Origin of the sequence: Burkholderia sp. BCC1644 (assembly GCF_902833225.1) — a bacterium.
Classification (GTDB): Bacteria; Pseudomonadota; Gammaproteobacteria; order Burkholderiales; family Burkholderiaceae; genus Burkholderia.
The window spans coordinates 172,050-223,879 of sequence record NZ_CADFEI010000014.1; the positions used below are offsets into that span (position 1 = coordinate 172,050).

Consider the following 51,830-nt stretch of genomic DNA (forward strand, 5'->3'; position numbering starts at 1 on the left):
CCCAGTTCGCCGGCCCCTGCCTGCTTTACCGCACGATCCAGCCGTTGCTCCAGCGCATGAAGGCGCGCATTGTCCTTCTCGTCGTAATCGAAGTGAACCATCACGACCGGCCCCGGCGGCTTCGGCGGCACCTCGGCGGCAGCGTGGCCGGCGAGCAGCACCCAGCCGAGCAACGCGGCGAATCGGATTCTGTCGAGCATATCGATAAGGGAGGTAAAACGCCCGCTCACGTCGCCGCGCCGCCGCGCGCCACCTGCTGCCGGACCTGCGCCTGCGTGCCGAGCGCAGCCGCAATTGCATCGACCGCCTCGGCCGCGCGCGCCGCGCCGCACATGAACGCGTCGACGGCCGCGAAGCGATGCTCGGGCCACGTATGGATCGTGATGTGCGACTCGGCGAGCAGCACGACACCCGTCACGCCATGCTCGCCGCCGAAGTGATGGAAATGCGCGCCGATCACGCGCGCGCCAGCCTGTTGCGCGGCGTCGGTGAGGATCGTTTCGAGCCGCGCGGCGTCGCGCAGCAGCGCCGCCTCGATGCCGGCCAGGTCGGCGAGCACGTGCGAACCGAGCGTCGCGCGCGGCGGCGCGATCCCGTCGCGCGCGGTCATTTGTGCGACCCGTACGACGAGTAGCCGCTGCGGGCCGACGAGCTGCCCCATCCGCTACCGCCCGAACCGCTGCCGCCGATCGATGCGCAGCTGAACAGCGTGACGACGATCAGGCCGTAGATGCCGTAGAGGATGTACCGGATCACGACTGTCCCCCATCCGATGCAAAACCCTTCCACAGCCACTCGGGCAGCCACAGCACCAGCAGGCCGACCAGCACATAGACGGTACGGCCGCTGAACGAGAACAGCGAACCCATGTTGAAGATCACGAGCAACGCGCTGAACACCCACGGCAGCGGTGCAAAACTGTGGGGACTCTTCCCGCCGAACAGGCCCGTCGATGCGGCTGCGCCCGAAGCAGCCGCCGCGGCCGTCGCAAGCGCCGGCGTGCTGAAACGTTCGGCGAGCGCGCTGCCCGACAGCGGCCGTGCGCGCGACCAGACGATTTCCGCGTCGCTGCGCTCGCGCGTCAGCTTGTCCTTCTGCCAGCCATAGTCGATGATCGACGTGCGATCGCCCACCTGCACGCGCCAGTTGAACGCGCCGACCACGTAGACGACCTCCGAGTCATATTCTTCGCGCAACCGATAAGTCTTGCCGCCGTCGGTCACGTCGGACGCGCTGCCGATCGTCGGCCATTGGTCGAGCACCTGCACGCGTTCCCAACGCCCTTCGCTCTGCACGAGCCACAGGAAGCCGCGCTTCGGGTTCAGCAGCAGGTATTCGTCCCAGGTCTCGTCGTCGCCCGGCACGCGGCAACGCATCATGCCGATCACCGTGTACTTCACGCCGTCGAACGTGCCGATCGCGCCGAGTTCGAGCGCGCCCTTCACCGAGTCGAGCTTGCGCTGCGCCGCGAACACGGTCTGCTGCTCGGCCGTGCACTGCACGCCCGCGTGGCAGCTTCCGCATACGACGTAGTCGGCCACGTTCGGCAGGTACGACAGCGGCGCACCGCAGCTCGGACATGCGAACGGCACCATCTCCGCGCCACGCTTCTCGCGCGTGTCGTTTTCGGTATCGCGCAGCCCGGTGAACGCCAGCGCGTCGAACTCCAGCGCTTCACCCGTATAGACGGCCGGGCTGCCGCCGTTCGAATCGGCATCGGAATAGTCGTAGGTCGCGAATGCGTTGCCGGTCCGCAGATCGACGACACGCGCCTCCCAACCCGCATCGACGCGGAACGGCAATTCGCCGTCGCCGCCCGTGCAACGCGCGGTGCGCACATCCGACACGAGAAACGCGCGGCCGCCGTGGTCGATCCGCATGCCCGGCTCGAGCGTGCCGAACGCGGGCCATGCGCCGCCGGACGCGTCGTCGGGCTCGCGCACCGTGACCGCGTACTGGCCCGACGCATCCGACAGCCAGCCGAATGCGCCGTCGTCGAACACGACGTACCACTCGCTCCACGCGCCGGCGTCGTAGGTCATCTGGATGCGCCCGAGCACCGTGAAGGCGCGCTTGCCGTAGCGGCCGGCCGTACCGATCTGGATCGGCGACGCATCGTCGAGCACCGTGGCGAGTTCGCCGATCCGCTCGACATCGGCGCCGCGCTTGAGCAGCGTGCTGCGGCAGAACGCGCAGACGGCCATCACGGCCGCCGCCGAGCGAAACTCGACCGGCGCGCCGCACTGGGGGCACGAGGTACTGAACATGCGGGATGTTTACCGGGTGAGCTTCGCGAGGATCTCGGCCTTCGCGCGCGAATATTCGTCTTCGGTCACGAGGCCCTTGTCGAACAGCGCCTTCAGCTGTTCGAGCCGCTGCACGTAATCGGCGCCTTCCGCCGGTGCTGCGGCCACCGGCGCCGCAGCGGGTGCGGGCGGAGCGGACGGCGCCGGTTGCGCGGCACCCGCGATCTGGCCGGCCATCGCCTGCCCGATCGCCGCGCCGGCAGCAAGCCCCGCGCCGACCCCGGCGATGCCGCCCGGGTTCTGCGCGGCGAGCGGAATCGCCTGGGCGGTCTGGTATTGCGTGGCACGCGCGAGGTCGCCGGCCATCCCCGCGCCGATCCGCAGGTCAAGCGCCTTCTGCAGTTCCGCCGGCAGCGACACGCTTTCGACCGCGAACGCGTCGAGCGCGAGCCCGTAGCGCGTGAACACCGGCGCCAGCGCCTCGGCGACGCGCTGCGACAGCAGCGACTGGTTCGCGGCCATGTCGACGAACGGCACGTCGGCCGAGCCGAACGTCGTGCTCATCGCGGTCACCACCAGGTTGCGCAACTGCTGCTCGAGATCGTCGACCGTGTACTGCGCGCGCGTGCCGCTGACCTCGCGGTGGAACGCGCCTGCGTCGACGATCCGGTACGAGTAGATGCCGAACGCGCGCACCTGCACGAAGCCGAATTCGCGATCGCGGATCGTCACCGGCTGCGCGGTGCCCCAGCGCCGGCCGAGCTGCAACCGCGTGCTGAAGAAATAGACGTCGGACTTGAAAGGCGACTGAAAGAGTTTGTCCCAGTTCTTCAGGTACGTGAGCACCGGCAGCGTGTTCGTTTCCAGCGTGTACAGCCCCGGCTGGAATACGTCGGCGACCTTGCCTTCGTTGACGAAGATCGCGACCTGCGTTTCGCGCACGGTCAGCTTGCCGCCGTACTGGATCTCCTGGTCTTCCATCGGATAGCGCCAGGCCAGCACGCCGTCGGTGTCTTCCGTCCATTGCAGGACGTCGATGAACTGCTTGCGGATGAATGAACCCAGACTCATGTCGGTCTCCTCGAAACGCGTGGCGCGTCAGGTCAGGCAGGCGGCATTGATGATGCCGACGACGAGCGACGCGGTGCCCATCAGGCCGCCCATCGCGACGTTGCGATCCTCGATCGCATGATTCATGCCGGGCATCAGGCGTGTCAGCGCCGCATAGGTGATCAGTTGCACGATCATCGCGCCGACGGCCCAGATCACGACCTCGCCGAGCGTCGAGTTGTGCGCGATGCTGGACGCGAGCGTCAGGCAGAAACCGATCAGGGCACCGCCGAACGACAGCGTCGCAGCGGCGTTGCCGTCGCGGATCAGCGCCATTTCGTCGAACGGGGTGACCTTCAGGTACACTGCCGCGAACACAAGAAGCAGCACGAACGCCGACAATAAATGAACCGCATAGAGATAGGCACTATTCATTCTTTCCCTCGGATTTTGTGCTCGGTTCGCCGCCCCGTCGCCGGCCGGCCCGCGCAGGGCCAGCAGACGGATGGCCGCCCCACAAAAATCCGCGCCAGTATATCCACATTGCCGACACTCGCACAACGAACTCACCATGCTGCATAAGCGTGCGCTCGTCCTGTCGATCCTCGTGCTCGCGTCGTGCGGGCTCGGCTACGAACTGATCAGCAGCGCGCTGTCGAGCTACCTGCTCGGCGATTCGATCCTGCAATTCTCGTCGGTGATCGGCAGCTACCTGTTCGCGATGGGGATCGGCTCGTGGCTCGCGAAGTTCGTCGAGGACGACGACGTGCTCGACCGCTTCGTCGACATCGAGCTGCTCGTCGGCCTGCTCGGCGGCGTGTCGGCCGCGCTGCTGTTCGCGGTGTTCGCATGGCTCGCCGCGCCGTTCCGCGCGGCGCTCTATGCGCTCGTGCTCGCGCTCGGCCTGCTGATCGGGATGGAGATCCCGCTCGTGATGCGCGCGTTCCAGCAGCGGCGCCAGGCGTTCCGCCATACCGTCAGCGAGGTGCTGACCTTCGACTATCTCGGCTCGCTCGCGGTGTCGCTGATCTTCCCGCTCGTGCTCGCGCCGCGTCTCGGCCTGCTGCGCACGAGCTTCCTGTTCGGTCTCCTGAACGCCTTCGTCGCGCTGTGGACGACGCACCTGTTCCGCGACGAGATCCGCAACGTGCGCGGCAAGCTGATGCGCGCGGCGCTCGTGATCGGGCTGCTGGTCGCCGGGTTCGCGCTGTCGGACCGCATCACGCACTGGGCCGAGCACGGCGTATACGGCGACGAGACGATCTATTCGGAAACGACGCCCTACCAGCGCATCGTGCTCACGCAGTGGCACGACGACATGCGGCTGTACCTGAACGGCAACCTGCAATTCTCGTCGCGCGACGAGCACCGCTATCACGAGGCGCTGATCCACCCGACGATCGAAGCGCTGCCCTGGGCAAAGCACGTGCTCGTGCTCGGCGGCGGCGACGGGCTCGCCGTGCGCGAACTGCTCAAGCACCGCAATCTCGAACAGATCACGCTCGTCGATCTCGATCCCGCGATGACGAAGCTGTTCTCGACCTCTGCGCCGCTCGTCAAGCTGAACCAGGGCTCGCTGAAAGACCCGCGCGTACGCGTGATCAACGACGATGCGGTGCGCTGGCTCGAATCGAATGCCGACGTGTACGACGCGATCGTCGTCGACTTCCCCGATCCGACCAACTTCGGGCTCGGCCGGCTGTATTCGGTGCCGGTGTTCCGGCTGCTCGCGCGCCACCTGTCGGAGAACGGCTATGCGGTGATCCAGTCGACGTCGCCGTACTTCGCGCCGCACGCGTACTGGACCATCATCGCGACGCTGCACGAAGCCGGGCTCAACACGTGGCCGTACCACTGCTATGTGCCGTCGTTCGGCGACTGGGGGTTCGTGATCGCCGGCAAGCGCCGCGACTTCACCGTGCCGACGCACTACTCGGTGCCGACACGCTGGCTCGACGCGCAGACGGCCACCGAGATGTTCCACTTCCCGGCCGACATGCCGGCGCTGCCGATGTCGCCGAACGAACTCAACGACCAGCCGCTCGTACGCCGCTTCGACGACGACTGGAAGCACGTGCTGCGCTGATGGACCGCCGCACGTTCCTCGTCGCGTCGGCGGCCGCGTCGCTCGCCGCCTGCGGCCGCACCGGCTGGATCGAGACGACGCCGCGCGTCGGCTACCCCGGCATGCGCGAAGGCCATGCGCTGCGCGACCATGCCACGCTGCCGCCGCCGTCGGGCACGATCGAGACGGATGTCGCGATCCTCGGTGCCGGCGCGGCCGGACTGTCGTGCGCATGGCAGCTCGCGCGCGCGGGCCACCAGCGCTTCACGGTGCTCGCAGGCCCCGAATTCGGCGGCAATGCGGCCGGCGGAAGGTTCGGCGAACTCGGCTACCCGAAAGGCGCGCACTACCTGCCGCTGCCGTCGCTCGAATCCGCGCATCTGCGCGACATGCTCGCCGATCTCGGCGTGATCGAATCCGCGCCATTCTCCGCACGCCCCGTGTACGACGAACGCGCGCTCGTGCATGCACCCGACGAACGGCTCTTCATCGCCGGCCAGTGGCAGGACGGCATCGTGCCGACCGCCGGCCTCGGCGCCGACGAACTCGCGCAGCAGGCGAAGTTCTTCGCGTACACGGACGGGCTGCGCACCGCACGCGGCGCCGACGGCCGCAAGGTGTTCTGCATCCCGATCGCGGAATCGTCGCGCGACCCGCGCTGGCGCGCGCTCGACCGGCGCTCGTTCCGCCAGTGGCTGCTCGACGAGGGCTACACCGCGAAAGCGCTGCACTGGTACCTGAACTACTGCTGCCGCGACGACTATGGCGCCGGCTACGAGCACGTATCGGCCTGGGCCGGCCTGCACTACTTCTCGTCGCGCGGCGGCCATGCGGGCGATGCAAGCGACGGCGCGGTGCTGACCTGGCCCGACGGACTGCACACGATGGTGACCCGGCTGAGCGATTCGATCACCGCGCGCACCGGCTCGAACGCGTGGTCGCGGGACGGCTTCGCGGTGCGCGCGACCGAACGCACGGGCGGCGTCGACGTGCTGTGCGCGCGCATCGGCGACGACGGCACGCTGTCGACGTTCACGCTGAAGGCGCGGCGCGTCGTGAGCGCGATGCCGCTGTTCGTCGCCGCGCGCGTGTTTCCGCAGCTTGCCGCATCCGGCTTCGAGCCCGCGCGCGACCTGCCGCCGCGCGCGCCGTGGCTCGTGTCCAATTTCCTGCTCGACGGGATGCCTGACGAGGAAGCCGGCGTGCCGCTTGCGTGGGACAACGTCGTCTACGACGGTGAAGCGCTCGGTTATGTCGTGTCGACGCACCAGTTGATCCGGATGTCGCCGCCGACGCGCTCGGTGTTCTCCGCGTATCAGGCGTTGAGTACGCAAACGCCGGACGACACGCGCCGCTGGCTTGCCCAGGCAAAGCCCGACGCGTTGCGCGAACAGGCCGCGATCGACCTGCAGGCCGTCTATGGGCGCGCGCTGTGGAAACACGCAACGGCGCTCGAGATCACCGTGCGCGGCCACGCGATGGCGACGCCCGACGTCGGCTTCCTGAGCCGCCCGGGCCTGCTCGCGCTGCGCGATGCCGACGGCCCCGTCGTGTTCGCGCATGCCGACCTGTCCGGGCTGTCGCTGTTCGAGGAAGCGTCGTACTGGGGCATGCTCGCGGCCCGGCGCGTGCTCGCCTGAGCGCCTGCTTTTCCGTCACCGTGGCGACGCTGCCACCCGCTATAATCGCGCGACATTCCGACTGCATTGAGCAGGCCGACGGTGCCGCGCCGTTCGACGCGCCGCCAGCCCTCCTCGACACGACAATAATGACGAACCGAACCATCCGACGCCTTCGCCCGCTCGTGCGCGCCGCCGCGCGCGTGCTCGCCTGCGCCCCGCTGCTCGGCGCGCCGCTGGCGCTGCATGCGGCCGACACCGCAGGCACCACCGGCACCGAGCCCGCCTCCGCGCGCTACATCGTCGTCGACACCGGCCATACGCCCGCACATCCCGGCTCCACCGGCGCGAGCGGCCGCGTCGAATACCTGTACAACCTCGACCTGTCCGGCGCAGTCGCCGAGAAGCTCGCCGCGCACGGCGACCGCGTGCTGCGCACGTCGGCCGACGGCCGCGAGATCAAGCTCGATCAGCGTTCGACGCAGGCGCCCGACGCGAACCTGTTCGTGTCGATCCATCACGACTCGATGCAGCAGCAGTTCATCGACGCCGGCCGGCAGCGCGAATTCCGCGGCTTCTCGGTGTTCGTGTCGGAACGCAATCCGCACTATGCGGAAAGCCTGCGTTGCGCGAAGGCGATCGCCGAGCGGCTGGTCGCAGCCGGCGAACGGCCGTCGCTGTATCACGCGCAGCCGATCCGCGGCGAGAATCGCCCGCTGATCGACCCGCAGCTCGGCATCCACCGCTTCGACGATCTCGTCGTGCTGCGCACCGCGCCGACTCCGGCCGTGCTCGTCGAGGCGGGCGTGATCGTCAACCCGGACGAAGAGGCGCGCCTCGCGCGGCGCGAGACGATCCAGCGCCTGTCCACCGCGATCGCGGGCGGGGTCGACGCGTGCACGACGCCGCAATAAATGACGATATCGCCCGCCGGGCTCAACGGTTTCACCCAGTCAGGAGCATCACAATGAAAAAGAAGAATCTGTTCGCATCCTGCGCGCTGCTCGCGCTTGCCGTTCCGTTCGCCGCACACGCGGCCGGCTGTGCGAAGCCGCACAGCGCGTTCGACCAGGTGTACTGCAGCAGCACGCAGTTCTCGCAAACCGACCGTGACCTCAACGACGAGTACGGCCGCCTGCGCAAGCAACTGAGCAGCGATCAGCAGGCGACGCTGAAGGCCGGCCAGCTCGCGTGGTTGAAGCAACGCGATGCCCAGTGCAGCGAGACGCGCAACAACGGCTACCTGGTGGATCTCCAGTGCGCGACCGACATGACGCAGTCGCGCCTGTCGTTCCTGCGCGAGCGTGAACGCGAGTGCACGAGCACCGGTTGCGTGGCGTCGAAGCTCGGCGACTAAGGGCTTCACGCGTGCCGCGCCGCGGAGCGTTTCGCGACGCGGCGTTTCATGCGCTTGCAATCCCTGCGCCTCGGCACCGCGAAAGGAGCGGCGATGCGACATGAATTCTCTGAAGTCCTCAACGATCTCGTCGACTATTTTCTCGTCGGCGATCTCCTGCTGCTGAAGCGCTACCAGGAACGGCACGGGCTGCCGGACGACGTCGCGGCGGCGTTCACGACGAGCGACAGCGGCGACCGCGCCACGCTGGAAGGCGTCGTCATTCCGCTGGCCGGCATCGAGAACCATCCCTATACGGTCATCTTCACACTGGATGACGACACACCCGAGCTGCTGAAAACGGGCAGCCGCCTGCAGCATCGGCGCGGCGGGTACGTGCTGCGCGTCGAACATCGTTCGGTCATGCTCTATACGTGGCGGATTCTCGAACGCTTCAACGACGCATCGGTCAATGCGCTGCTCGCGCGTTACCGGGAACCGGGCCGGCCCGTGATTGATATCGACAACGGCTGGTATGACGTCGAGATCCTCGGTGGCGAACTGCCGCGCAACGGCTGGTTCGAGCCTGCGTTCGAATTCGTGCTGAGAAAAGCCGACGCACCGGGCGATGCATCGCAGGTCGATATCAACTATCGTTTTGCAATAGAAGGCAGTCCGGATCCGGCGAATTGAATCCCGCGCGTAACAACGCGGCACACGGCAACCGATCAGGCGGAGTACCCATGACACCGAACACGATGGACATCGATATCCGCCCTGCCACGCCAGCCGATGCCCCGGCCGTCGCCGCCATTCACGTCGCATCGTGGCAGGCCACCTACGCGGGCATCATGCCTGCCCCGTTCCTCGCCGGCCTGTCGGTCGAAAAACGCACCGCTTCGTGGCGCCATGCGCTCGACGCGGGACGGCCGCGTGTCGCGCTCGCGTTCGCCGAAAGCGGGCCGACCGGCTGGATCGCCTACGGTCCGACGCGCGACACCGACAAGGACCGCACCTGGGGCGAGATCGAAGCGATCTATCTGCAACCGGCGCATTGCGGGCAAGGCGTCGGCGCGGCGCTCGTCGACCATGCATGCCGTGCGCTGCATGACTCGGGCCACGAGTGGGTGTCGCTCTGGGTGCTGGTGAAAAACCACCGTGCGCGAGCGTTCTACGAACGCGAGGGTTTCGTCGCCGAAGACGACATCAAGACGTTCGAGATCGAAGGTACGCCGATCGACGAGGTGCGCTACTGGCGCGCCTTGCCGAAACAATTGTCATGACGGCATCGCCCCGCCTGCTGCCAGACGCGCCTGCATCAACTGCAGCAACTCGCGGATCTTCGCGTTGACCGAATTGCGGCTCGAATAGGCGGCCAGCAGTTCCAGCGGCGCCGGCGTCATCTCCAGCGGCACGCGCACGAGCCTCCCGGCGGCCAGCTCGGCCGCGCACCCGCGTTCGACGAGAATCGCGAAGCCGATCCCGCTCACTGCCGCCAGCCCCGCCATCTCGCCGCTATTGACGCGATACCGGCTCGCGACCGGAATCTTGTGAATCCGCCCGTCGTCGTCGGCGAACTGCCACGGCTGCCCCTTCAGCGTGCTCAACGTCGTGATGCACGGCAATTGCCCGAGCTGCTCCGTCCGAGCCGGCATGCCCGTGCGTTCGATCAGCGACGGCGCGGCCACGACGACGCTCGGCAAACTCACGAGCGGCCTGACGACGAACGCACTGTCATCCAGCTTGCCGCGATTGACGATGATCGACAGGTCGATATCGTCGCGCAGCGTCGAGACGCCTGCGAGGCTCGTATCGCAATCGATTTCGACACGCGGATGGCGGCTCGCGAATTCCGCGACGATCGGCCCGAGCATGCGCGGTCCGATTTCACCGGGCACGCAGAGCTTCAGCACACCACGCAGCTCCGTCTGCTGCGAGGTCAGTTCGAATTCGGCGAGCGTCAGCGCATCGAGCATCGGCTTCGCGCGCTCGTGCAGCAGACGCCCGGCCTCCGTCATGCGCAGGTGCCGCGTGCTGCGCTCGAGCAGGCGCACGCCGAGCCTCGACTCCAGTTGCGCCACATGGCGGCTCACGTTGGAACCCGGCATCGCGAGTACGCGCGCGGCGCCGGCAAAGCTGCCTTCGTCGACGACCGACACGAACACACGCACCGCATTCAGATCCAGCTTGCTCCGCATCATTCGCCCATTTCAGGTATCAAAGCGTGCCGATTTTCACGGCTTATCCCGCCCGAGACCATAATTTACGATGCTCATCCCGTCAATGCGACGCCGACGCGCGAACCCGCGCCCCGGCGAGCACGCACGACACAAGGAAGGAGCAAGATGGAAATCGCCATTCTGGGCGCCGGTGTGGCCGGCATGAGCACCGCACTCGCACTCGCCGGGCGCGGACACCGGATCAGCTTGTACGAACGCCGGCCATCGGAATCGACGATGGGCGCAGGCGTCGTGCTGTGGCCGAATGCCGGCTTCGTGCTCGCGCAACTCGGCCTGCTGCCGGACATCGTCGAGGTCGGCGGCCACCTGCATGCGATACGGCGCATCGACCGGCACGGCACCCCGCTCAAGGTCACCGATATCGGCGCACTCGACCGCCGCATGGGTTTCCCGACGTATTCGATCCTGCGGCGCGACCTGCAGGCAGTGCTGACACGGCACCTCGCCGCACGCGGCATCGACGTTCGCTTCGGCCACGGTGCGACGGCCATCGAAACCGGAATGGACGGCCGTGCCGTCGTTCGCTTCGACAACGGCGCGACGATCGCCCCCGATCTCGTGATCGGCGCGGACGGCCGCATGAACTCCGTCGCGCGACACTACGTGGTCGGCCACAACACGCCCGTCTACCAGGGATTCGTCAACTGGATCGGTATCGCGCAGCACGATGCGCCGCTGGTCGACGAGGTGTCGATATTCGACTACTGGGGCGTGCGCGAGCGTTTCGGCATCGTCGCGCTGGACCGGCGTCAGGTGTATTGGGCGGCGGCATGGCCCGAAACCGATCCGGGCGAGGCGACGGAACGCGATCCGGGCGCGATGCTGGAACGGCGCTTCGCGACGTGGCCGGCACCCGTCGCGGACGTGATCCGTGCGACACCGTCGGACACGATCACGAAGATCAGCGTGCACGATCTCGATCCGGTCGACGTGTGGCACCGCGGCAACGTGCTGCTGATCGGCGATGCTGCGCACGCACCGCTACCGACCTCCGGACAAGGCGCCTGCCAGGCGCTCGAGGACGCGTGGCATCTTGCCCGTTGCCTCGACGAGCACGGGGCAGGCAACGGCAGCGACCTCGATGCCGCGCTCGCATCCTTCACGATGCTGCGCCGCCCGAAAACCGCGGCGATCACCGAGCGTGCGCGCGATTTTGCCCACCTGCTGTTCGGTGAGAACGTGAACGAAAGCGCGCGACAACAGATCGACCCGGTCGCGGAAATCGAGGCCCTGACCAACGCGTGGGGCGCGCACCTGCCGATGGCGCAGGTGCGCGGACGATAGGACGCGCGAGCGTCAGCATCCGCTTACAGAAACCACCGATACTCCCGCGCGCCGATCTCGTTGCGAAAATCCAGCTCCTCCTGCCGCTTGTTCTCGCAATACACCATCACGAACTCGCTGCCGAGCCCGTCGCGCACGGCCGCATGATCCTGCATCTCGGCGACGGCCGACAGCATCTCCTTCGGAAAATCGATCCCGCTGCCGCGATCCTCGTTGAGCGGCGCGATCGGCTCGAGCTTCGCGTCGAGCCCGTGCTCCATCCCGGTGAGAATCGCCGCAAGCACGAGATACGGGTTCGCGTCCGCACTCGCGAGCCGGTGCTCGATCCGCAGGTTGCGCGCGTCCGACTCGGGAATCCGGATGCACGCGTCGCGATCCTCGAAGCCCCAGCTTGCGCGGCTCGCCGCATTCACCATCGATCCGTAACGCCGGAACGCATTGTGATTCGGCGCGAACACGGGCATGCAATGCGGCAGCAGTGCAAGGCATCCGGCCACCGCGTGCCGCAGCGGCCGCTGCCCGTCCGCCGCCAGCAGGTTGCGCCCGGCTTCGTCGTAGAGGCTCACGTGCACATGCATCCCGCTGCCCGGCGCATGCAGGTACGGCTTGCCCATGAAACTCGCACGATAGCCGTGCTGCAACGCGACGCCGCGCGTGCTGCGGCAGAACAGCGCCGACCAGTCGGCCGCGCGCAGCCCGTCGTCGCAATGGCCGAAGTTGATCTCGAACTGACCGGGCCCGAGCTCGGCCGTGATCACGGTCGCGTCGATCCCCTGCGCGCACGCGACGTCGACCATCTCGTGCAGCACGTCGGAGAAGCGCGACAGCCGCTCGATATGCATGTTCGGCTGATCGTCTCGATCGTCGGACAGGCGGTCGCGCGGATACTGCGGCATCCCTTCCGCGAGCTGCGCGGCGAACAGGTAGAACTCGAGCTCGAACGCGACGACCGGCCGGATGCCGCGCCGCGCGAGCCGCTTCAGCACGCGCGCGAGCACCTCGCGCGGCTCGAACTCGACCGGCGAATCGGTGCCGTCGGTCGTGATCAGCATCTGGCCGAGCGGCTGCTTCTCCCAGGTCACCGGCTTCAGCGTGCCGGGGATCAGCCGGCGCACGGCGTCCGGGTCGCCGTCGTTGAAGCAGTAGTCGCCGATCTTGTAGAGCCCGCCCTGCGTGCCGAGCAGGATGCAATTCTGCGGCAGCTTCAGCAGCGAGCCGGCCGCGACCTTTTCGAGCGCATCGATCGGGTAGCGCTTGCCGTAGAAGTGTCCGGGCAGGTCGAGGCAGATCAGGTCGACATAACGGATCTCGGGGTGCGCCTGCCGGAATGCGCGGACCTCATCGACCAGCGCGGGAACGACGTCAGCCATGTCTCATCCTTTCCATGTCTTGGTATGGCGGTGCCGCAATGCGGCGAACCGGATTCGTGCGGCACGCCTGACGACGCACACCGCATTTCACTCAGTACTGCAAACAGGCTGCGTGGCGCGCCGGCCTTCGGCACTGCGCGCCACGCCGACAACTCAGGTGAATACCCAGATCACGCGCGTCGGCGCGTCGGTCAGGTTGGCGTAACGGAAGCGCTTGTGCGCGGGAAGCTGGAATGCATCGTTCGGGCCGAGCGTGACGGGCGTGTCGTCGCCGTCGACCCAGATCGTCAGCTCTCCTTCGAGAACGAAGCCGCCCTGCTCGTCGCTGTCGTCGACCGGCCGCTCGCCGCTGCTCGCGCCCGGCGCGAGATGGCTCTCGAGAATCGAGAAGCGCGCACGCATGTTCGGCGACACGAGGATGTCGGTAATGCCGGCCGCGTAATACACGGTGCGCCGTTCGTCGGGCCGCGTGACCCACGGCACGCTGCGCGGCTTGCTCAGGCTGTAGAAATACGTGGTCGGCACGCCGAGCGCCTCGCCGATCGCGGTGAGATCCGCGACCGTCGGGCGCGACAGCCCGCGCTCGACTTGCGACAGAAAGCCGACCGAGCGGCCGATCCGTTCGGCAAGATCGTTGAGCGTGACCTTGCGATGCTTGCGCAGGTCGCGGATCAGGATCGCCAGACTTTCTATCTCTTCCTGTTCGTTCATGACGGGTTCCGGTGGGTCAGACGGTATCGCGCAAACGGTACCAGGCCTTGCCGATCGCTTCCAGCGGCGCGGCGAGCCGGTCGCCGCCCGGGAAACGCGGATTGCGGATGCGCTGGTACTGCGCGAGCAGGCGTTCGTCGCCGAGCACGGCGTCGGCCACCGCGCGCGCGCCGGCGAGCGTCGGCAGCACGCCGTGCCCCGAAAAGCCCTGCAGCCAGAAGCGCTGCCCGTGGCGGCCGATGTCCGGCGTGCGGCGCATGCTGATGTCGATGTGTCCGCCCCACGCGTAGTCGAGCGGCACGCCGGCCAGCTGCGGGAACACGCGCTCGAGATGCGGTCGCGTCGCCGCCGCGATATCGGTGGGAATGCCGCCGAGGTACGTACAGCCGCCGCCGAACAGCAGACGGTTGTCGGGGCTCAGGCGAAAGTAGTCGGGCACGAACTGGTTGTCGATCACGCAACTGTTCTGCGGCAGTAGCGCCCGCGCGACGTCGGGCGCAAGCGGCGCGGTCGCGACCTGGTACGTGCCGACCGGCAGCAGCCGGCGCGCGAGATCGCGATCGAGCCGGTCGACGTACGCGTTGCACGCCAGCACGAGCACGTCGGCACGCACTTCGCCGCGCGCCGTGCGCGCGACGTAGCCGCTGGCCGTCTCGCGGCAGTCGAGCACGCGGCTCTGTTCGAAGATGCGGCCGCCCGCGCGCTCGATCGTCTGCGCGAGGCCGAGCGCGAGCTTCAGCGGGTTCAGGTGGCCGGCCTCGGGATCGTGCAGTGCCGCGAGATAGCGCGTGCCGCCGATCCACTCGGGCATCTCGTCACGGCCGATCACGCGCAGCCGGTCGTAGCCCCAGCGCTCGGCCGCCTCGTCGCGCGCCTGCGCGAGCATCGCGACGCGGCGCGGCCGCACCGCGGCCCACAGGCTGCCCGGCCGGTAGTCGATGTCGAAACCGTGCCGCACCGGCAGTTCGCGCACTTCGGCCGCCGCCCAGCGCATGCTGTCCCACAGCAGGCGCGCGCCGTCGCGGCCAAGCGAATCCTCGAGCGGCTGCATGTCGCACGACCAGCCGAGCAGCGCCTGTCCGCCGTTGCGGCCCGACGCGGCCCATGCGACGCGGCTCGCTTCGAGCATGACCACGCGCTTGCCGGCGAGCGCAAGGCGCAACGCCGTATGCAGCCCGCTGAAGCCCGCGCCGACAACGAGCACGTCGGCGTCGATGCGTTCGTCCAGTTCCGGACGATGCGGGATCGGCGCCGGGTAGGTGCCGGCGTAGTAGCTTGCGACGTGACGGTCGGACTGCACGAACATGCGGACTCCCGTGAAATTTTCGCCATGAAATTTCATGAAAAATTAGCACGGCAATTTCACGCAGGCAAGCGTGTCAGAAATCCGGTCCGATGAACCGGCATGGCGCCCTGTTTCGGTGGTTTCGGCTCGCGGACGCGATGTCGGCCGCTATCCGAGCCAGGATCGATTGCGCCGGAGTCATCCGCATGAATGGCGGCCGTCCGTGCCGGAGATCGTTTGAGAAGCCGGGACGTGGGAAAGATGATCGGCCGATCCCGGTGTCGCGCGACGCCCTCGGTGGGCTCGAACGCAGGATCGGCGAAGGCAGGATCGGGCACGTCGATGCGGCGCACGTGCTCGTCCCGATCCGGGCCGCCACACTGGCGTATGCGGATTTCACACCGCGGATGCAACGGTGCCCGGCCGGCCGGCGCTCGCGGTGAAGCGGCGCATTCGACGCGGCTCGACGCCCCCTCGGGGATCGGGTGCTCGATGCGCGGCGCATCGGAGGCGGAACGACGGATCGACCGCCGGGCCGCCGCCATCGCCGCTCATACCCGGCTGGTTACCCGGCGCCATCGGCACGCACCGGGAAACCAACGCTCAGTCGTTGTGCTTGTTGCGCTTCTTCTTGTGCTTGTTGCCGTGGTAGTGGTCGTTGGAACGGGAGTTGTTGCGCGACACGTGGCCGCCCAGCGCCGCGCCCGCGCCGCCGCCCACGGCTGCGCCGACGAGGCCGCCGGCCGTACCGCCCATCGCATTGCCCGCTGCGGCGCCCGCGCCGCCGCCCAGTGCGCCGCCGACAACGGCACCCGTGCGCTCGTGCTTGTTCGACGTGACCGCACCGCCTGCGCCGCCACCTACCGCGCCGCCGATGACCGTGCCCGTGCTGCCGCCGATCGCATTGCCGACGCCGCGACCGCGACGCCGCCCAGCGCGCCGCCCAGTGCGTTGTTCGTGTCGCCCGCCACGGCAGGCAGCGACACCACTGCCGTCGCACCGGCCATCACTGCCATCACACCCAGTTTCTTCAGCATCTGTCTGCCCTTCTGATTTTCGAGATATCGACAGGGGAATTTAGCACCATTCCGTTAAGCCTATCGTAATGAAGCGTTAAATCAGGCGCTTTCCGGGGCGGCCGTCACGCGCACCGCTTCACCGTCGCGCCGGGCCGCTCTGGCGCCAAGGGTCGGCGAAGAACGCGATCCTGCATTACCATCGGGCGTCCACCGCGCCTGCCCGCATCCGGCAAGCGGGCCTGCCACCTCTCTCGTCGCGCACCGATGCTCGCTCTCGTCATCCTCGCCGGTCTCTGGGCCGGCCTGCAGAACACCCTCGCCGGCGGCGGCTCGTTCGTCACGCTGCCCGCGCTGATCGTGTCGGGCATGTCGCCGCTCGCGGCGAACATCACGTCGACGGTCGCGCTGTTTCCCGCGCAGGTCACGACCGGCTGGGCGAGCCGAAAAATGGTGCGCGGCGCGGGCAAGCTGTCGTTTCGCGCGCTGTTCGTCATCAGCGTGATCGGCGGTGCGCTCGGCGGGTTGCTGTTGCTGAAAACACCTTCGTCGATCTTCTCGCGCCTCGTGCCGTGGCTCGTGCTGTTCGCGACAATCGTGTTCGCATGGGGCAGTTTCTTCCGCAAGCAGCGCGAAGGCGCGGCGCACCTCGGCACCGTCCCCGCCGCGATCTCGCAGTTCATGATCGCGATCTACGGCGGCTACTTCGGCGGCGGGCTCGGCTTCCTGATGATGGCCGTGCTGACGATGGCCGGCCTGTCGCCGCGCAACGCGATGTCGACGAAAAACGCGCTCGCGGGCGTGATGAACGCATCGGCCGTCGTGCTGTTCCTGACGTCGCCGCACCTGCACTGGCGCTCGGCGCTTGCGCTCGGTGGCGGCGCGATCGTGGGCGGGCTGCTCGGCACGTGGGCGCTGCATCGCGTGAACGAACGCATCCTGCGGATCGGGATCGTCTGCATCGGCGTCGTGCTGACCATCGGGTTGTTCGTCAAGCCGATCTGACGCGGAAACGGCCGGCCCCGGCGCACCGGCAACCGCTCCGCGGCCATGGCGTCGCGAACATAGACGCGATATCCGATCCGTTATGAGGTCCGCCGCGCAAGGGCCGCCGCGGCCGCCTCGGCGATTCGCTCGATTGACGCTCGAAATATCGCTGCGTATACATCGGTGAACGATATCCCCACGGCAGCCGGCATGTCCCGATACGTCATCGACGCCCATCTTCTGAAGATTCTTCATACGCTCATCACCGAATCGAGCGTCTCGCGAACCGCTGTCCTGCTCGGGCAATCGCAACCGACCATCAGCGTCGCGTTGCGACGGCTGCGCGCGATCACCGGCGATCCGCTGCTGGTGCGCAGCGGCAGCCGGATGGTGCCGACCAGTCATGCGCTGACGCTCGTCGAGCCGCTCGACCAGGCGCTCGCCGGCATCGCGGCCGTGCTGAATCCCGCGAGCACGTTCGATCCCGCCACGACACGCCGCACGTTCCGCATCGGCTCACCCGACTATCTCGACGTGTTCTTCCTGCCCGCGATCGTCGATGCGTTCAAGCACGAGGCGCCCGGCGCGCGCATCGAGTTCCAGCACCTGATGACGGTGGACGGCGGATACGAACACGCGCTCGAAAGCGGCTCGCTCGACCTGGCGGTCGGCAACTGGAGCACGCCTCCGCAGCAACTGCATCTGCAGCCGCTGTGCCGCGACGATCTCGTGTGCGTGCTGCGGGACGATCACCCGATCGGGCACGGCCGGCTCACCGCAGACGTCTACCGCGAAGCCGACCATCTCGGCGTGACCACCCATCATGCGACCGGGCTCGGCACCATCGACCGCGAACTCGCGCGCGGCGGCCTGTCGAGAAACGTCACGACGACGATGCCCTATTTCGGCATGGCGCCCTATGTGCTGATGCGCTCGAACCTGCTGTTCACGACGACGCGCACGCTCGCGATGCACTTCTGCAGCCTGCTGCCGCTGCGCATCGAGCCGATTCCGTGCGCGCCGCAGGCGTTGATCTACTACCAGCTCTGGCACGACCGCTCGCATCGCAGCGCCGCCGCCGTCTGGTTGCGGCGCCTCGTGTCCGGCGTCGCGAAAAAGCTGGTGCCCGAAAGCGCAAGCCATCCGCGTTGAAAAACAAAAAAGCCGCGAGCAAACGCTCGCGGCAAAGAACGAACGGATCCGCGCAACAATGCGCGGGCCGCGTCCGCGACAGGGGTCGGTCAGCGAAGAGGCTGCCTGTCGAAGGCGCATCTGGAGAAGCGCCTTGTCAGGATCGGCGCGACGCGCGGGCTAATTCGCCGCGTCGTCGGCCATCGTCTTCAGCAGTGCGGCTTTTTCCGCCGTTGCCGCATCGAGCAGCGCGAAGCCCGTGAGACGTCCGGAATCGGGATCCGCGCAGAGCGCACGTGTCGCGTGCGGCACGTCGCCGATCCCGACCTCCGTGGTCCAGCGGCCGCCACCGTCCACCGCGACGACCACCGCAGGAATTGCCGGTGTCTTGACGACGATCGGCATCACCGGAAATGCCACGCGGGTCGGCGTGCCGTGCAGGCACCTCGCAAGCGCGCGGGCCGCGTGCATGATCGGCAGTACATAGGGCCGGACACGCCCGTCGATCGCCGCACAGTCGCCGAGCGCGTAAATGTCCGGTGCGCTGGTACGGCACCACGCGTCGGTCACGATCCCGTCCGCGACGTCGAGCCCCGCCTCCTGCGCCAGCGCGATTCTCGGCGCGAGTCCTATCGCCGATATCACGAGGTCGGCCTCGACGTGCCCGCCGTCCGAAAGCGCGAGCCGGTACCCGCGCGCCTGGCGGGCAATCGACTGCACGCCCGTGCCGAGCCGCAGGTGCACGCCCGCGTCGCGCAGCGCCTGTCCGAACACGCGCCCGGCCTCTGCCGGCAGCAGACGCGACAGCGGCGTGTCGGCGGGATCGATCACCGTGACCGTCAGCCCCGCCGCGATCAGGTCGTTCGCGAACTCGCAACCGATGAGCCCCGCGCCGAGCATCGCGACCGAGCGGCAGTCGCGCAGGCCGCCGTGAAAACGTGCGTAGTCGGCCAGGTCGTTGATCGACAGGACATCGGCCGCGCCATCGCCTTCGCAACGCACACGCCGCGCGTCCGCACCGGTCGCAAGAACGAGCGCGCGATAACGCTGCACGTCGCCATCGTCGAGCACGATCTCGTGCTTCGCCGAATCGATCCGCCGCACGGCGCAGTGCGTCCGGATGGTGGCGCGCAACTGGTCCGCCATCGTCCGCGCGTCGGACATCGCCAGTTGCCCGGGCGTCTTGCGCTGCGCGAGCGCGTTCGACAGCGCCGGCTTCGAATAGAAGCTGCCGTCGTCGCGGCTGATCATCACGAGCGGCGTGTCGACGTCGAGCTTGCGCCACTCGCGCGCCACCGTATAGCCGGCGAGGCCCGTGCCGACGATCACGACCGGCTCGCGCCCGTTCACCGAGGTTGCGTTTGCATTCATGCCGGCACCACCTGCATGTCGAAATCGTGCTTGCCGGTTGCGCAGTCGGGGCACATCCAGTCGTCCGGCACGTCTTCCCAGCGGGTGCCGGGCGCGATCCCGTGCTGCGGCAGGCCTTCGGCCTCGTCGTATCGAAACCCGCAGATCACGCATTCCCAGATCTTCATCGTCTCTCCCGTGCGCGGCTCAGCGCGCATAAGCCTGACCGAGCCCGAGTTCGCCGAGCGCGCGCCGATACGCGCCCGACGAACGATCGGCGAGGATCGGCGCTTCGTGCGCGCGATCGATCGGCAGATCTTCCGGGCACTGCTGCTCGACGATCTCGCGATCTTCCTCGAAGACCTGGCGATTGAATGCATAGACGTCATCGAGCGGCAGATCGTGATCGAAGTTGCGCGCGATCGGCACGAACAGGCGCGTGAGTCGCGCCGAAACGGGGCTGGCCGCGTTCAGGATCGCGAGCCGGCCGCCCTCCGGAAAATGCACGGTGAGGCGCGCGAAAAAGGGCACGTCGACCTCGAATACGCGCCGCCACAGAAAACCCTCGGGCGCGCGATGCTGCATCGACTTCGGAAAATTGCTGACCGTGCTGACGTATTCCGCATGCAGACCGTTGTCGCGCCGCTCCACCGAGTACTGCGGCACGACCGGATTGCGGCGGTCGGCGAAGCTCTCGTGATGAATCCACGCGAAGTGCGCGACGTCGATGAAGCCTTCGGTCTGCCGGCCGGCCGACGCGCGGATATCGATCGACGGCGGCAGGATCTGCTGGAAGCCTGCCGTGTCCCACGCGGGGAAATCCGGCAGCGGCAGTTCGCCGCCGCCCAGCGACACCCACACGAGCCCGTATGCCTGCTGCGCCGCATAGGTCGTCAGGCACAGGCGCTCCGGAATCGGGCCGTCGGGCTGCGACGGAATGCGCACGCATTGGCCGTCGGCCGCATATTCGAGGCCGTGATACGGGCACACGAGCCGGTCGTCGACCACCCAGCCGCGGCTCAGCGGCGCGCCGCGGTGCGGGCACACGTCGCGCGCGGCGACGATCGCGCCGCCGGAGCGAAACAGCACGACGCGCTCGTCGAGCAGCGTCACGGCGAGCGGACGGTCGGTCACGTCGCTCGCGAATGCGACCGGATGCCAGTAGCGGCTCAGGATTTCCCAATCGTGCACGTCGAACGTGCAATGGCGGGGTGGAACCGGCGCGCGTGACCGCGTCAGCGGCACGACATGGGTAGGCGTCATTCGTGTCTCCATGGAAGCGTTGTCGTCGACGCGGCCACCGTCGAACCTGCCGACGTCACCGCGTGGAAACAACGATATAGAGAGACCGCCGCCGCGCCCATCGCCGCGCGTCCATGTAGTTCATGTCGACGCGGGCATGGACGAACCGGCAATTGATGAGCAAACCGCAAGACGTCTTTCGCATATCTCGTTTGCCGCCGCGGCGGTGTCCGCCCACAATCGGGGGCTGCCATCGTCATCGCCCTCTCGCGGGCACCGACCGGCACACCGTGGCCGTCATTCCGATTCACCGCCGGCGGCCCGGCACATCGCGTCACACACGCTCCCCCGACATCGGCGCCCCCGCGGCGGCACACCGTTGCCGCCGCACCGCGCGATGCGTTCCAGGCCAACAATAACTAGAGGTAGGAGATGCAGGACAACTCTTTGAGGCAAAGCCTCAAGCAACGGCACATCACGATGATCGCGCTTGGCGGCGTGATCGGCGCGGGCCTGTTCGTCGGCTCCGGCGCCATCATCGCGACCGCCGGCCCCGCGGCCATCCTGTCGTACCTGATCGGCGGCGTGATCGTCACGCTGGTCATGTTCATGCTCGGCGAAATGGCGTCGCGCAATCCCGACAGCGGATCGTTCTCCACGTATGCGAGCAGCTATCTCGGCGAATGGGCCGGCTTCGCGGTCGGCTGGCTGTACTGGTTCAAGTCGATGATGACGATCACCGTCGAGGCGATCCTGCTCGGCGCGATCCTCCACGATTTCCTGCCGTGGCTGCCGATCTGGGGCGGCGCGCTGTTCATGCTCGTCACGCTGATCGCGAGCAACGCGTATTCGGTGCGCTCGTTCGGTGAAGCCGAATACTGGCTGTCGTTCGCGAAGGTCGCGACGATCATCGTGTTCATGGCGCTCGGCGCGTCGATCCTGCTCGGCTTCCAGCCGCGCATTCCCGCACCGGGAATCGTGAACCTGACGGATCACGGCGGCTTCATGCCGAACGGCATCTCGCCCGTGCTCGCCGGCGTGATGGTCGTGATCTTCTCGCTCGGCGGCAGCGAGATCGCGGCCGTGGCCGCGGGCGAATCGGAGAACCCGAGCAAGAACGTGATCCGCGCGATCAAGAGCGTGATCGTGCGCGTGATGGTGTTCTACGTCGGCTCGGTGTCGATCCTGATCCTGTGCATGCCGTGGACCGACAAGGCCAACCTGAAATCGCCGTACGTGTCGCTGTTCAGCATGGCCGGCTTCACGGGGGCGGCCGTTGCGATGAAGATCGTGCTGTTCGTGTCGTTCATGTCGGTGATGAACTCGTTCCTGTTCTCGAACTCGCGCATGCTGTTCTCGCTGAGCCAGCGCGGCCACGCACCGGCGATGTTCGGCCGCACCAACGCGAAAGGCGTGCCGATGAACGCGCTCGTGCTGTGCCTCGCGATCTGCGTGTCGATCCTCGGCGTGCACTTCGTGAGCGGCGGCGACCTGTTCCTGATGCTCGCGAAGAGCAGCGGCGCGTTCGTGATGATCGTGTGGATCTTCATCATCGCCGCGCACTTCGCGATGCGCCGGCAGATGAAGCACGAGCAACGCGACCCGGCGGCGTTCCGCGCGTGGTTCTATCCGGTGTCCAACTGGGTCGCGCTGCTGGCGCTCGTCGCCGTGCTCGGGTCGCAGGCGTTCAACCCGGATTCGCGCTTCCAGTTCTGGTTCACGGTGTCGACGGCGCTCGCGATCGTCGCGGCGTACTTCCTGCGGCGCAGGCAACCGTCGTTCGGGCAGGCGTCCGGCGCGAAGGTGCGCTGACCGGCGGCCGGCGGCCCGGCGTGCGCGTTCAGCCGAACGGTCGCACGCCGATCAGCGGGCCATGCAGGAACAGCGCGAACACGGCCCAGACGACGAGGCCGCCCAGCACGGCGGCGACGTCGCCCGACAGCCCGCCGGCCGGATAGCGGACACCGTCGCGGCGGTCGCGCGCACGCGACACGACGAAATCGACGATCGACCACACGAAGAACGCGCCGAACAGCACGACCGCATGCACGGTGCCGTTCACGAGCAGGTGCGCAACGGACCAGACCATCACGCCGGCCAGCATCGGGTGTCCGACGAGCGTCTTGATCCGGTTGCGCGGCACGTACGACGCGGCGATCAGCACGAACGCGACCGCGGTCAGCATGCCCGTCAGGTGGCGCACGCCGACCGGCGACACCCACAGCAGCGTCGCGCCCGCGCGTGCGATCCCGTACCCCCAGATGATCAGCACGAAGCCGACGATCGACGCGATCGAATAAGCGCCCTTCCAGCCCTTCTCGCCGATCCGCTCGATCGTCGCGGAGCGCCAGCCGTCGGCGACGATCCGGATCGAGTGCACACCGAGGAAGATCGCTAAACCGAGAATCAGGACGAGCATCGACTGTCTCCGTCTGGAATGATGAGTGGGGAAACGTCCCGTGCGGCGTACGATGCGCCGTTCACGGAGCCGGCGGCGAGGCCGGCGCGGGCCGCGCCGGGCACGGGCGCAACCCGCGCCGATCATAAACGCCAAGGCTGCCGTTGTGAAGCATGCAGGATGTGCGGTGCGTCAAGCCTGGCGCTTTCGCGCACCCGTCGCGCGGCAACGGGCACGCCTGAAAGAAAGGAAAGGGAACGTCGCGGGGCGATCGCCTCGCAAGACCGGCGCTATGCCGGTTTGCGCTTGGCCGGGGGTTTCGATGCCGGTTTCGATGCCGGTTTCGGCGTAGGTTTCGACGCCGCTACCGCGATCGCTTTCGGTTTCGGCGTAGGTTTCGTTGCCGCTACCGCTTTCGGCTTCGGCGCCGGTTTTGGTGCCGGTTTTGGCGCAAGCTTCGGCGTGGATTTCGCCGCCGCCCTGGATGCCGTCTTCGGCGCCGGCTTCACCGCACGCTTCGATGCGGATTTCGGCGCCGCCGTGGATCCCGTCGCCGACACCGGCTTAGGGACGGCCCTCGCCTTGCGCTTCGGCGGCCCCGCCAGCAGCGCCGCGCGATACGCGCCGCGGCACCAGTCGAACAGCGCGCCCGCATCCTCGAGCACGTCGGCCGGCGTTTCGTAGTAGCCCTCGAGCGCAACGGTACGCGTCGGCCTTGCGTACGAGAACGGCCCCATGCCCGCCGCGACGAACGCCGGGCGATTCACGTCGTCGACACGCAGGAACAGCGACCCGCGCGACATGAAGCCGAACATCACGCCATCGAGCCGCAGCGCCGCCCCGCTGAAGAACCGCGCGACCCCGACCACGCCGAGCGGAGCAAGCTGGTACGCGATCTCCTCGCCGTGCGCCTTCTCCGACTGCCAGCTCATGCGGAAGCCTCACAGCGCTGCGTCCATGCATCGAGTTCGGCTGCGTCGAAACCGACGGCCGTCGCACTCTCGCGAATCTGCCGCCACGTTGCGCGGTCGACCGGAATGCCGGTGGCCCCGCGTGCGGCGCGGCTGGCGTCCTCCGGCTCGCCGGGCACCTGTACCGGCGCATCGCCGGCCTGCGGCGACGCCTTGGCCCATGCGACGAACGCATCGGCTTCGCGCTCGGCGTCGGCCGCGTCGAACGCGTTCGGATCGATCAGCACCGACAGCATCCCGTTGACGATCGCACTGGTCTTCTGCAGCGTATCGCCGTACGTCGTATGCCCGCCGACCAGCGCGCCGCCGAAGATCTCGCACATCGCCGCGAGCGCATACCCCTTGTGCAGCCCGAACGGCAGCAGCGCGCCGAACGGTTGCTCGTGCATCACGGCCGGATCGTCGGTAGGCTGGCCGCGATGGTCGATCAGCGACCCGGCCGGCACGCGCTTGCCCTGGTTGTAGGCAACACGCGTCTTGCCGTACGCGATCGCGCTCGTCGCGAAGTCGAGCAGCAGCGGCGGCTTGCCCGCCCGCGGGTACGCGGCGCAGAACGGATTCGTGCCGAAGCGCGGATCGGTGCCGTGCAGCGGCGCGACCAGCAGGTCGCCCGGCACGTTGACGAAATGGAACGACACGAGCCCCGAGCGCGCACACTGCTCGGCCCAGTGCCCGATGCGGCCGAGGTGGTGGACGTCGCGCAGCCCGATCGCGCAGATCCCCATGCGCCGCGCGCGCTCGATCCCTTCGACCATCGCCTCGAACGCGATCACCTGGCCGAAACCGCGCCCGCCGTCGATCGTCAGCACCGCGCCGCCGTCGCGGACGATCGACGCGTGCCCGTTCAATTGCAATTGCCCTTCCCGCCACGACGCGACGTAGTTCGGGATCATCCCGATCCCGTGCGAATCGTGGCCCGCGAGATTCGCGCCGACCAGGTGATCGGCGACGAGCCGCGCCTCACGCTCGCTGCTGCCGGCCCGTTCCCAGAGCGCCGCGACAAAGGCATGCAGCGGTTCGGCGCGCATGCGCAGCGGTTCGGTATCGGGCGTCGGCAGTGCGGTCATCGGCAACACTCCATCAGGTCGGATCGGGTCGGGCAATCGGTACGTCAGGCGTAGCGACGATCAGCGCGCGGTCGCGATCACGTGGGCAACGGCCGCGGTCAGTTTCTTCGCGTACGGCACGTGCAGGAACTCGTTCGGGCCATGTGCGTTCGACTTCGGCCCGAGCACGCCGCACACCATGAACTGCGCGGACGGGAAGCCTTCCTGCAGCACGTTCATCAGCGGGATCGTGCCGCCGAGGCCCATGTATGCGCAGTCGGCGCCGAAGTGGCGGCGCGAGGCGGCATCGAGCGACGACGCGAGCCACGGTGCGAGATCCGGTGCGCTCCAGCCGGTCGCGGCGCCCGCGTCCGGCTTGAACGTGACCTTCGCGTTGTACGGCGGATCGAGTTCGAGCAGTTCTTTCAGTTGCTGCACGGCCTGCGCGGCGTCGACGAGCGGCGGCAGGCGCAGCGACAGCTTGAACGCGGTGCGCGGTCGCAGCACGTTGCCGGCATCGGCGAGTGCCGGCATGCCGGCCGCGCCCGTGACCGACAGCGACGGACGCCACGTCGAATTCAGCAGCGCCTCGCGCGGATCGGTCGTGGTCGGCAGCACGGGCTTGCCGTCCGCGCCGCACGCCCACGGCAGCCCCTTCCACACCATGTCGCCGAGAATCGCGGCGGCCGCCTCGGCTTCGCGCACGCGGCTCGACGGAATCTCGCAATGGAACACGCCCGGCAGCAAGTTACCGTTCTTCGCATCCTCGAGGCGTTCGAACAACTGGCGCATCACGCGGAAGCTCGACGGCGCGATGCCGCCGTAGACACCCGAGTGGATGCCTTCTTCCAGCACCTCGACCTGCAGGTCGCCGGACACGAGGCCGCGCAGCGACGTGGTGAGCCACATCTGGTCGTAGTTGCCGGCGCCCGAATCGAGACACACGACGAGCGACACCTGGCCGAGCCGGTCGCGCAATGCATCGACGTACGGCAGCAGGTCGTAGCTGCCCGACTCTTCGCAGGTCTCGATCAGGCCGACGCAGCGCGGCCGCTCGATGCCCTGCTCGTCGAGCGCGCCGAGCGCCGCGAGGCTCGCGTAGATCGCATAACCGTCGTCCGCGCCGCCGCGGCCGTACAGCTTGCCGTTCTCGAACTTCGGCGTCCACGGGCCGAGATCCGCGCGCCAGCCGTCGAATTCGGGTTGCTTGTCGAGGTGGCCGTACAGCAGGATCGTGTCGGTGCTGCCCGAGCGCGTGGCGGGCGTCTCGAAGAAGATCACCGGCGTGCGGCCCGGCAGGCGCACGATCTCGAGCTTCAGCCCCTTCACGGGCTGCCGTTCGGCCCACTGCGCGGCGTCGGTTACGACGCGCTCGAGATAGCCGCGCTTCTCCCAGTCGGGATCGAATGCGGGGCTCTTCGCGGGAATCGCGATGTAGTCGGTCAGGGCGTGGAGGATTTCATCGTTCCACTTGCGCTCGATGAAGGTAACGAGCTTGTCATGGTCGAGGACGGGGGTAGTGTCGACGGAAGTCATGGTGGGGGTGCCTGGATCGGGCTGACGAAAACCCAGATCATACGCCGATGCTCCCCCGCCGGCGCCCCCTCCCGGCCGTTCAGCCGACCTTCGGGAACGCGTCGCGCAGCCCTGCCGCGCAGGCCAGTGCATCGTCCCACAGGCGGCGCGTCAGCGCACCGGCATCCTCCTCGCGTGCGAGCGCGGCGGCCTCGCCCGACCATAGCAGCGAGAAATCGTCGCGGCCCTGCCGCTCGAACGCGCCGCGCAGCGGATCGACCGCGGCCGTCGCGAGCGGAAACGCAGGCGCGAGCGCGCTCATCGGCCCCTGCTCGCGCATGAAGCGCGTCAGCAGCCCGCGCGCGGGGCGGCCCGTGTACAGGTTGGTCATCCGCGTCCCGTCGTCGCGTGCGGCACGCACCGCCGCGCGATGCCGGGCCGAGCGACCGGCCTGCGGCGTCAGCAGGTAAGCGGTGCCGATCTGCACCGCGCGTGCGCCGAGCGCGAACGCCGCCGCGATGCCGCGCCCGTCGGCGATCGCACCGGCCGCGATCACCGGCGCGCGCACCGCGTCGACGATCTGCGGCAGCAACGCGAACAGGCCCGGTTGCGCATGGATGTCGTCGGTCAGGAACATCCCGCGATGGCCGCCGGCCTCCGCACCCTGCGCGACGATCGCGTCGACGCCGCGCGCATCGAGCCAGCGCGCTTCCTCGACGGTCGTCGCGGACGAAACAACCAGCGCGCCCGTGCATCGCACGCGCTCGAGCAACGTATCGTCCGGCAGCCCGAAATGAAAACTCACGACGGCCGGCCGCAGCTCCTCGACAACCGCGCACATCGCATCGTCGAACGGCGCGCGGCCGGGGCCGCCCTTCACGCCGGCCGGATCGAGCCCGGCTTCCGCGTAGTAGCCGGCGAGCGCCGCGCGCCAGCGCGCATCGACCTCGGCGTCGGGCGCGGGCGGCGCATGGCAGAAGAAGTTCACGTTGAACGGCGTGGGCGTGTGCGCGCGGATCGCCGCGATCTCGTCGCGCAACTGCTGCGGGCCGAGCGCCGCGCACGCGAGCGAACCGAGCCCGCCGGCTTCGCACACGGCGATCGCGAGCGGGCTCAGCGAGCCCACCATCGGGGCCTGGATCAGCGGCAAACGGGAAGGCAGTGTCGTCATCGGAATCCTGGTTCGGAATGCGTGGCCGTCGCCACGTTGGTCGTCCTTGTTCTTGTCGTCGTCGCGCACGCACCGCTCCGTCCGGCGCGCGCTAGCTTCCGCCGCGATCCATCCCGCGCCGGTACGCGGCCGGGCTGGTCGCCGCGATACGCCGGAAATGGCGGCGCAGCGATTCCTCCGAGCCGAACCCCGCGCGCGCCGCGACCTGCGCGAGCGACAACGCGGGCTGCGCCTCGAGCATGTCCTTCGCGACGTTCACGCGCTCGCGGATCAGCCACGTGAGCGGCGACATCCCCGTCGCATCCGCGAACTGACGCTGCAGCGTGCGCGTGCTCATCGCGGCCTGCGCGGCGAGCGACGCCAGCGTGTGCGGCTCGGCCGCATGGGCGCGCATCCAGTCGATCAGCTTCGCGAGCCGGTCGGTGCCGCCAGGCGCGACCGGGCGCGGCACGAACTGCGCCTGCCCGCCATCGCGGTGCGGCGGCAGCACGAGGCGCTGGGCGACACGGTTCGCGATCGCGCCGCCGTGATCGCGGCGCACCAGATGCAGCAGCATGTCGAGCCCCGCCGCCGACCCTGCCGACGTGACGATCTGCCCTTCGTCGACGTACAGCGCATCGGGATTCACACGCAGCGCCGGATAGCGCGCCTGCAGGCGTTCCGCATAACGCCAGTGGGTCGTCACCGTGAGCCCGTCGAGCACGCCGGCCGCCGCGAGCACGAACACGCCCGAACAGATCGAGCAGAGCCGCGCGCCGCGCCGATGCGCGGCCCGCAGCTTCTTCAGCAACGGCTCGGGCGGCAGCTCTTCGGGATCGCGCCAGCCGGGAATCACGATGGTGTCCGCGCGATCGAGCGTCGCGAGCCGGTACGGCGCGGCGACCGTGATACCGCCCGCCGCGCGCACGGGCCCCGGCTCGCTGGCGCATACCGCGAAGCGATACCAGTCGACGCCGAGTTCCGGGCGCTCGAGCGCGAACAGTTCGACCACGCAGCCGAATTCGAAGGTGCAGAGGCGATCGTAGGCGAGCGCGACGACGAGATGATTGTGCATGGCGCGATGTTACCGGAACTTGTCGATCGCGCCACTGCCGCAAAACAGGCCGAACCGCGATACTGCCCTTCATCCCGGCGCGTTCCGCGCCGCTTCGACCCGGAGAACCTGCCCATGTCCTGCGTCACCGACGTGCCCGCCGCCGACAGCCCCGCCGCCCTCGCGCATTTCGAGGCATCGCTGCGATTCGAGACCGATTGCTGGGACGTGCACGACGCGTTCGCGTCGGGCGCGCCCGACTTCGTGCTGCTCGACGTGCGCGGCCCCGACCAGTTCGCCGCCGGCCACGTGCCCGGCGCACGCAACCTGCCGCGCCGCAAGATCATCGAGAGCAAGCTCGCCGGCTATCCGGCCGCCACGCTGTTCGTCGTCTACTGCGCGGGCCCGCACTGCAACGGCGCCGCGCGCGCGGCGATCCAGCTGGCGCGCCTCGGCCGGCCGGTCAAGCTGATGATCGGCGGCGTGACGGGCTGGCGCGACGAAGGTTTCGCGTTGAGCAACGAAGCGCAGCCGATGGACGCCGAAGCCGGCTGATCGTCATTAAAAGCGCAACAATCAATTGCCGGCACACGAACGGAAAAAGCGCGACAATCAGCCCCATTGCAGTTCGGACGGAGCAGCACCATGCATGATGAAGTCCTGATTCAAGTGGCCGGTTCAGTCGCCGCGATCGCGATCTATTTTCTGCCGGCCGTCATTGCCGACCGGCGCGGCCGGCAAGACAAGCTGACGATCGCGATGTTCAACGCGCTGTTCGCGTGGACCGGCATCGGCTGGCTGATGACGCTCTACTGGGCGTGCCAGCCGAACCCGCGCACCGACGTCGCGCAGACGATCCTCGCGAAGCGCCGCGGCGTCAGCATGCGGACCTTCTCGACCGGCCTCGTCGAACGCGTGCAACGCCGCGTCGCCGCCCAGGAACAATGGGCCGAGAAGCAAGGCTGCCGTTAAGTCCCTTTTTCCCCTTCACCGTGCCGCGTCGAACTTCGGCATCCTGACGTTGGTCGACGCGCGGTAATCCCGGTTCAGTCCCTCGCGCGGCGGCCAGCCGCCCGCGCGCAAGCACGCCCCGAACGCCCCCGCCGTCACCGCCCGCGCGATCCGCTCGCCCGGGCAGCCGTGCGGCCCCGTGCCGAAACCGAAATTCGGCCCCGCTGCGCGGCCGGGCATCAGCCGGTGCGGCTCGCGATGCACGGCCGGGTCGCGGTTCGCGGCGGCGAGCACGACGAGGATCGCGTCGCCGGCGTCGACGGTCACGCCGTCGATCGTCGTGCGCGCCGCGACGAAGCGGCGCGTGTTCTGCACCGGTGAATCGAAGCGCCCGACTTCGGCGACGAATGCGTCGAGCGCGGTGTCGTCCGGCACGGCGTGTGCGGCTTGTGCGTCCCCGTCCCAGGCCACCAGCGCGTTGCCGAGCCACGCGGCCGTCGCTTCGCACGTCTGCGACAGCAACCCGACGAGATTCGCGACCAGCCCGCCGCTCGCCTGCCAGCCGGACTCGCGGGCCGCCTGCTGCACGGCGGCGACGAGCGTGCCGTCATGCGCATGCGTCTGCGCGACGCGCTCGGTCATCCGGTCGAGCAATTGCCGTGCGCCTTCGCTCGCGCGCGCCAGCGCCGCCGCATCCGACAACGGCGACAGCGCGGCGACGAAGTCGACGACCCGCGCCGCGATGTCGTCGAGCTGCGCTTCGTCGAAGCCGAGCAGATCGGCAACCGCGCAGACGGGCACGGTCATGCACCACGTATTCAGCGCGCCGGTATCGCCCGGCGCCGGCAACCGTCGCGCGGCAAGCTGCGCCGCGCGATCGCGCAGCGCATCCGTGTCGATCGGTGCGAACGCCGCGCGCAGCGCCTGCTTCGGCACGTCGTGCCGCAACGCACCGTCGTTCATGCGCACCAGCTCACCGAACAGCGCGCCGGCCGTCGTACCGCGCAACGCGGGCGGCACCGGTGTGTCGAGCGGGCGTACGCGGCAAGCGGGATGGCCGAGCACGGCCGTCACGACCGACGCGCGGCTCGCGACCCACAGGCCGAGCGTGGCGTCGAACGCGAGCGGCGGCCCGTCGACGAGCGTCGCATAGTAGGGATAGGGATCGCGGTGCGTCACCGCTGCAATGGGATCGGTCGGGTTCATGCGCTCAGTATCGATGCAGTGCGCCGCCGCATGTTTCGGGTTCACGTGAAATGTCGCGGTGCGAAGGCCGCGCGTCGCGACATCGCCACGACAGGCAACGGTCAGGCGGCCGACCGGTAGCGGTGCGACTGCATGCGCATCCGGACGCGCCCGGCCGAAATCGCGCGCGGCTCGGGCACCACCGTGTCGTGATGGAACATTTCCTGCCGGAATTCGCCGTTTTCGTCGAACCACTGGCAGATCAGCCAGTCGCCGTCGTCGAATACGACCGGCCCCGCATAGGTGACGGTCATGCGCGGCCCGCCCGTTTTCAGCGTCACGACATCGCCGACGCGAAACCCGACGCGCTGATTTTCTCGGATCGTCATCGCTCTCTCAGATTTTATATATTGATATTCCCGGCAGCCCGCCGACCGGTCATTTGAATGTGCCGCAGATTATCAATCAAAAAACCCGCCGGCAACTGCCACGCATGAAAATGCACTGCCCGGGAAAATGCAACGATACGCGCCACCGGTGCGCACGGCGTGCCGCCGATCGCCCGATCCGGCGCGGATTGCACGGCGGATCGGGTCAACCGGGGGAAATGCGGAGAATAGACGATGGTTTTCGCGCCGTCATCGACGGTTAATTCAGACGCGAAATAGGTTGATTATTGTCAATCGACGTTTCCACTAGAAACGATCCCATGTTTTATTGACGGTCATTCCCCGAACAAAACCGGCGAATTATCGGGTGACGCAAACCAGCGGTTGATGTCGCGCCCCGGTACGGCCGCCTGCGTGAACGTAAACGTGCCGTCGCGGACCATCTCGGTCGCGGCACGCAGGAACGCGCCGAGCGCGGCCCGCGCCAGCGCGCCGCCGACGCTGACGCGCTTCACGCCGAGCGCCGCCAGCTCGTCCAGGCTCAGCAGGCCGCCCTGCAGCCCCATCACGACGTTGACGGGCGCGCCGACCGCCCGCGTCACCGCCGCAATTTCGTCGGCATCGGTAATGCCCGGCGCGTACAGCACGTCGGCGCCCGCGTCGCGATAGGCGACGAGCCGTGCGATCGTGTCGTCGAGGTCGCGGCGGCCGTGCAGGTAGTTTTCGCAGCGCGCGGTCAGCGTGAACGGAAACGGCAGCGCACGCGCCGCGTCGACGGCCGCCGCGATGCGCTCGACCGACGCGTCGCGCGCGTAGATCGGCGCATCGGCGCGGCCCGTCGCGTCCTCGATCGAGCCGCCGACCGCCCCGGCCTCGGCCGCCAGCCGGATCGTTTCGGCCACCGTGCCGGGCGCGTCGCCGAAGCCGTTCTCGAGATCGGCGCTCACCGGCAGGCCGCCCGCTGCGACGAGATCGGCAATATGGTCGAGCATCGCGTCGCGGTCGATCGCGTTGTCGGGCTGCCCTTTCGAAAACGCGTAGCCGGCGCTCGTGGTGGCGAGCGCCTCGAAACCGGCCATCGCCAGCAGGCGCGCGGTGCCGGCGTCCCACGGGTTCGGGATGATGAACGCACCGGGGCGCGTGTGCAGCGATCGGAAAGCTTCGGCGTGGCGGGCCTGCAGGTCGGAACGGGTCATCGTGGACTCCCGGATGGTGATGACGGGTGAGCTTACGCCGGTCATGCGCGCGACGTTTCAGCATGGGCCGAAATGTCGCCGCGCGACCGGAAAAAGTCCGAAGCGCCGGATTCACGCCGCCGGCCGCCTTCGCTTACGGCGATGCAGGCGGCCCGCCGTCGATGCCGAGCAACACGTCGGTGACAGCCTCGGAGAACCGCATCGTGCGGCCGTCGATCAGCACGGCGGCCGGATGCGACGGATCGCGCACCGCCTGCGGCACGCCATGGGCGATCAGCACGCGCGCGCACGCTTCCCAGTCGGGACCGTCGACGCCCTCCGGCTCGTTGACGGACGCCCACGACAACGTGCCGAGCGCGTCGCTCCCGAATCCGTGCGGCTCGCGCCAGCTTGCGCCGTGCGCAAGCAGGAACGCCAGCAGGTCGGCATCGCCGCGGAACACCGCATGATTGAGCGCGCTCGCGTCCCAGTCGCCGCCACGCGCGGCAATCGGCCAGCCCAGCTCGACCATGACCTTCACCGCGTCGCGCGAACCCCACGCGGCGGCATCCGGCAGTTGCCGCAGCCGGTCCCCGGTCAGCGCGCCGGGCAGTTCGGGATGGCGCGCCTGGATACGCCGCGCATCGTCGCCGTCGGCACGCGCGCAGGCCGCCACGAACGCGTCGTCCGCGCCGAGCGCCTCTTCCGCGCCGGCGGCGCGCAACAGCGCCGCGACGTCGGTCAATCCGGCCTGCATGGCCAGCCGGTACGCGCCGACGCCCGCCGGCGTGCATGCACGGGGATCCGCGCCGGCCGCCAGCAGCGCGGCGACGTGGCGCGCCGGGCAACGCACGGCGATCGCGCGCAACAACGGCGCGCCCCACATCTTCGTCGGCCCTTCTCCGGCCGGCTCGTTCGGGTCGCCGCCATGCGCGAGCAGCAGTTCGAGCGCGGCGGCATCCGGCACGTCGAGCGCCCGCCGCAGTGCATTCGTCCCGTCCACCCGCGCGCCGTGCTCGAGCAGCAGACGCGTGCACGCCGGGTTTTCCACCGAGTGATACAGCGATTCGCCGTCGTTCGGGTCGGCGCCGGCTTCCAGCAGCATCGCCGTGAGCGCCGGATCGCGATTGACGCCCGCGGCGCCGTACAGCGCCGACAGCGGCCCCGACTCGTCGGGCTCGGCGAGCGACGCCGGCGGAAACCGGTTGCCGATCCGCTGGTTCGGATCCGCGCCGGCATCGAGCAGATGGCGTGCGCAGGCGCGCAGCCTGACGGCGAACCCGGGAATCTGCCCGAGCCGCGAATGCGTGACGGCGACCAGCGGCGGCAGCTTCAGCGCACCGCCGGCACGCGCGATCCAGCCGGGATCGGCGGCCAGTGCCGCCTTCACCGCGTCGAGATCGCCCGCCGCGCACGCGATGGCCGGATCGGCCGAAACGAGATCGGGATGGTCGAGCAACAATTGCGCGGCGACGCGCGGCCGCGCCGCGTCGAAGCCGCCGGTCACATCGCCGCCGTAGGCGAGGTCGAGCCAGCGCCGGATCAGCTGCGCCCTCGGTTGCCCGCCAAGCGCATGGGTTTCGACGAACGCACCGAGATCGGCCCATGATGCGAAGCCGTACTCGCGCGCAATGCAGGACTGCGCGTCGTGCAACCGGAGCCCGAGCGCGAGCGCTTCGTCGTGCGTGCGGTTCGCGGCGGCTGGGAGAAACCGGACAAAGCGCGCGACGGCATCGGCGTCACCCTGCCGGTACAGGCGCAACAATTCCTTGGCCTGCTTTTTCAGATGATCGGGATTGGCCTTGGGAGGCAGCTTTTTCATGCGAATCCTCGTGCAGTCATGGCCGAAGGTCCGCAATACCGCCAGCACAAAGGATGGGGAAGACTGGAGTTGATGCGACAGGTGGGTTCAACCCTTTCCGCGGACCCGGAAGCGACCTGCATCGCTGCCCGGTATCGTAGGCGACGGCAAGCGGCATCGTCAACCGTGCCGCCGGCGCCGCCACTCAGCCCGCGAGTTTCTTCGTCAGGAAAATACGCGTGTGCCCGACCGGATAGTCCGGCAGCTCGCCGAAGCGGACATAGCCGCGTTTCTCGTAGAACGGCCGCGCCTGGAAATCGAACGTGTCGAGCCACGCGCCGTGGCAGCCGCGCGCGACGGCCTCGGCCTCGGCGAGATCCATGATGCGCGTGCCGGCGCCCTGGCCGCGCGCGGCCTCGGGCACCACGAGCAGGTCGACGTGCAGCCAGCCGAACGCCGTGCCGCCCCACAGGCCGCCGACCACCACACCTGCGTCGTCGGTCACGACCACGGCCAGTGGCCGGAACTCGGCCGGGCCGGCCTGACTTTCGTTGAATCGAACGAGCGGCGCGACGATCTGCTTGCGTACGTCCGCGTCGCCCGCGTCGGTCACTGAGTAGGTGAACGTCATCGGTTGCGTCGGGTTGAATCGTGAACGGGAATGGGCCGCAGACGCACGCGCGGCGCGCGTCAAACGACGTAGGCGCCCTTCGCGTGCAGTTCCGCTTCGGTACGCTCGAGCGCCGCGATCGCATCGCTGCCTTCGAGCGCGAGCAACTGCGCGACCAGCGCCTCGGCCATCGCATGCGCGGCCACCAGCGACGGGAAGAACGACGGGCTGTCGTGCGTGAAGATCAGTTGCGCGTCCGCGTGCAGCGCGATCGGCGACACCGCGCTGTCGGTGATCGCGACGATCTTGCTGCCCTGCGCTTTCGCGGCCTGCGCGACGCGCGTCGCTTCCGCCGAGTACGGCGCGAAGCTGACGACCACGGTCACGCTCTGCTTCGCGATCGTGCGCAGCTCCATCTCGAGCGAACCGGCGACACCGTTGAGCAGCGACACGGTCGGGCGGAACAGCCGGTAGCCGTACACGAACCCGAACGCGACCGGATAGCACGAGCGGAACCCCGCCACGTGCACATGCGACGCCTTGCGGATCAGCCTGGCCGCGTCCGCGAGCGCGTGCTCGTTCTGCGCGGCGGTGGCCGACAGGTTGTGCTGCTGTGCGGCGAGCAGGTCATGCGCGAGCGACGCCTTCGCGTCGGGCCGCACGAGCGAGCGCGCGCGCTGCGTGAGCGGCTCGGGGCGCGTGCGCACGCGCGCGACGCACAGATCGCGCAACTCGTTCCAGCCGGGGAAACCGAATTGCTGTGCGAGCCGCACGAGCGACGCAGGCTGCACCTGCGCGCGTTGCGCGACCTTGCGCATCGACGACGTGGCGACTTCGTCGGGATGATCGAGCAGGAAGGCCGCGCCCGCCTGGAATTGCGGGCTCAGCTCGGAAAATTGCGCCCGGATCCGGGACGCGAGTTCGTCGAAATTGGCAGCCATCGTGATGGGAACGGGAACCGGTCGTTCATGGTATCACCGGCCCCGCGCGCACCGGTCAGCGCAGCACTTCGACGTGATCGGCGTCGACCTTCACCTTGCCCGACCACTTGCGCTCGAATTCGCCGGTCAGCTTTACCTCGTTCTTGTCGTTGACGGGCTGGCCGGCCGCCCACAGCTTGTCGTCGATCTCGACGCGGATCGTGCCGGTCGCGTCGGCGAACTCGTAGTCCTCGCCGCCGGCATGCTTGACGATGCGCCCCTGCAACTGCACATGCTGGTCGTCCTTGCCGTTCGCGAGCAGTTCCTTCACGGTCGTCGTGGTCAACGCGGACGGCCCCGTATATTCCGCATAAACGGCGGCAGGCAGCACGGCGAGCGCAACCGCCAGGATTCTCGTCAGGTGTTTCATGGTCTTGTTCCTCCGATTTTGGTCGTGTGCCGCGCCCCTCTTGAGCGCGACGGCCCGAGATTACGGAGCGTAAGATTAAGCAAACCTGAAGGTCGCCCCGAAGCGGCGCGCGACGGATCGAAACGGTGCGCCAACGCACCGGGGCACCGGCGTTTAAGCTCCCGCTAAGGCACGCGCGCTTATCATGAGAACCCCGGGCGTTGCTGCGCCCTGCTGAAGAGACATGAATCCATGCGCGTACTGCTCGTCGAGGACGATCCGCTGATCGGCAGCGGGCTCGAACAGGGCCTCAAACAGGAAGGCTTCGCGGTCGACTGGGTAAAGGACGGCGATGCCGCGTCGCTCGCGCTGCGCTCGACCGGCTACGGCCTGCTGCTGCTCGATCTCGGGCTGCCGAACCGCGACGGCCTGTCGGTGCTCGCGGCGCTGCGCCGCCGCGACGAAAACCTGCCCGCGATCATCATCACCGCGCGCGACGGCGTGCCCGACCGCATCGCAGGGCTCGACAGCGGCGCGGACGACTATCTCGTCAAGCCGTTCGAGCTCGACGAACTACTCGCCCGCATCCGCGCGGTCAACCGCCGCCACGCGGGCCGCGCGCAAACGACGCTCGCGATCGGCCCGCTGCGGCTCGACCCCGTCAAGCACCTCGTCTGGCTCGACGATGACGAAGTGCCGCTGTCGCCGAAGGAGTTCGTGCTGCTGCACGAGCTGATGCGCGAACCCGGCGCGGTGATTTCGCGCGAGCAGTTCGAGGAGCGGCTGTACAGCTGGGGCGAGGAAATCGAGAGCAACGCGGTGCAGGTACACATCCACAACCTGCGCAAGAAGCTCGGCCACGACATGATCCGCACGGTGCGCGGCGTCGGCTACCGGATCGGTGACGGCACATGACGCACCTGCAACGCGCGATCGCGCGCTGGCGCAACGCGTCGTTGCGGCGGCGCCTGCTGACGTGGCTGTTGCCGGCCGCGTGCGTGATCGGCCTGGTCGCGAGCGCCGGCACCTACTGGGGCGCGCTGCGCGAGCTCGACGACCTGCTCGACGACCAGATGCGCAGCATGTCGAAGCAAATCGTCGTCGGCCCGAACGGCGAGCTGTCGTTCAGCGACCATGCGAACGGCAAGCACGGCTTCGAGGCGAGCGACCCCGATGCGGTGCTGCTGCAGGTGTGGCGCAACGGCACGCTGATGTATTCGACCGACCGCGAATCGAAACTGCCGCCGCCCGAGCAGAAGGGCATCGCGAGCGTCGACGTCGGCGGCCAGCCGTGGCGCACCTATGTGACCGAACGCGGCGGCACGACGATCCGGCTCGCGCAGGCGCGACATGCGCGCTGGGAAGCGATCGCCGGCATCGCCGTGCACCTGCTCTGGCCGGTGTTCTCGATGCTGCCGCTGCTCGCAATCGGACTGTGGTTCGGCATCGGCGCGGGGCTGCGGCCGCTGCGCACGATCGCATCGGGCCTGAAACGCAGGAATGCGAACAACCTCGAACCGGTCGACGTCGCATCGATGCCGAACGAGGTCCGCCCGCTCGCGGAGGCGATCAACGACCTGCTCACGCGGCTCGACCGCTCGTTCACGCTGCAGCGGCACTTCATCGCCGATGCCGCGCACGAGTTGCGCACGCCGATCATGGGGCTGTCGATCCAGTCGCAGCTGCTGCGGCGCGCGGCGACCGCGGAGGAACGCGAACATATCCTCGCGCAAATCCATGCGGGCACGACACGCCTCGGCCATCTCGCCGAGCAGTTGCTGACGCTCGCGCGCCTCGAACCCGATGCGCAGGCGGCCGCATCGGCGTCGGCGCCCGTCGATCTCGCCGCGCTGTGCCGGTCGGTGGTGTCGGACCGCGCGCGCGTCGCCGACGCGCACCGGATCGATCTCGGCGCGATCGTCGCCGCGCCCGTGATGGCGGCAGGCAACGTCGACACGCTGCGCGTGCTGCTGAACAACCTCGTCGACAATGCGATCCGCTATGCGGGCAACGGCTCGCGTGTCGACGTGTCCGCGCGCATCGACGGCACGACGCCCGTGCTCGAAGTCGCCGACGACGGCCCCGGGATTCCGGAAGCCGAACGCACGGACGTGTGGGAACGCTTCTATCGCGGCGAAGGGGCGCAAGCCGTCACGTCGTCGGGCAGCGGGCTCGGGCTGTCGATCGTCAAGCGAATCGCCGAACAGCATCGCGCGACGGTTGCGCTCGGCACTACGCAAGGCGGACGCGGGCTGACCGTCACGGTGCGGTTTCCCGCACCGGCCTGATGCACGCGTGACCGTCGGCTTTTCCACAGATTATGTTGGCAAGCTTGTGGACAACCTTCCGTTAACAGCACCAAGCCGTTGATCGGAAAGGGTTTGTCGGGGCTGCGCGGCAAATGCGCCAGGCGGCCGCAAACCGGTGCGCGATGCACCGCGCCCGGTCAGCCACGCACCCCGTGCTACTCAATTGTCGTCAACGATCTGTTCGACCCGCAGGCCGGTCGAGGTTTCGAGAATGCTGGCGTGCTGCGTCACTCGGCAATACAGACGCCCTTTCGGGTAGTCGTCCGGCTTCGGGCGCGTGCGATCCTCGACGTGAACGACGACGGTCCCGTCGCCCGGAAAGGCACCGACATGTTCGCCCATGTAATAGAGCTGACCGTTCAACTGGTAATAGCCCTGCCCGAGGTACCAGAACGAGTCCTTGCCCGTTGCGATCGGCTTGTCGCGGAGATAGATCGCATCCCCCTTCCTGACGATCGGGAAGAACAGCAAACCGATTTGCGGCTCGATGATCGTGTAGTGATTGGCACGGATGTCGTCGATCACCTTGCCGCGGAGTTCGTCGCTCATGTGCTGGGCCTTGCCGAAATACGCGGTCCGATAGTCGGGCGGGATACACGCATGGGCGCTCGTGCCGCATACCGCCGCCAGCAACGGCACGGCGATCATCTTCCTGATCGTTCTCACTGATTTCTCTCCAGGTTCCTTGTTGTTGGCCGGCAATCCGTCGCAACCGATGCTTTCGGTGCCGGATCGCGCCCCAAGTGTACCGACCCATCATCGCGCGGTGACGTTCATCCGCCAACTTGACAACCAGTTGTCCATTACGTAAAGTAGTTGTCAATTCATGATGCGAGTGGAACATGACGAAATCCGCGAAGTTGACCGCCGTCGCGCTGTCCGTATTCCGGTTGAACGGGCTGCTGATCGAATGGGGCAACACCTTTTCCGGGCCACATGGCCTGACCAGTGCGCGCTGGCAGGTGCTGGGCGCGATCTCGATGGCGCCGGACGCGCCGAACATCCCGCAGATTGCCGATGCGATGGGCATCACGCGGCAGGCGGTGCTGAAACAGATCAACGTGCTGACCGAAGAAGGGCTGGTCCTGTCCTTGCCCAACCCGGCACACAAGCGCTCGCCCCTTTATGCGCTGACGCCGCGCGGCGAAGCGGCCTATCAGGCCGTGGTCGAGCAGTGGCAACAGCATGTCCGCGACATTGCCGGCGAATTCAGTTCGGCCGACCTCGATGCCGCCATTCGCGTTCTGTCGGCGATGTCCAGCGCACATGGCCAGGACGGCCACGCGTAACCCCCCGCCAGCCCGCTACCTCACCAGGAGTTCCCATGCCTCACTTCAAGCCGATGGATCCGGCCTTTCCGATCCAGCAACAAATTGCGATCGACGCGGAGCCGGTCGTTCTCGTCAACCTGTTCACGCTGGAACCTGCGGACGAAGCCGACTTTCTCGCCGTATGGAAGGACGACGCGGAATTCATGAAGCGGCAGCCGGGATTCATCTCGACCCAGCTTCATCGCGCGCTCGGCGACAGTCCGACTTACCTGAACTACGCGATCTGGGAATCGACCGAAACGTTTCGCGCGGCCTTCACGCATCCGGAATTCGTCGCCAAGCTGTCGGCCTATCCGTCGTCCGCGGTCGCCAGCCCGCACCTGTTCCAGAAAGTCGGCGTCGCCGGTATCTGCACCGCTTAAGTGCGCGTGCGAAACGTGGCAGCGCGTGGCATCCACCCGTGCCGCACCGACCCATCGCGAACGCGGACTTCTCCACAGAAAATGTTGGCAAGCTTGTGGATATCCTGCGCACCGCGTCGCTAAACCCTTGATCCGATGGACTTTGGCACGCGTGATGCAGACGAGGTCCGGGCAGTGGCCGCCGCGCATGTCGCTACGCCCCAGTTCGCATCACGACGCCACGGCGATGCACGCCGCGACCGCCCGATGCGTGCCGGCCGGCTGCCGCGCCACTTACCCACAGATTGTGTTGGCAAGCTTGTGGATATCCTGCGCAAGCATGCGCTAACCCGTTGATCGGCCTGCCATTCATGCGTGGTGCCACCGTTTCGGCAACGCGCGGCGCAAGCGGGTGCGGAAGCAGACGACCCGGCGCTACGACACCCTCTGCCCGCGCCTTGACGCCCCCGCACGTCACGCATCAAGATCATGCGAGCCGCACGCGGCCGCGCATCGTCGGCGTCGCGCGCCGGCCTGGCGGGCCGGCCGCTGCGCCGGCGCCGCACCACGACACATCACTCCGAGGAAGACCATGGAACACTTCACCGCGTGGCAGTTGCTCGTCTCGCTCGTGCTCGTCGCCATCGTCGTCTATCCGTACGTTCGCATCGTCCGGCGCACCGGGCATTCGGGCTGGTGGATCCTGACGATGTTCGTCCCGGTCCTGAACTTCATCATGCTGTGGGTGTTCGCGTTTGCGCGCTGGCCCACGGTCGACGATCGGCAGCGCTGAACATCGCGGCGACGGCCCGCGGGCTTGTCCACAGATTTTGTTGGCAAGCATGTGGATAGCCTGCGCATACCGCGACCAAGCGCTTGATCCGAAAGACTTTGTCCGCGCCGCTTCGAATGCGGCACGCGACCGGTCAATCGCCGCTTGCGTGCCCTCCCGTGGCGTGACGAGTCGCCCGCCGCGCCGGCCCGCCCGCTTGTCCACAGTTTTTGTTGGCAAGCATGTGGATAGCCTGCGCATACCGCAGCCAAGCGCTTGATCCGAAAGACTTTGTCCGCGCCGCTTCAAACGCGGCACGGCGGCTCGCGCCACGACGAACGCGGCAGCACGCAGGCTTGTCCACAATTTTTGTTGGCAAGCATGTGGATATCCTGAGCATGCGTGACCTAAGTCGTTGATCGCACAACGTTTGGTCATGCGGGTCACGACTGCGGCACGGCGTGCGGGCGGATCGCGCCGCGCACGCCGCACCGCCCGGCTCAGCCGAGCGCCTGCGCGACGATGCGGGCGACCGACGCGATCACATCGTCCTTCGCCCGCGCATCGGCTTGCGCCTGCGTGTAGTAGACGACCAGCACGATCGGTGCGCCCGACGCCGGCCAGATCACGCCGGCATCGTTCGTCGTCCCGTAGTCGCCGGTGCCCGTCTTGTCGCCCACCTGCCACCCGGCCGGCACGCCTGCGCGGATCCGCTTGTCGCCAACCTTGTTGCCGCGCAGCCAGGTAACGAGCTGCGCACGCTGCGCGGCCGGCAGCGCCTCGCCGAGCGTGAGCACGCGCATGCTCGCGGCCATCGCGGCAGGCGTCGTCGTGTCGCGCGGGTCGCCCGGTAGCGCGGTATTCAGTTCGGTCTCCCATCGATCGAGCCGGAACGTGTCGTCGCCGATCGAGCGCGCGAACGCGGTCACGGCGGACGGGCCGCCGATCAGCTTCATCAGCAGGTTCGCGGCCGAGTTGTCGCTGTACTGGATCGCGGCCTCGCACAGCGCGGCGACCGTCATGCCCGTGCCGACATGCTTCTCCGACACCGGCGAATAGTTGACGAGGTCGGCCTTCGTGTACGTCACGCGCTGTTGCAGCAAGCCCGGGCGATCGACGCTCTGCGCAAGCACCGCCGCGCTCAGCATCGCCTTGAACGTACTGCAGAACGGAAAGCGCTCGCCCGAGCGATGCTCGATGATCCGGCCGCTCGCGGTGTCGATCGCGCACACGCCGAGACGGCCGCCCGCGTCGCGCTCGATCTCGACAAACGTCGCCTCGGCGGCTGCGGCGGTAGCCGAGGCCACGGCTGCAGCCGCGTCCGCCGCTGCCGGACTGGCCGCGCCCGGTGCAGCAGCCTGCCGCGACGCGCACGCGGTGACGGTGAGAACGAGCGGCGCCGTCGCGGCGGCCAGCAACAGGGTTCGACGTTTCGATGAGTAGGTCATGTCGGTTGTCTCGTGGTGGAATGGAGGCGAATCGAGGTTGAAAACGGCCGGCCGCCGAGACAGCACTATCGAGACTTTACGGTTGCCTGACAAGCAACGATAATTGAGCGCTGACAAAAGAAATTCTTATGACCAAGCTCCGCCCTCATCTTCCGCTCAATGCGTTGCGCGCGTTCGAATCGTCGGCGCGCCACCTGAACTTCACACGCGCCGGCCTTGAGCTGAGCGTGACCCAGGCCGCGGTCAGCCAGCAGGTGCGCTCGCTCGAGGAGCGGCTCGGCTGTACGCTGTTTACACGGCTGCCGCGTGGCCTCGGGCTCACCGACGAGGGCCGTGCGCTGCTGCCCGTGCTGAGCGACGCGTTCAGCCGCATCGAGACGGTGCTCAAGCAGTTCGACGGCGGGCGCTTCCGCGAGGTGCTGACGCTCGGTGTCGTCGGCACCTTTGCCCTAGGCTGGCTAATGCCGCGGCTGAAGCAGTTCGGCGATACGCACCCGTTCGTCGAGCTGCGGCTGCGCACCAACAACAACGTCGTCGATCTCGCCGCCGAGGGTCTCGACTTCGCGATCCGCTTCGGCGAAGGCAACTGGCCGGCGACGCGCAACGAGCGCCTGCTCGACGCACCGCTCACCGCGCTGTGCGCGCCGGAAATCGCGCGGCGCCTCGCGCAGCCGGCCGATCTTGCGAACGAAACGCTGCTGCGCTCGTACCGCACCGACGAATGGCACGGCTGGTTCGACGCCGCGCAGCTCGAGCCGTGGGCAGTCAACGGGCCCGTGTTCGATTCGTCGCGGCTGATGGTCGAGGCCGCGATGCAGGGTGCGGGGGTCGCGCTCGCGCCGGCCTGCATGTTCGCGCGCGAATTGCAGCTCGGCCTGCTCGCGCGGCCGCTCGACATCGACGTGCGGGCAGGCGGTTACTGGCTCACGTCGCTGAAATCGAAACCGCTGACACCCGCGATGACGCTGTTTCGCGACTGGATCGTGGCCGAAGCGGCCGGCACGACGCCGGGCGCGTAACGCGGCGCGCTTGTCCACAGAAAGTGTTGGCAAGGATGTGGATATCCTGGGCACCCGGCACCTAAGCCCTTGATCGCGCACGAATTTACTTTCCGACACACACATCGGGCAGCCTTTGTGCACGGGCTTCGCACGCCTGTCGCATTCGGGCCCGATACTCAACCAATGCGACGCAATCGATTGCGAGTTGTCCACAGAATATGTTGGCAAGCCTGTGGATATCCATCAGAACCGGCGCGTAACATATTGATACACAAGGGGATTCAATATCCGGACCTTGACCGGTCAATGGTGTGGCACCGGAACGGCATTCGCACCGCACGCCGGACAACCTCCAGGCACGCGCCGCGCGCGTGATCGAGGGCCGGCCGGTTCCCCACAGATTGTGTTGGCAAGCTTGTGGATATCCTGCGCACCGGCCACCTAACTCATTGAGCACACGGGGTTTTGTGCTTCTTCTGCAGAATCGGGCAGCGCCGGCGCAGCCCGTGCGGCCGGCGCCGGCGCGAGCCGTGCCTCAATGGCGGTCGAGCCCGCCGCGCAGTTCGCTGGCCTTGTCGCGCAGCGCTTCGTAACCCGAGCGCGCATGCTCGGGCAGGTCGGGATCGCCGATCAGTGCGCCGAGCGTTTCGATCAGGCTGAACAAAATGCCCTTCGCCGCGCCGACCGCGATGCTCTGCGATTCGATCGACTTGTGCAGGTGGTCGACCGCCGCTTCCAGATTCTCGAGCTTGTGCTCGCCGTCGTCGGGCCGGTTGTCGGTCGTCATCGTCTACCTCCGCCATCGTTCAAGGGTCATGTCACGATTCTATGCCGCTGCGCGCGAACGTGGCGCGACATCGCGCAACGTTCGCGCAGCACGGCGCTACAGCACCGCGACCACCTTCACGCGGCCCGGCTGCTCCGCGGCCGCGACGACTTGGCCGTCGACCCGGCGGAACGTCAGCGACACGGTTTCGTCGCCGACGCTCAGTGCGTCGATCCGCAGCCAGTCGACGCCTTCCGGCAGCGCCGGGCGCTCGACGCGCACCTCGTGGCGCGACGCGTCGATGCTCACGCCGAGGCACGCCTGCAGCATCATGAACGGCGCACCGGCCGCCCACGCCTGCGGCAGGCAGGCCACCGGATACGCGGTCGGCGGTTCGCCGCGCCGGCGCGGGAACCCGCAGAACAGCTCCGGCAAGCGCATCTCGAAACTCACCGCCGCCTCGAACAGCGCGCGCAGCAGGTTGACCGCGGCCGTCTTGTCACCGTAGCGCGCGAGCCCGCGTGCAATGAGCGCATTGTCGTGCGGCCATACCGAGCCATTGTGATAGGCCATCGGGTTGAAGCGCGGCTGGCCGGCCGCGAGCGTGCGGATGCCCCACCCCGTCTGGAACAGCGCCGAGCCGAGCACGCCGGCCACCGCCGCGCCGCGCTCGGCGTCGGGCAGCCCGAACGCGAGCAGGTGCCCCGCGTTCGACGCGAACACGCGACACAAATCGCCATGACCGTCGAGCGCGATCCCGTAGAAATCGCCTTCCGGCATCCAGAACAGCGCGTCGACCTGTTCGCGCAACGTCTTCGCGCGCAGTGCGTAGCGCGTCGCATCGGCCGCGTGGCCGCGCCGGTGCGAGCACGCCGACATCGCATCGAGCGCCGCGCACGCATAGGCCTGTACTTCGACGAGCGCGATCGGCCCGTCGGGGAAACGACCGTCCGCATGGAACACCGAATCGTGGCTGTCCTTCCAGCCCTGGTTCGCGAGGCCGCGCTCCGACGTGCGCTGGTAATCGAGGAGTCCGTACGGATTGCGGTCGCACTTGTCGATCACCCATTGCGCGGCGCGTTCGAGCGCGGGCCACAACTCGTCGATCAACGCATCGTCACCGGTGCGTTCGACATAGGCGCCGGCCAGCACGATGAACAGCGGCGTCGTGTCGACACCGCCGTAGTACAGCGCGAACGGCACCTCGCCCGTCGCGGCCATCTCGCTGCGGCGGAACTCGTGCATGATCTTGCCGGGCTCCGCGTCGCGGAACGCGGACGTTTCGCGCGCCTGGTGCTCGGCAAGAAACCGCAGCACGCCGCGCGCGAGCGACGGCTGCAGCCACAGCATCTGCAGCGACGTGATCACCGCATCGCGGCCGAACGGCGTCGAGAACCACGGAATGCCCGCATATGGGTACGGTCCCGTATCGAGCTGCGTCGTGAGGAGCCCGAGATCCGCGAGCGAGCGGTCGAGCCACGCGTCGAACAGCGGATTGCCGGTGTTCACGCGCGCCATCGATTCGCGCCGCGCGCGCATCTCGCGATGCACGCCGACGAGCGCGGTGCGCAGCGCGACGCGGCCGCATCCGGGCCCTTCGACGCGCGCGGGGCCGAGCGTCGCATCGACGGTCAGGTAGATCGACACGCAGGCCTGCGCGGCGATCGTCAGCGTGTAGTCGGCGCGATCGACCGACAGCGCGTCGGGCGCCGGCGAGAAATGCACGGTCACGTTGCGCTCGACGCTGTCGAGGCCGTCGTAACGCAGCCGCACCGCGCCTGCATCGACGCGCGGCGCAACGACCGTGCCGCGCTTCGGGCGCTGCGTGCCGCGCACCTCGAACATGTCCTTGAAATCGGCCGCGAACGACAGCGACAGCGGCACCTCGGCTTCGCTCGCGCCGTAGTTCGTCAGCGTCAGCGCTTCGTAAAGCACGTCGCCCGCGAGCACGCGCATCCGCTCGATGTGGATCACGCCCTCGGGCGTCTCGTGGCCGCCGAGCGGCGGCAACGGGCGGTTGGTCAGGTGCGCGGTGAACGACGCGTTGTCGGCGCTCGTCGCGCCCGACAGCAGCGACGGCGCGCGGCCACCGAACGTCAGGCGCCATTTCGACAGCACGCGCATGTCGTCGACGAACAGGCCGTCGTCATGCCCGCCGATGTCGCCGAGCGCGTCGCTGACCACGAACGCGTCGCCGGATTTCAGTACGTACTGGTTGTTGCGCGCGAGGGCCTGCGGATCGGCTTCGGGCGCGATGAAGGCGGGGCCCGACGCGGCGGTCGGGGTAGCAGGCGCGACTTGCGGCGCCTGCGTCGTGGCGGCTTCGGCGTGATTCGGCATCGATGCTCCTGTGTCGAGGCGCAACGCGCGGCGCGCGTCGCGTATTTCGCACAGGATAGGCCAGAACGGGGCACGTGCGCAGCGACGAAAAAGACGCGACGCCCGGCGACGTTACCGTCGCCGCCAGGCATCGCGCACAGGCACATCAGGTGCAGCTCAGAACTTCCACAGGATGTTGCCGAGGATCGCGTTGTCGCGCACGCCGCTGCCGTACTGGCCGCTGTACGTGAGGCCGAGCGTCAGGCGCTTCGTGATGTTCGCGTCGATACCGGCTTCGAGCACCGCGCTGTCGCGAGCAATCGGCACGCCCGACACCTGGAACGACGTGCCGCCGTTCGCGAACGTGAACGCCGACGACGGCCGCACGTTGCCGAACGCATGCCGCCAGCCGACCGTCCCGCGCGCGGTGAACGTGCCGCTCGCGATCGAGCCGAGCTGCGACGCCGCACGCAAGCCGAGCGTCGAGAAGCCGACGTGGGTCGTCTCGCCGCCGGCGCGCAGCGCGGCCGCACCGCCGGTTTCCGTATAGCCGTCGGTATGCAGGTTCACATACGCGAGGCCCGCGAACGGTTCGATCGCCACGGGCCCGACCGGCAGCGCGTAGCCGACTTCGCCGAACACCTGCGCCGAATTCGCGTCGTAGCCGGCCGAATCGTGATCCGAGAAGCCCGCGAAGCCCGGATTGCGATCGCTGTTGATCCGGTACCACGTGTACGACGCGCCGCCGCGCACGCCGAGCGCACCGTACTGCGCGCCGCCGTACAGCGACAGGTAGTAGCTGTTCACCGACGCCGACGCACTCTGGTCGTTGTCGAGCGAGCTGTGCGTGACACCTGCGGCCAGACCCGCACGCCACTTGTCGTTGAGCGCCATGTCGGCGCCGGCGATGAAGCCCGTCATGCTGCGGTTGATCGTCGACGCGTTGCCGTCGCCGGTGAGCCGGCTGCGGCCGCCGAACGCCTGCCCCCAGACGACCGGTTGATAAGGCGTGCCGCCGTAGCAACCCTCGCGCGAGCCGATCCGGCGTTCCGGCGGCAGCGTCGGGTCGACCGCGCCGGCCGTGTTGTCGCCGCACAGCGCGGCGCCGCCCGACGACAGCGCGGCGAGCGGGCCCGATCCGGGCGCGAGGCCCTGACGGACGCGGTCGGTCACCGCGTCGCGCACATAGCGGCTGTCGAGCAGCAGCATGCTCTTCATGCTGGCCTGCAGTTCGCCGTCGAGCAGCCCGTACGCGCGGCGTGCGGTGGGCGCGTCGGTCGTCAGCACCGCGTCGTACAGCGGGTTGCCGGCACCGAGCCCGCCGAGCGCGGTCGCGACCGAACGCTGGTTCGGCGTCGTGGCGACGTCCGGCAGCGACGTGCCGTTCTCGACGAGTCGCAGGTACACGTGATTCGGGTCGTAGCTGAGCGTCGGCATCAGGAACGCGTAGTTCGCGTTCACCTGGCTGAACGCGCCCTGCACGCCCGATGCCGCCGTCACGATCGTGTAGGTCGTGCTCGGCTGGTAGCCGCTCTGGTTCGCGATCACCTGCACGGTGCCGCCGTTCAGCGTCGCCGTGCCGCCCGCCGCGAGGCTGCCGCTTTGCTGCGGCGACGCCGCGACCTGGAACGTCGAGCCCGGCTGGAACGTGACGTTGCCGCCCACGTTCAGCGCCGCGCCCGGCTGCGACGCGGCCGCCGTCGCGCCGCCCTGCACCACGAGGCCGCCGATCGTGCCGGTGCCCGTGACCGTCGCACCGTTCTGCACGGTTACGGTCGACTGGCCGAGCGAACCGTTGACGGCGAGCGTGCCCGCGCTGACCGTGGTCGGGCCGCTCAGCGTGTTCGTGCCCGTCAACGTCAGTTGACCGCTGCCGGCCTGCGTCAGCGAGCCCGCGCCGGAGATCGCGCCGCCGAACGACAGGTTGTCCGAGCGGTTGAAGACCAGTGCGCCCGCATCGGCGACGTTGCCGGCGATGCTGCCCGACGTGCCGCCGTTGCCGATCTGCAGCGTGCCGCCGGCGATCGTCGTGCCGCCCGTGTAGTTGCTCGCGCCGGTCAGCACGAGTGCGGCGCTGCCGCTCTTGGCCAGCGCGCCGGCGCCCGTCAGCGTGCCGCCGAAGGTGCCGCCGCCCGCGACCGTAAGCGTGCCCGTGCCGGTGTCGAGCGAGCCGTTCGCCGCACCGCTCAGCCCGTCGATCGTCACGTTCGTGCTGCCGAGCGCGAGGCTGCCGCCGTTCAGCGTGAGGCCGCCGGTGCCGAGCGCCTGGCTGTTGCCGAGCACGAGCGAACCGCCGTTGACCACCGTGCCGCCCTGGAACGTGTTGCTGTTGTTCAACGTCAGCGTGGCCTGGCCATCCTTGACGAGGCCGCCCGCGCCCGACACGACGCCCGACAGCGTCAGGTCCTGCGTGCCGCCGATCGTTGCATTCGCATTCAACGTGACCGCATTCGCGAGATTGACCGCGCTCGTCGTGTCGAGCGTGCTTGCGGCGCCGACCGTCACGGCGCCCGTGCCGAGCGCGCCGTTGCTGCCGAGTACGAGCGTGCCGCCCGCGACCGTCGTGCCGCCACCGTAGGTGTTGTTGCCCGACAGCGTCTGCGTACCGGTGCCGCTCTTCACGAGCGCCCCCGTGCCGCCGATCGTGCCGCCGAACGACGTGTTCGCCGCGCCACCGAGCGTCAGCGTGTTGCCGCCCAGCGCAACCGTGGTGCCCGTGACACCGGCGAGACCGCCGATGGTCTGCGCGCCCGCACCGAGCGTGAAGCCTGCGCCGGACGCCGCGAGGTTGACGGTCGTCGAGCCCGCGAGGCTGCCGCCCGTGCCCATCACGAGGTTGCCCGCATTGATCGTCGTCGTGCCGCCGTACGTGTTCGCACCCGTCAGCGTCGTCGTGCCGCCGCCCTGCTTCACGATGCCGCCCGTGCCGCCGATCGCGCCGCCGAACGTCTGGTTCGTGCCGTCGCCGAACGTCAGCGTGGTAGCGCCGAGCGCGACGGTCGAACCGGCCACGCCGCTCAGCGCGCCGATCGTCTGGTTCGCACCCGAGGCACTGACGTCGAGCGATGCGCCCGCGCCGTTCAGGTTGACCGCGCCCGTCGCCGCGAGGCTGCCGCCTGCGCCGAGCGCCAGCGTACCGCCCGCGATCGTCGTGCCGCCCGTGTAGGTGTTCGCGCCAGTCAGCGTTTCCGTACCGCTGCCCTGCTTCGTCACGCCCGCGGTGCCCGTGATCACACCTGCAAACGTCTGGCTCGCCGTGCTGCCGAAGGTCAGGTCGTTGCCGCCCAACGCAACCGTCGAACCGGCCACGCCGCTCAGCGCGCCGATCGTCTGGTTCGCGCCCGCGCCGCTCAGGTCGAGCGTCGTGCCCGTACCGCCGAGGTTCACGGTGCCCGACGACGCGATGCTGCCGCCCGCGCCGATCGCCAGCGTGCCGCCCGCGATCGTCGTCGTGCCCGTGTACGTGTTCGTGCCGGTCAACGTTTCCGTGCCGCTTCCTTGCTTGACGACCCCGCCCGTGCCGGCGATCGTGCCGCCGAACGTGCCGTTCGTGGCGTTGCCCAACGACAGCGTGTTGGCGCCGAGCGTCACGTTCGAACTGGCCACGCCGTTCAGCGCCCCGATCGACTCGTTGCCGGCCGCGCTGATGTCGAGCGTCGTGCCGTTGCCGGTCAGGTTCACCGCGTTGCTCGACGACAGGCTGCCGCCCGCACCGATCGCCAGCGTGCCGCCCGCGATCGTCGTGTCGCCTGTAAAGGCGTTCGCGCCGGTCAGCGTTTCGGTGCCGCTGCCTTGCTTCGTGATCCCGCCCGTGCCCGTGATCGAACCGCCGAAGGTCTGGTTCGTGCCGTCGCCGAACGTCAATCCATTGCCGCCCAGCGCAACCGTCGTGCCGGCCACACCGCTCAACGCCCCGATCGCCTGGTTCGCGCCCGAACCTGAAATGTCGAACGTTGCGCCCGCACCGGTCAGGCCGACCGCGCCCGTGGCCGCGAGGCTGCCGCCTGCACCGAGCGCCAGCGTGCCGCCCGCGATCGTCGTGCCGCCCGTGTACGTGTTCGTGCCCGTCAGCGTCTCCGTGCCCGTGCCCGACTTCGTGATGCCGCCTGAGCCGCCGATCGTGCCGCCGAACGTACCGCTCGTGCTGCTGCCGAGCGTCAGGTTGTTCGCGCCGAGCGTCACGTTCGAGCCCGCCACGCCGTTCAGCGCGCCGATCGCCTGATTGCCGCCCGCACTGATATCGAGCGCCGTGCCCGTGTTCGCGAGATTCACCGTGCCCGTCGACGCGAGGCTGCCGCCCGCGCCGATCGCGAGCGTGCCGGCATCGACCGTCGTGCCGCCCGTGTAGGTGTTCGCGCCCGTCAGCGTTTCGGTGCCGCTGCCTTGCTTCGTGACGCCCGCCGTACCCGTGATTGCGCCGCCGAAGGTCTGGTTCGTCGCGTCGCCGAACGTGAGCCCGTTGCCGCCCAGCGCAACCGTCGAACCGGCCACGCCGCTCAGCGCGCCGATCGTCTGGTTCGCGCCCGAACCGCTGATGTCGAACGTCGCGCCTGCACCGCTCAGGGTCACGGCACCGCCCGTCGCCAGACTCCCGCCCCCGCCCAGCACGAGCGCGCCGTTCGCGATCGTCGTGCCGCCCGTGTAGGTGTTCGCACCCAGCAGCGTTTCGGAGCCCGTGCCCGACTTCACGATGCCGCCCGTGCCGCCGATCGTGCCGCTGAACGCCCCGTTCGTCGTACCGCCCAGCGTCAGCGTGTTGCCGCCGAGCACGATGCTCGAGCCGCCTGCGCCGTTCAGCGTGCCGATCGACTGGTTGCCGCCCGCACTGATGTCGAGCGCCGTGCCCGCATTCGCGAGATTCACGGTGCCCGTCGCCGCGAGACTGCCGCCCGCGCCGATCGCAATCGTGCCTGCATTGACCGTCGTGCCACCCGTATACGTGTTCGCGCCGGTCAGCGTTTCGGTGCCGGTACCCTGCTTCACGATCCCACCCGTGCCGCCGATCGAACCACCGAACGTCTGGTTCGTCGCGGTACC

At 68.4% G+C, this 51,830-nt stretch carries 49 protein-coding genes and 1 pseudogene (1 of these 50 only partly in view); 18 read left to right on the forward strand and 32 right to left on the reverse strand.

Annotated elements, in window-relative coordinates; all coding sequences use genetic code 11:
* The 6 genes in view from HWX87_RS26245 to HWX87_RS26270 are tightly spaced (at most 27 nt apart) and all read right to left on the reverse strand, a layout consistent with a single transcriptional unit that may run on beyond the window.
* Positions 1–230, reverse strand: partial view of a hypothetical protein gene (locus tag HWX87_RS26245; protein WP_244137764.1) — the 5' portion only. Its footprint begins 187 nt before the window's first position; the window shows 230 of its 417 coding nt (coding positions 1–230); its start codon is at positions 228–230; the stop codon falls past the left edge of the window.
* Entirely contained in the window at positions 227–610 is a 384-nt protein-coding gene (speD, locus tag HWX87_RS26250; RefSeq protein WP_176049992.1) for an adenosylmethionine decarboxylase, read from the reverse strand. Before speD ends, HWX87_RS26245 begins: the two co-directional genes overlap by 4 nt.
* Positions 607–756 (reverse strand): hypothetical protein, encoded by a 150-nt coding sequence (locus HWX87_RS26255; RefSeq protein ID WP_155291822.1) that lies wholly within the window; start codon positions 754–756, stop codon positions 607–609. The genes speD and HWX87_RS26255 overlap by 4 nt, the downstream gene beginning before the upstream one ends.
* Complete coding sequence (locus HWX87_RS26260) at positions 753–2,267, reverse strand: DUF4178 domain-containing protein (protein WP_176049993.1); 1,515 nt, start codon at positions 2,265–2,267, stop codon at positions 753–755. The genes HWX87_RS26255 and HWX87_RS26260 overlap by 4 nt, the downstream gene beginning before the upstream one ends.
* A 9-nt stretch (positions 2,268–2,276) precedes the next feature.
* Positions 2,277–3,317 carry an SPFH domain-containing protein gene (locus HWX87_RS26265; RefSeq protein ID WP_176049994.1) on the reverse strand — a complete coding sequence of 347 codons (1,041 nt, stop codon included), beginning with the start codon at positions 3,315–3,317 and terminating at the stop codon, positions 2,277–2,279.
* Positions 3,318–3,344: 27 nt separating this feature from the next.
* Positions 3,345–3,731 carry a DUF350 domain-containing protein gene (locus HWX87_RS26270; protein ID WP_176050040.1) on the reverse strand — a complete coding sequence of 129 codons (387 nt, stop codon included), beginning with the start codon at positions 3,729–3,731 and terminating at the stop codon, positions 3,345–3,347.
* A gap of 136 nt (positions 3,732–3,867) precedes the next feature.
* Between HWX87_RS26270 and HWX87_RS26275 the strand changes: the two genes are divergently transcribed.
* The 6 genes from HWX87_RS26275 (at position 3,868) to HWX87_RS26300 (ending at position 9,599) form a co-directional block, all read left to right on the forward strand.
* Positions 3,868–5,382 (forward strand): polyamine aminopropyltransferase, encoded by a 1,515-nt coding sequence (locus tag HWX87_RS26275; RefSeq protein WP_176049995.1) that lies wholly within the window; start codon positions 3,868–3,870, stop codon positions 5,380–5,382.
* The gene (locus tag HWX87_RS26280; RefSeq protein WP_176049996.1) at positions 5,382–7,001 is read left to right on the forward strand and encodes an FAD-dependent oxidoreductase; all 1,620 of its coding nucleotides are present in this window, start codon (positions 5,382–5,384) and stop codon (positions 6,999–7,001) included. Before HWX87_RS26275 ends, HWX87_RS26280 begins: the two co-directional genes overlap by 1 nt.
* Before the next feature lie 128 nt (positions 7,002–7,129).
* Positions 7,130–7,894, forward strand: coding sequence for an N-acetylmuramoyl-L-alanine amidase (locus HWX87_RS26285; protein WP_176049997.1), 765 nt, complete (start codon positions 7,130–7,132; stop codon positions 7,892–7,894).
* A 53-nt stretch (positions 7,895–7,947) separates the two neighbouring features.
* The gene (locus HWX87_RS26290) at positions 7,948–8,337 is read left to right on the forward strand and encodes a lysozyme inhibitor LprI family protein (protein ID WP_176049998.1); all 390 of its coding nucleotides are present in this window, start codon (positions 7,948–7,950) and stop codon (positions 8,335–8,337) included.
* A 93-nt stretch (positions 8,338–8,430) separates the two neighbouring features.
* Positions 8,431–9,009: a hypothetical protein gene (locus tag HWX87_RS26295; RefSeq protein WP_176049999.1), complete on the forward strand. Its 579-nt coding sequence runs from the start codon at positions 8,431–8,433 to the stop codon at positions 9,007–9,009.
* Positions 9,010–9,059: 50 nt separating this feature from the next.
* The gene (locus HWX87_RS26300) at positions 9,060–9,599 is read left to right on the forward strand and encodes a GNAT family N-acetyltransferase (RefSeq protein WP_176050000.1); all 540 of its coding nucleotides are present in this window, start codon (positions 9,060–9,062) and stop codon (positions 9,597–9,599) included.
* Here HWX87_RS26300 and HWX87_RS26305 read toward each other — a convergent pair.
* Positions 9,594–10,514: a LysR family transcriptional regulator gene (locus HWX87_RS26305; protein WP_176050041.1), complete on the reverse strand. Its 921-nt coding sequence runs from the start codon at positions 10,512–10,514 to the stop codon at positions 9,594–9,596. The genes HWX87_RS26300 and HWX87_RS26305 overlap by 6 nt on opposite strands.
* 147 nt (positions 10,515–10,661) lie before the next feature.
* On the opposite strand from HWX87_RS26305, the gene HWX87_RS26310 reads away from it, so the two are divergent.
* A complete protein-coding gene (locus HWX87_RS26310; RefSeq protein WP_176050001.1) occupies positions 10,662–11,840 on the forward strand; it encodes an FAD-dependent oxidoreductase in 1,179 nt (392 codons plus the stop codon).
* Between the two features lie 23 nt (positions 11,841–11,863).
* Here the strand turns inward: HWX87_RS26310 and HWX87_RS26315 are convergent, their stop codons facing one another.
* The 4 genes and pseudogenes from HWX87_RS26315 to HWX87_RS26330 form a co-directional block, all read right to left on the reverse strand.
* The gene (locus tag HWX87_RS26315; RefSeq protein WP_176050002.1) at positions 11,864–13,210 is read right to left on the reverse strand and encodes a glutamine synthetase family protein; all 1,347 of its coding nucleotides are present in this window, start codon (positions 13,208–13,210) and stop codon (positions 11,864–11,866) included.
* A gap of 153 nt (positions 13,211–13,363) precedes the next feature.
* Positions 13,364–13,921, reverse strand: a complete 558-nt coding sequence (locus HWX87_RS26320; protein ID WP_039360762.1) for an XRE family transcriptional regulator — start codon at positions 13,919–13,921, stop codon at positions 13,364–13,366.
* A gap of 16 nt (positions 13,922–13,937) precedes the next feature.
* Positions 13,938–15,227 (reverse strand): FAD-binding oxidoreductase, encoded by a 1,290-nt coding sequence (locus tag HWX87_RS26325; protein ID WP_176050003.1) that lies wholly within the window; start codon positions 15,225–15,227, stop codon positions 13,938–13,940.
* Between the two features lie 582 nt (positions 15,228–15,809).
* A pseudogene (locus HWX87_RS26330) lies at positions 15,810–16,243 on the reverse strand (hypothetical protein).
* 246 nt (positions 16,244–16,489) lie between these two features.
* On the opposite strand from HWX87_RS26330, the gene HWX87_RS26335 reads away from it, so the two are divergent.
* Together HWX87_RS26335 and HWX87_RS26340 are read left to right on the forward strand one after the other, a co-directional pair.
* Positions 16,490–17,227 carry a sulfite exporter TauE/SafE family protein gene (locus HWX87_RS26335; RefSeq protein ID WP_176050004.1) on the forward strand — a complete coding sequence of 246 codons (738 nt, stop codon included), beginning with the start codon at positions 16,490–16,492 and terminating at the stop codon, positions 17,225–17,227.
* A 192-nt stretch (positions 17,228–17,419) separates the two neighbouring features.
* A complete protein-coding gene (locus tag HWX87_RS26340; protein ID WP_176050005.1) occupies positions 17,420–18,361 on the forward strand; it encodes a LysR family transcriptional regulator in 942 nt (313 codons plus the stop codon).
* 159 nt (positions 18,362–18,520) lie between these two features.
* Here the strand turns inward: HWX87_RS26340 and HWX87_RS26345 are convergent, their stop codons facing one another.
* From HWX87_RS26345 to HWX87_RS26355, 3 genes are read right to left on the reverse strand one after another with little or no spacing between them, the layout of a single operon-like run.
* The gene (locus tag HWX87_RS26345; protein WP_176050006.1) at positions 18,521–19,711 is read right to left on the reverse strand and encodes an FAD-dependent oxidoreductase; all 1,191 of its coding nucleotides are present in this window, start codon (positions 19,709–19,711) and stop codon (positions 18,521–18,523) included.
* Positions 19,708–19,878, reverse strand: a complete 171-nt coding sequence (locus HWX87_RS26350; protein ID WP_059239601.1) for a rubredoxin — start codon at positions 19,876–19,878, stop codon at positions 19,708–19,710. Before HWX87_RS26350 ends, HWX87_RS26345 begins: the two co-directional genes overlap by 4 nt.
* Before the next feature lie 19 nt (positions 19,879–19,897).
* Complete coding sequence (locus HWX87_RS26355; protein ID WP_176050007.1) at positions 19,898–20,953, reverse strand: aromatic ring-hydroxylating dioxygenase subunit alpha; 1,056 nt, start codon at positions 20,951–20,953, stop codon at positions 19,898–19,900.
* A gap of 411 nt (positions 20,954–21,364) precedes the next feature.
* Here HWX87_RS26355 and HWX87_RS26360 point away from each other — a divergent pair, with 411 nt between their 5' ends.
* The gene (locus tag HWX87_RS26360) at positions 21,365–22,744 is read left to right on the forward strand and encodes an amino acid permease (RefSeq protein WP_176050008.1); all 1,380 of its coding nucleotides are present in this window, start codon (positions 21,365–21,367) and stop codon (positions 22,742–22,744) included.
* A 28-nt stretch (positions 22,745–22,772) separates the two neighbouring features.
* On the opposite strand, the gene HWX87_RS26365 is transcribed toward HWX87_RS26360, so the two are convergent.
* From HWX87_RS26365 to ftrA, 6 genes are all read right to left on the reverse strand, one after another.
* Positions 22,773–23,351 (reverse strand): NnrU family protein, encoded by a 579-nt coding sequence (locus tag HWX87_RS26365; RefSeq protein ID WP_176050009.1) that lies wholly within the window; start codon positions 23,349–23,351, stop codon positions 22,773–22,775.
* A gap of 269 nt (positions 23,352–23,620) precedes the next feature.
* On the reverse strand, positions 23,621–24,262 hold the full coding sequence (locus tag HWX87_RS26370) for a TfoX/Sxy family protein (RefSeq protein ID WP_176050010.1): 642 nt from the start codon (positions 24,260–24,262) through the stop codon (positions 23,621–23,623).
* Positions 24,259–25,368, reverse strand: a complete 1,110-nt coding sequence (locus tag HWX87_RS26375; protein ID WP_176050011.1) for a malate/lactate/ureidoglycolate dehydrogenase — start codon at positions 25,366–25,368, stop codon at positions 24,259–24,261. The genes HWX87_RS26370 and HWX87_RS26375 overlap by 4 nt, the downstream gene beginning before the upstream one ends.
* Positions 25,369–25,428: 60 nt before the next feature.
* Positions 25,429–26,883 carry a M20 family metallopeptidase gene (locus HWX87_RS26380; RefSeq protein ID WP_176050012.1) on the reverse strand — a complete coding sequence of 485 codons (1,455 nt, stop codon included), beginning with the start codon at positions 26,881–26,883 and terminating at the stop codon, positions 25,429–25,431.
* Between the two features lie 79 nt (positions 26,884–26,962).
* Positions 26,963–28,033, reverse strand: a complete 1,071-nt coding sequence (locus HWX87_RS26385) for a nitronate monooxygenase (protein WP_176050013.1) — start codon at positions 28,031–28,033, stop codon at positions 26,963–26,965.
* Positions 28,034–28,124: 91 nt separating this feature from the next.
* Positions 28,125–29,087: a transcriptional regulator FtrA gene (gene ftrA / locus HWX87_RS26390; RefSeq protein WP_176050014.1), complete on the reverse strand. Its 963-nt coding sequence runs from the start codon at positions 29,085–29,087 to the stop codon at positions 28,125–28,127.
* 114 nt (positions 29,088–29,201) lie between these two features.
* Between ftrA and HWX87_RS26395 the strand changes: the two genes are divergently transcribed.
* The gene (locus HWX87_RS26395) at positions 29,202–29,621 is read left to right on the forward strand and encodes a rhodanese-like domain-containing protein (protein ID WP_176050015.1); all 420 of its coding nucleotides are present in this window, start codon (positions 29,202–29,204) and stop codon (positions 29,619–29,621) included.
* A 90-nt stretch (positions 29,622–29,711) separates the two neighbouring features.
* Positions 29,712–30,038, forward strand: a complete 327-nt coding sequence (locus HWX87_RS26400) for a superinfection immunity protein (protein ID WP_176050016.1) — start codon at positions 29,712–29,714, stop codon at positions 30,036–30,038.
* Positions 30,039–30,053: 15 nt separating this feature from the next.
* Here the strand turns inward: HWX87_RS26400 and HWX87_RS26405 are convergent, their stop codons facing one another.
* From HWX87_RS26405 to HWX87_RS26435, 7 genes are all read right to left on the reverse strand, one after another.
* Positions 30,054–31,223, reverse strand: a complete 1,170-nt coding sequence (locus tag HWX87_RS26405; RefSeq protein ID WP_176050017.1) for a cytochrome P450 — start codon at positions 31,221–31,223, stop codon at positions 30,054–30,056.
* A gap of 101 nt (positions 31,224–31,324) precedes the next feature.
* Positions 31,325–31,591 (reverse strand): YodC family protein, encoded by a 267-nt coding sequence (locus tag HWX87_RS26410; RefSeq protein ID WP_176050018.1) that lies wholly within the window; start codon positions 31,589–31,591, stop codon positions 31,325–31,327.
* A 335-nt stretch (positions 31,592–31,926) separates the two neighbouring features.
* Positions 31,927–32,787 (reverse strand): isocitrate lyase/phosphoenolpyruvate mutase family protein, encoded by an 861-nt coding sequence (locus HWX87_RS26415; RefSeq protein ID WP_176050019.1) that lies wholly within the window; start codon positions 32,785–32,787, stop codon positions 31,927–31,929.
* 133 nt (positions 32,788–32,920) lie between these two features.
* Positions 32,921–34,588, reverse strand: coding sequence for an ankyrin repeat domain-containing protein (locus tag HWX87_RS26420; RefSeq protein ID WP_176050020.1), 1,668 nt, complete (start codon positions 34,586–34,588; stop codon positions 32,921–32,923).
* Between the two features lie 184 nt (positions 34,589–34,772).
* The gene (locus HWX87_RS26425; protein ID WP_176050021.1) at positions 34,773–35,198 is read right to left on the reverse strand and encodes a GNAT family N-acetyltransferase; all 426 of its coding nucleotides are present in this window, start codon (positions 35,196–35,198) and stop codon (positions 34,773–34,775) included.
* 59 nt (positions 35,199–35,257) lie between these two features.
* On the reverse strand, positions 35,258–36,118 hold the full coding sequence (locus HWX87_RS26430) for a MurR/RpiR family transcriptional regulator (protein WP_176050022.1): 861 nt from the start codon (positions 36,116–36,118) through the stop codon (positions 35,258–35,260).
* 55 nt (positions 36,119–36,173) lie between these two features.
* A complete protein-coding gene (locus tag HWX87_RS26435) occupies positions 36,174–36,527 on the reverse strand; it encodes a NirD/YgiW/YdeI family stress tolerance protein (protein WP_176050023.1) in 354 nt (117 codons plus the stop codon).
* A 231-nt stretch (positions 36,528–36,758) separates the two neighbouring features.
* Between HWX87_RS26435 and HWX87_RS26440 the strand changes: the two genes are divergently transcribed.
* On the forward strand, positions 36,759–37,421 hold the full coding sequence (locus tag HWX87_RS26440; RefSeq protein ID WP_124449538.1) for a response regulator: 663 nt from the start codon (positions 36,759–36,761) through the stop codon (positions 37,419–37,421).
* Positions 37,418–38,794 (forward strand): ATP-binding protein, encoded by a 1,377-nt coding sequence (locus HWX87_RS26445; RefSeq protein WP_176050024.1) that lies wholly within the window; start codon positions 37,418–37,420, stop codon positions 38,792–38,794. Before HWX87_RS26440 ends, HWX87_RS26445 begins: the two co-directional genes overlap by 4 nt.
* 180 nt (positions 38,795–38,974) lie before the next feature.
* Here HWX87_RS26445 and HWX87_RS26450 read toward each other — a convergent pair whose 3' ends face one another.
* Positions 38,975–39,463: a hypothetical protein gene (locus tag HWX87_RS26450; RefSeq protein ID WP_176050025.1), complete on the reverse strand. Its 489-nt coding sequence runs from the start codon at positions 39,461–39,463 to the stop codon at positions 38,975–38,977.
* A gap of 194 nt (positions 39,464–39,657) precedes the next feature.
* Between HWX87_RS26450 and HWX87_RS26455 the strand changes: the two genes are divergently transcribed.
* The 3 genes from HWX87_RS26455 (at position 39,658) to HWX87_RS26465 (ending at position 41,280) form a co-directional block, all read left to right on the forward strand.
* Positions 39,658–40,104 carry a MarR family winged helix-turn-helix transcriptional regulator gene (locus HWX87_RS26455; protein ID WP_176050026.1) on the forward strand — a complete coding sequence of 149 codons (447 nt, stop codon included), beginning with the start codon at positions 39,658–39,660 and terminating at the stop codon, positions 40,102–40,104.
* A 35-nt stretch (positions 40,105–40,139) separates the two neighbouring features.
* On the forward strand, positions 40,140–40,508 hold the full coding sequence (locus HWX87_RS26460; RefSeq protein WP_176050027.1) for an antibiotic biosynthesis monooxygenase family protein: 369 nt from the start codon (positions 40,140–40,142) through the stop codon (positions 40,506–40,508).
* A 571-nt stretch (positions 40,509–41,079) separates the two neighbouring features.
* A complete protein-coding gene (locus HWX87_RS26465) occupies positions 41,080–41,280 on the forward strand; it encodes a hypothetical protein (protein ID WP_176050028.1) in 201 nt (66 codons plus the stop codon).
* 479 nt (positions 41,281–41,759) lie between these two features.
* On the opposite strand, the gene blaPEN-bcc is transcribed toward HWX87_RS26465, so the two are convergent.
* On the reverse strand, positions 41,760–42,707 hold the full coding sequence (blaPEN-bcc, locus tag HWX87_RS26470) for a PEN family class A beta-lactamase, Bcc-type (RefSeq protein ID WP_176050029.1): 948 nt from the start codon (positions 42,705–42,707) through the stop codon (positions 41,760–41,762).
* Positions 42,708–42,835: 128 nt separating this feature from the next.
* On the opposite strand from blaPEN-bcc, the gene penR reads away from it, so the two are divergent.
* The gene (gene penR / locus HWX87_RS26475) at positions 42,836–43,726 is read left to right on the forward strand and encodes a beta-lactamase transcriptional regulator PenR (RefSeq protein ID WP_176050030.1); all 891 of its coding nucleotides are present in this window, start codon (positions 42,836–42,838) and stop codon (positions 43,724–43,726) included.
* Positions 43,727–44,243: 517 nt separating this feature from the next.
* Here the strand turns inward: penR and HWX87_RS26480 are convergent.
* The 3 genes from HWX87_RS26480 to HWX87_RS26490 form a co-directional block, all read right to left on the reverse strand.
* Entirely contained in the window at positions 44,244–44,495 is a 252-nt protein-coding gene (locus HWX87_RS26480; RefSeq protein ID WP_006482135.1) for a hypothetical protein, read from the reverse strand.
* Between the two features lie 96 nt (positions 44,496–44,591).
* Positions 44,592–46,814 carry an amylo-alpha-1,6-glucosidase gene (locus HWX87_RS26485; protein ID WP_176050031.1) on the reverse strand — a complete coding sequence of 741 codons (2,223 nt, stop codon included), beginning with the start codon at positions 46,812–46,814 and terminating at the stop codon, positions 44,592–44,594.
* Between the two features lie 156 nt (positions 46,815–46,970).
* The coding region (locus tag HWX87_RS26490) for an autotransporter-associated beta strand repeat-containing protein (protein ID WP_176050032.1) at positions 46,971–51,830 on the reverse strand (4,860 nt) is incomplete at its 5' end.

What these genes read in the sequence shown, in the direction of transcription:
- speD (WP_176049992.1), bottom strand. Translation starts at nt 610, where the DNA reads ATGACCGCGCGCGACGGGATCGCGCCGCCGCGCGCGACGCTCGGTTCG.
- HWX87_RS26260 (WP_176049993.1), bottom strand. Translation starts at nt 2,267, where the DNA reads ATGTTCAGTACCTCGTGCCCCCAGTGCGGCGCGCCGGTCGAGTTTCGC.
- HWX87_RS26265 (WP_176049994.1), bottom strand. Translation starts at nt 3,317, where the DNA reads ATGAGTCTGGGTTCATTCATCCGCAAGCAGTTCATCGACGTCCTGCAA.
- HWX87_RS26270 (WP_176050040.1), bottom strand. Translation starts at nt 3,731, where the DNA reads ATGAATAGTGCCTATCTCTATGCGGTTCATTTATTGTCGGCGTTCGTG.
- HWX87_RS26275 (WP_176049995.1), top strand. Translation starts at nt 3,868, where the DNA reads ATGCTGCATAAGCGTGCGCTCGTCCTGTCGATCCTCGTGCTCGCGTCG.
- HWX87_RS26280 (WP_176049996.1), top strand. Translation starts at nt 5,382, where the DNA reads ATGGACCGCCGCACGTTCCTCGTCGCGTCGGCGGCCGCGTCGCTCGCC.
- HWX87_RS26285 (WP_176049997.1), top strand. Translation starts at nt 7,130, where the DNA reads ATGACGAACCGAACCATCCGACGCCTTCGCCCGCTCGTGCGCGCCGCC.
- HWX87_RS26290 (WP_176049998.1), top strand. Translation starts at nt 7,948, where the DNA reads ATGAAAAAGAAGAATCTGTTCGCATCCTGCGCGCTGCTCGCGCTTGCC.
- HWX87_RS26295 (WP_176049999.1), top strand. Translation starts at nt 8,431, where the DNA reads ATGCGACATGAATTCTCTGAAGTCCTCAACGATCTCGTCGACTATTTT.
- HWX87_RS26300 (WP_176050000.1), top strand. Translation starts at nt 9,060, where the DNA reads ATGACACCGAACACGATGGACATCGATATCCGCCCTGCCACGCCAGCC.
- HWX87_RS26305 (WP_176050041.1), bottom strand. Translation starts at nt 10,514, where the DNA reads ATGCGGAGCAAGCTGGATCTGAATGCGGTGCGTGTGTTCGTGTCGGTC.
- HWX87_RS26310 (WP_176050001.1), top strand. Translation starts at nt 10,662, where the DNA reads ATGGAAATCGCCATTCTGGGCGCCGGTGTGGCCGGCATGAGCACCGCA.
- HWX87_RS26315 (WP_176050002.1), bottom strand. Translation starts at nt 13,210, where the DNA reads ATGGCTGACGTCGTTCCCGCGCTGGTCGATGAGGTCCGCGCATTCCGG.
- HWX87_RS26320 (WP_039360762.1), bottom strand. Translation starts at nt 13,921, where the DNA reads ATGAACGAACAGGAAGAGATAGAAAGTCTGGCGATCCTGATCCGCGAC.
- HWX87_RS26325 (WP_176050003.1), bottom strand. Translation starts at nt 15,227, where the DNA reads ATGTTCGTGCAGTCCGACCGTCACGTCGCAAGCTACTACGCCGGCACC.
- HWX87_RS26335 (WP_176050004.1), top strand. Translation starts at nt 16,490, where the DNA reads ATGCTCGCTCTCGTCATCCTCGCCGGTCTCTGGGCCGGCCTGCAGAAC.
- HWX87_RS26340 (WP_176050005.1), top strand. Translation starts at nt 17,420, where the DNA reads ATGTCCCGATACGTCATCGACGCCCATCTTCTGAAGATTCTTCATACG.
- HWX87_RS26345 (WP_176050006.1), bottom strand. Translation starts at nt 19,711, where the DNA reads ATGAATGCAAACGCAACCTCGGTGAACGGGCGCGAGCCGGTCGTGATC.
- HWX87_RS26350 (WP_059239601.1), bottom strand. Translation starts at nt 19,878, where the DNA reads ATGAAGATCTGGGAATGCGTGATCTGCGGGTTTCGATACGACGAGGCC.
- HWX87_RS26355 (WP_176050007.1), bottom strand. Translation starts at nt 20,953, where the DNA reads ATGACGCCTACCCATGTCGTGCCGCTGACGCGGTCACGCGCGCCGGTT.
- HWX87_RS26360 (WP_176050008.1), top strand. Translation starts at nt 21,365, where the DNA reads ATGCAGGACAACTCTTTGAGGCAAAGCCTCAAGCAACGGCACATCACG.
- HWX87_RS26365 (WP_176050009.1), bottom strand. Translation starts at nt 23,351, where the DNA reads ATGCTCGTCCTGATTCTCGGTTTAGCGATCTTCCTCGGTGTGCACTCG.
- HWX87_RS26370 (WP_176050010.1), bottom strand. Translation starts at nt 24,262, where the DNA reads ATGAGCTGGCAGTCGGAGAAGGCGCACGGCGAGGAGATCGCGTACCAG.
- HWX87_RS26375 (WP_176050011.1), bottom strand. Translation starts at nt 25,368, where the DNA reads ATGACCGCACTGCCGACGCCCGATACCGAACCGCTGCGCATGCGCGCC.
- HWX87_RS26380 (WP_176050012.1), bottom strand. Translation starts at nt 26,883, where the DNA reads ATGACTTCCGTCGACACTACCCCCGTCCTCGACCATGACAAGCTCGTT.
- HWX87_RS26385 (WP_176050013.1), bottom strand. Translation starts at nt 28,033, where the DNA reads ATGACGACACTGCCTTCCCGTTTGCCGCTGATCCAGGCCCCGATGGTG.
- ftrA (WP_176050014.1), bottom strand. Translation starts at nt 29,087, where the DNA reads ATGCACAATCATCTCGTCGTCGCGCTCGCCTACGATCGCCTCTGCACC.
- HWX87_RS26395 (WP_176050015.1), top strand. Translation starts at nt 29,202, where the DNA reads ATGTCCTGCGTCACCGACGTGCCCGCCGCCGACAGCCCCGCCGCCCTC.
- HWX87_RS26400 (WP_176050016.1), top strand. Translation starts at nt 29,712, where the DNA reads ATGCATGATGAAGTCCTGATTCAAGTGGCCGGTTCAGTCGCCGCGATC.
- HWX87_RS26405 (WP_176050017.1), bottom strand. Translation starts at nt 31,223, where the DNA reads ATGAACCCGACCGATCCCATTGCAGCGGTGACGCACCGCGATCCCTAT.
- HWX87_RS26410 (WP_176050018.1), bottom strand. Translation starts at nt 31,591, where the DNA reads ATGACGATCCGAGAAAATCAGCGCGTCGGGTTTCGCGTCGGCGATGTC.
- HWX87_RS26415 (WP_176050019.1), bottom strand. Translation starts at nt 32,787, where the DNA reads ATGACCCGTTCCGACCTGCAGGCCCGCCACGCCGAAGCTTTCCGATCG.
- HWX87_RS26420 (WP_176050020.1), bottom strand. Translation starts at nt 34,588, where the DNA reads ATGAAAAAGCTGCCTCCCAAGGCCAATCCCGATCATCTGAAAAAGCAG.
- HWX87_RS26425 (WP_176050021.1), bottom strand. Translation starts at nt 35,198, where the DNA reads ATGACGTTCACCTACTCAGTGACCGACGCGGGCGACGCGGACGTACGC.
- HWX87_RS26430 (WP_176050022.1), bottom strand. Translation starts at nt 36,118, where the DNA reads ATGGCTGCCAATTTCGACGAACTCGCGTCCCGGATCCGGGCGCAATTT.
- HWX87_RS26435 (WP_176050023.1), bottom strand. Translation starts at nt 36,527, where the DNA reads ATGAAACACCTGACGAGAATCCTGGCGGTTGCGCTCGCCGTGCTGCCT.
- HWX87_RS26440 (WP_124449538.1), top strand. Translation starts at nt 36,759, where the DNA reads ATGCGCGTACTGCTCGTCGAGGACGATCCGCTGATCGGCAGCGGGCTC.
- HWX87_RS26445 (WP_176050024.1), top strand. Translation starts at nt 37,418, where the DNA reads ATGACGCACCTGCAACGCGCGATCGCGCGCTGGCGCAACGCGTCGTTG.
- HWX87_RS26450 (WP_176050025.1), bottom strand. Translation starts at nt 39,463, where the DNA reads ATGATCGCCGTGCCGTTGCTGGCGGCGGTATGCGGCACGAGCGCCCAT.
- HWX87_RS26455 (WP_176050026.1), top strand. Translation starts at nt 39,658, where the DNA reads ATGACGAAATCCGCGAAGTTGACCGCCGTCGCGCTGTCCGTATTCCGG.
- HWX87_RS26460 (WP_176050027.1), top strand. Translation starts at nt 40,140, where the DNA reads ATGCCTCACTTCAAGCCGATGGATCCGGCCTTTCCGATCCAGCAACAA.
- HWX87_RS26465 (WP_176050028.1), top strand. Translation starts at nt 41,080, where the DNA reads ATGGAACACTTCACCGCGTGGCAGTTGCTCGTCTCGCTCGTGCTCGTC.
- blaPEN-bcc (WP_176050029.1), bottom strand. Translation starts at nt 42,707, where the DNA reads ATGACCTACTCATCGAAACGTCGAACCCTGTTGCTGGCCGCCGCGACG.
- penR (WP_176050030.1), top strand. Translation starts at nt 42,836, where the DNA reads ATGACCAAGCTCCGCCCTCATCTTCCGCTCAATGCGTTGCGCGCGTTC.
- HWX87_RS26480 (WP_006482135.1), bottom strand. Translation starts at nt 44,495, where the DNA reads ATGACGACCGACAACCGGCCCGACGACGGCGAGCACAAGCTCGAGAAT.
- HWX87_RS26485 (WP_176050031.1), bottom strand. Translation starts at nt 46,814, where the DNA reads ATGCCGAATCACGCCGAAGCCGCCACGACGCAGGCGCCGCAAGTCGCG.